Source organism: Labrys sp. F242, from assembly GCF_057813875.1.
The window spans coordinates 1-57671 of record NZ_JBVASG010000002.1; the positions used below are offsets into that span (position 1 = coordinate 1).

Sequence of the window (57671 nt, forward strand, 5' to 3'; positions counted from 1 at the left end):
GAACTTGAAACATTTGAACCGGCAATTACTACGTCTTGACGAGAGCACCAATAACCTACCAACTTCACAGCTGATAAACCATCGATGGCTCTTGAATACATAGTACGCCGTTGTCTCTTTCGATGCCGGTTTCCCAACATCCGCAAGGACATCGTCGCCTACGCTTCTCTTTCTTCCGATGCAATTGTCAAATAGCAGGAACGAGCTGAACCCATTCAATCTTCCAGACGCCTCGCCGCCCCAGTTTTCACCAGGTTCAGAACCTTGCGATCTTAAGCAGAAGAGGCAACAAATCAGCCCCGCCGCTCATTCGCGGCAGCGCCGTCCGTCGATGGGTGCTGTATAGAGGGGCTCTTTCCGCCCGTCAACAGCCGATTTCATTTTTTTGACGGTTGCGTGACGCTTTTTTTGAAAGCCTGTGGAGGGTTTCTCGGCGTCTTCAACTAACCCGTTGTCTAAACATGGGTATTCGGGATGGCCATTTCAACCCCGCCGCCGCGCGCCCTGATCGGAGGCTGCTTACCTCCCTAACGCGGCCACCTCTGCCCTGCTTTCAGCAGAAGTATCGGCCCCCCGCGCGCGATCTATATTCAGCCCATGAAATCTGGCCCATGAACCCGTCCCCAGCCCTCCCCTCCAGACGCAGCCCGATCAGGAATTCTGCCCCTGGATTCGTGGAATTGTCATACACCGCCCCAAATCGGCCCAATTGATCAGGGGTTAAGATGGATCTGGAATTGACCGGCGCGCCCGGCTAGGGCACGGTCCGCCCCCAAGGAAGGGGGCAAACTTCCTACCAACCATGCGCGCCGCCTCACGCTTTGGCGTTTTGGGTTCAGCGTATTTCTGGCGGAACTATCGAATTTGTCACCACGGACGACGTATAGAGACAGGCGGCAGGATCGGTACGGGATCGTGGATCCCGGAACGCAGGCGCCGCTTTCGGCGGATGGCGGGCGCGCGCCCGACCGGCGCAAGGTCTCGATCCGCTGGCTGACGGGTACGGTCCTCACCGGCCTGTGCGGCGCCGGCTTGATGGGTGGGGCGGTCTATGCCGCTCTGGACGGCGAATACAGCGTGGGCCATGCACCGCAGATCGCCCCCAGCGTCGTGCGCGACAGCGAGGCCCAAACCTCCACCCAAAAGACCGATCGCATCCTGATCCAGACCGATACGATGGAAGCCCATCAGGTCATTCGCGTCTCCACCACCACGAAAGTGGGTGACAAGGACGTCATCAAGGTCAAGCCCTTCGCGCGCGTACTCTCGAGCCTGCAGATTGCCTCCGGGCCGTTCTCTTCCCAGGTGCCGCCTTATAATCCCCAGGCTCTGTCCGCCGATCCGGACGCAGCCCTGGCGCCCGCCGCGCCCCATGTCGAGCAAGCGCCCGATGACGGCGAGGTCACCGTGGCCAGCCGCGACCTGGTCGGCGTGAACTTCCAACCGACCTCGGGTCCCCTGCTGCCGGACGAGCAGGTGCTCGCTCTGGTGCGGGCACAGACCCAGGGCAGCGATCCCTCGGCCGCGATCATCCCGCCGCAATTCGTAGCACTCGCCGCCGACGACGACCGCGCCGAAAGCGCGGACCTCACGGCACTGCGCGAGACCGACGTGCAGACCGACCCCGACTCGGCGCTCAAGATCACCATCGTGCCCGAGAACTTCACCAATATCGCCAAGACGACGCCCGAGGTCTCCTCCCGCGAACAGACCATCACGGTTGAAGATAAGGACACGCTCGCCGCCATTCTGGGGCGCCTGGGTGCAACGCCGCAGGAGGTCCAGGAAATCGCCAAGGCGCTCGGCGATGCCGGCAAGCTGCATGGCGGGCTGCGCCTGCGGGTTCTGGTGGCGCCAGGCGGGGATGAGGACGCCCACTCCCGGCCCGTACGCCTGTCGGTCTATAACGCCGACAAGCATCTTGGCACCGTGGTGCTCGCCGATACCGGCGGCTATGTCTCAGTGCAGGATCCGAGTTCGACCGACATCGCCGCCAACGCCCAGGACAATCAGGGTGGCGGCGACGAGGATGAAGGCGACAGCGGCACGGGTATCCGCCTCTATTACTCCATCTACGAGACGGCCCTGAAGCAGCAGGTGCCCAAGGAGATGATCGAAAGGCTGCTGCGCGTCTATGCCTATGACGTCGATCTCACCCGCCATACCCGACCGGGCGACAATTTCGAGCTGTTCTACGAGCAGGACGAGGCCGGCAACCCAGTCGGCGACATCCTCTATACGGCGCTGACCGTCAATGGCGAGCTCAAGCGCTACTATCATTTTGCCAGTCCTGACGATGGCCAGGTCGACTATTACGACGAGGACGGCAAGTCGGCGCGCAAGTTCCTGACGCGCAAGCCGATCAATGGCGGCGAGATGCGTTCCACCTTCGGCATGCGGCGCCACCCGATCCTCGGATATTACAAGATGCATACCGGTGTCGACTGGGCCGACCGCGTCGGCACGCCGATCCTGGCCACCGGCAACGGCACCATCGTCAAATCCGGCTGGACCAATGGCTACGGCCGGCACATCGAGATCCAGCACGCCAACGGCTATCTCTCGACCTATTCGCACATGAACAGCTTCGCCTCAGGCACAGGAGTCGGAGCCAAGGTCAAGATGGGCCAAGTCATCGGCTATCTCGGCCAGTCGGGCCTGGCGACCGGCCCGCACATCCACTACGAAGTGAAGATCAACGGCAGCTTCGTCGACCCGATGCGCATCAAGCTACCGCAGGGACGTGAGCTCAATGGCGACCTGCTCGCCACCTTCAGGGCCGAGCGCGACCGCATCAACGCCCTGATGAGCAAGGCGCCCGTCGCCGAGATCGCGACCGGCATCAACAAGAGCTGAGGCCCGGCCCGCCGCCATCGTTATGGGAACTGGGCCCCGCCGCCGGCATCTGGCGCCGGCGGATCCCTGTCTTGCGGCATTTTCGCCGACAGAGCTGCCGCGCGACGGCGAGACGCTATAGTAAGGCATCATGACCGCCATCCGCGACACCACCGACCAGAAAAACCTCGCCTTGCTGATCCAGCTGCGCTGGCTAGCCGTTATCGGGCAGGTGATCACCATCCTGTTCGTCGATCTCGTGCTCAACATTCCCCTGCCGCTATTCGAGATGGCGGTCGTGATCGGTTTTCTGGTGGCGCTTAACGTCGTTGGTGTCCTCAGGCTGCGCAGCCAGGGCCTGGTGGGCAATACCGAGCTCTTCCTCGAGCTGATGCTCGATGTCGCCGCACTCACCGTGCAGCTCTATCTCAGCGGCGGCGCCTCCAACCCCTTCATCTATCTCTATCTCCTGCAGGTCATCATCGGCGGCGTCCTGCTGGAAGCCTGGTCGACCTGGACGCTGCTCGCGGCCACCAGCGCCTGTTTCGTCGGCTTGGCGACCTTCAACCGACCTTTGCCAATGCCGGCGGCGCCGAAGGGCACCGATCTGGCCGACCTGCATGTCCAGGGCACCTTCATCTGCTTCGTGCTGGCGGCGGTCCTGCTGGTATTCTTCGTCACCCGCATCAACCGCAACCTGCGCGCCCGCGACGCCCATCTGGCGAGCCTGCGTCAGCAATCGGCTGAGGAGGATCATATCGTCCGCATGGGCCTGCTCGCCTCGGGCGCCGCCCATGAACTCGGCACACCGCTGGCAACGCTCTCGGTGATCCTGAGCGACTGGCAGCGCATGGAGATGTTCAGGCAGGACGAGGAGGTCGCGGCCGAGCTTGCCGAAATGCGCGGCCAGCTCGACCGCTGCAAGACGATCGTCACCGGTATCCTGATGTCATCGGGCGAAGTGCGCGGCGAAGGCACGCGGCGCACCAGCGTGCTCAGCTTCTTCGACGAACTCGTGGAGGAATGGCGCACCAGCCGATCCCCTGCCCGCCTTGACTACAACAACACCTTCGGCACCGATGTCTCCATCGTCTCGGACGACGCCCTCAAGCAGGTGGTGTTCAACATCTTCGACAATGCGCTCGAAGCCTCGCCCAATTGGGTGGGCATCGCCCTGGAGCGGCGCGGCGACCGGCTCACCCTCTCTGTCACCGACGCAGGGCCGGGTTTCGGCAAGGATATACTGGATCAACTCGGCAAACCCTATAATTCCAGCAAGAATCGGCCGGGCGGCGGGCTCGGCCTGTTCCTGGTCGTCAATGTCGCCCGCAAACTCGGCGGCACCGTCACGGCCAAGAATCTGCTGAATGGCGGCGCCCTGGTCGAGCTGACCCTGCCGATGGCGACGCTGTCGCCCCAAGGAGTAACCGATGGCATCCTCCCCGGCTGAACGCCGCCTCATCATCGTCGAGGACGATGCGACCTTCGCCCGAACCTTGCGCAAATCCTTCGAGCGGCGAGACTATGTCGTCGAAGTCGCCGCCGGCCTCGAGCCGATGCAGGCCTTGCTCCAACACCACGCGCCGGGCTTTGCCGTGGTCGACCTCAAGCTGGCCGGCGGCTCGGGCCTGGAATGCGTGAAGGCGCTGCATGGTCATGACCCCGCCATGAAGATCGTGGTGCTGACGGGGTTTGCCTCCATCGCCACCGCCGTCGAGGCGATCAAGCTCGGAGCCTGCCACTATCTGGCCAAGCCCTCCAACACCGACGATATCGAAGCAGCCTTCCAGCGCAGCGACGGCGACGCCAGCGTGCCGATGACACAGACCCCGACCTCCATCAAGAATCTTGAATGGGAACGCATCCACGAGACGCTGGTGGAGACAGAGTTCAACATTTCCGAAACCGCGCGCCGCCTCGGCATGCATCGACGCACCCTGGCACGCAAGCTGGAGAAACGGCGGCTGAAATGAAGGATTACCCTGCTCTCCTCTCGCGCACGGTATAGGCCAGCCCGCCGAGCGCCATGAGGGCAAGGGCGAACCAGGTCAACGCGTAGACCAAATGGTTGTTGGGCAGGTCGACCACCGTCATGCCGCCGGTCGGAATTTCGCCGGCCTGCCGCCGCTCGGCATCGATGAAATAGGGCGCCACCGTGCCGAGCCCACGGGCGACGGCGATTTCAGCCACGTCGCGCGAATACCAGCGATCGGCGCCCGGATCATTGCTGCGCAGGAAGGCGCCCTTGGGCTCGCTGAGCCGCAGCAGCCCGGTTACCTCGGCCGGCCCAGCAGCATTGCCGGCCTTGGCGCGCTCCTCCGGCAGCACGAAGCCGCGATTGACGAGCACCAGGAAGCCCTGCTCGGTCTTCAGGGGCGACAACGTCCAGAAGCCGCCTCCCCGCGCGGTGGTGGCCTGCACGAAGACGGGTGGACGGTCCAGAAATTCGCCCACGAGGCGGATACGGCGATAGGCATCCTTGTGCGCCGCGATGGCGGGCCACGCTTCGGGTCCGGGCGGCGGCGCAGGCTCGGCATGGATACGGGCATCGATGCGGGCGATCAGGCCCTGCTTCCAGCCCAGGCGCTGGACCTGCCAGACGCCCAGCGCGCAAAAGCCCGCAAAGGCGACGATGAGCGCCGCCACCATGACGGTGAAACCACGTCGCGAACGTGGTGGCCGAGCCGGCCGGCCACCCTCTGGAGCAAAGTGCGATGTCTCTGAATCGCACTTTCTCTCCGACTCTTCGCTTTGACGCGTTTTCTCAATCGAAAAGTCTGCCAACTTTTCTGGAAAACGCTCAGCGGTCATCGCAGCAGGCTCACGGCATGTTGCGCATGTCATGCGCCGAGATCGGCATCATGTTGTTGACGAGGTGATACATGACCCACAGCGAGCCCGTCAGCGTGATCACCACCAGCACGATGGTGAAGATCAGAGCCATCAGGTTCCAGCCACCCTCGGACTTGGCATCCATGTGCAGGAAATAGATCATGTGCACGACGATCTGGATCACCGCCAGGGAGATCACGATCAGCGAGGTCGCGACCTTCGATTCGAGCGCGCCCGTCATCACCAGCCAGAACGGGATGAAGGTCAGCACCACCGAGAGGCCGAAGCCGATCAGGTAGCTCTTGCGCGAGCCATGCGAGGAGCCATGCTCGTCATGATGGGCGTCTTGGTGCGAGTCTTGGTGGGTGTGGGCGCTCATCGCAGCATCCCCATCAGATAGACATAGGTGAAGACGCCGATCCAGATGACGTCCAGGAAGTGCCAGAACAGGCTCAGGCACATGAGGCGGCGGCGGTTCGCCGTGGTCAGGCCGTAGCGGGCGACCTGCACCATCAAAGTGAACAGCCAGAGAATGCCGGTGGAAACGTGCAGGCCGTGCGTAGAGACCAGCGTGTAGAAGGCGGAAAGGAAGCCGCTGCGCTGCGGCGTCGCCCCCTCATGGATCATATGCGAGAATTCGTAGAGCTCGATGCCGACGAAAGCCATACCGAACAACGCGGTGACCAAGAGCCAGGCCTGGGTCGAGCCGACCTTGCTTTCCTGCATCGAGATCATGGCAAAGCCATAGGTGATGGAGGAGAGCAGCAGCATGGTGGTGTTCAACGCCACCAGTTTCAGGTCGAACAGGTCCTTGGGCGAAGGACCGGCAGCGTAATTGCCGCCCAGCACGCCATAGGTGGCGAACAGGATCGCAAAGATCAGGCAGTCGCTCATCAGATAGATCCAGAAGCCGAGCATGGTGCTCGACCCTTCCGGATGATGCGGTTCTTCCGGCAGATGGAAGACCGGCGCTCGGCTTTCCTCGGCCCCTGTCTGCGGCATCAGGATGGTCTGCGACATCAGCGTTCTCCTGCCGCCAGCAGATTTGTGCGGGCATTCTCGGCGGTGGCCACCTCCTCGGCGGGAATGTGGAAGTCGCGGTTGTAGTTGAAGGTGTGAATGATGACCGCAGCCAGCAGGGCAACGAAGCTGGCGATCGCGAGCCACCAGACATACCAGATCATGGCGACGGCGCAGACCGCGCTCAACCCGGCCAGGACGATGCCCGCGCCGGTGTTCTTGGGCATGTGGATGGGCTTGTAGCCTTCCAGTGGCCGCTTGTAGCCGCGGCGCTTCATGTCCTCCCAGGCATCGAGATCATGCACCACCGGCGTGAAGGCGAAATTGTAGGCCGGCGGCGGCGAAGAGGTCGACCATTCCAGCGTGCGCGCGTTCCAGGGGTCGCCGGTCGTATCCTTGAGAGACTCCCGCTTCTTGAAGCTGACATAGAACTGCATCAGCGAAGCGGCGATGCCGATGGCGATCAGGCCGGCGCCGCAAGCGGCGATCACGAACCAGATCTGCAGGGACGGATCCTCGAAATGACTGACGCGCCGGGTCACACCCATCAGGCCGAGGATGTAGAGCGGCATGAAGGCGACCCAGAAGCCGACGACCCAGCACCAGAACGAGACCTTGCCCCAGAATGGATCGAGCCGGAAGCCGAAGACCTTGGGGAACCAGTAGTTGATGCCGGCGAACATGCCGAACAGCACGCCGCCGATGATCACATTGTGGAAATGCGCGATCAGGAACAGCGAATTGTGCAGTACGAAGTCGGCTGGCGGCACCGCCAGCAGCACGCCCGTCATGCCGCCGATCACGAAGGTGAGCATGAAGGCCAGCGTCCACATCATCGGCAACTCGAAGCGGATGCGACCGCGATACATGGTGAACAGCCAGTTGAAGATCTTCGCGCCGGTCGGGATCGAGATCACCATGGTGGTGATGCCGAAGAAGGAGTTCACGCTGGCGCCCGAGCCCATGGTGAAGAAGTGATGCAGCCAGACCAGATAGGACAGGATGGTGATCACCACCGTGGCGTAGACCATCGAGGTGTAACCGAACAGACGCTTGCCGCAGAAGGCCGCCGTCACTTCCGAGAAGATCCCGAAGGCCGGCAGGATGAGGATATAGACCTCCGGATGACCCCAGATCCAGATGAGGTTCACATACATCATCGGATTGCCGCCGAGGTCATTGGTGAAGAAGTTGGTGCCGACATAGCGGTCGAGCGACAACAAGGCGAGCACGGCCGTCAGCACCGGGAAGGCGGCGACGATGAGGACGTTGGTGCACAGCGCAGTCCAGGTGAAGACGGGCATGCGCATCATCGTCATGCCGGGCGCACGCAGCTTGACGATGGTGGCGATCAGGTTGACGCCCGATAACAGCGTCCCCACGCCCGCCACCTGCAGGCCCCAGATGTAATAGTCGACCCCGACATCCGGACTATAGGCGATACCCGACAGCGGCGGATAGGCGAGCCAGCCCGTCTTGGCGAATTCACCGACGAACAGCGACATCATGATGATGGCTGCGCCCGCCGCGGTCATCCAGAACGAGAAATTGTTGAGGAAGGGGAAGGAGACGTCGCGCGCGCCGATCTGCAGCGGCACCACGAAGTTCATGAAGCCGGTGACGAAGGGCATCGCCACGAAGAAGATCATGATGACGCCATGCGCCGTGAAGACCTGGTCGTAGTGATGCGGCGGCAGATAGCCCTGGGATCCGCCGAAGGCGATCGCCTGCTGCAGGCGCATCATGATCGCGTCGGAAAAACCGCGCAGCAGCATGACCAGCGCCAGCACGATATACATAACGCCGATGCGCTTGTGATCGACGCTGGTGAACCATTCGCGCCATAGATAGCCCCAGGCGCGGAAATAGGTCAGGACCCCGAGAAGGCCGAGGCCGCCGATGGCGACACCAATGAAGGTTACGACCAGTATCGGCTCGTGATAGGGGATGGCTTCCAGTGTAAACCGACCGAAGATCGGGCTGACTGCAACCGTTTCAGAAGACATGGGTATCCGCTCTTGAATGAGGTTGCACTTAACCGGGCTTGGCAGCGGAGAGCTGCGACGGCTGGCTGGAGGCAGACGGGATGGAAAGGCTGGCGCCGGTGAGGCCGGCGGGCTTGGGACTCAACGCCGGAACGCCGCGCTTCCAAGTATCGAGCGCACCGGACCGCGGCACCTCGCAATAGGAGGAAACGAAATAGGGTTCGGGGCCGAACACCGCGCCACGGCGGGCATATTTGTCGTAGAGCAGCGGGCGGACATTGTTGATGCCTTCCTTGCCGAGGCCCCCCTGAGCATCGACCGACATCATCTTGTCCATGCACATCTTGTTGGCGTCGACGCACATGTTCAGGATGGCGTGATAGAGGTCATCGGCGACGGAACTGTAATGGCGCACGGGCACGTTCTGGCTCGGCTTCTCCAGAGCGAGATAGGCCGGGCGGTCGAGGGCGCCGGCATCGCCGGCACGGACCTTGGCGACCCACTGGTCGAAGCCGGCCTGGTCGAGCCCATGGAAGCGGAAGCGCATGCCCGAGAAGCCCGCGCCGCTGTAATTGGACGAGATGCCTTCATATTCTCCGGGTGCGTTGATCACCGCGTGCAGCTTGGTCTCCATGCCCGGCATGGCATAGATCATGCCTGCCAGGGCCGGCACATAGAAGGAGTTCATCACGGCCGAGGCGGTGATCTTGAAATTGATCGGCCGGTCGACCGGCGCCGCCATCTCGTTGACGCTGGCCACGCCATATTCGGGGTAGATGAACAGCCATTTCCAGTCGAGCGCGACGACCTGGACCTCCAGAGGCTTGACCTCCTTGGTCACCGGCCTGCCCGCGGCCACGCGTTCGAGCGGCCTATAGGGGTCGAGCAGATGCGTTCCGGTCCAGGTGATCGCCCCCAGAATGATGACGATCAGCAGCGGCGCCGCCCAGATCACCAGCTCAAGCTGGGTGGAATGGTCCCAATCGGGCTCATAGCGCGCCGCCTTGTTGGACTGGCGATAGCGCCAGGCGAACAGCACCGTCAGCGCCATCACCGGTATGATGATCACCAGCATCAGCACAGTAGAGAACACCAGGAGATCGCGCTGCTGGGCGGCGATGTCGCCTGACGGACTGAGCACCACGGCATTGCAGCCCGCGAGCAGGCCCATAAGAGGCAGGGCCAGGGCGAGGCGCGCAAGCTTGCGCAAGCGGACGGAGCTAAGGAACGGCATTCGGGATAGCATTCGCATGTCGTGCCGATACGCCTCCGGTTCCAGGCTGCCCATTGGACATTTTGTCCAATGACAATATCATCGTGAAGACGGCAATAGGTACGCAAGGGACCCCCATACTGCACGGCTTCCGTCGAGCGGGCTAGGGTCTTTGGACAGGTATGGGTTCGGACAGGGTGCGAGCGATCCTGGCAGATGATGTCCGCACTTGCCTAGCAAGTGCGTGGGAGCGCGGAGACGCAAGCTCGGTGGCTTGCTGCGATGCGCGCGCCCCTCGTCGGTCAAAAGTGCCCCGGAGGCGGTGAGGTGAACAAGGACCATCTGCAGTGTCGCAACATGCGCCAAAGGCAGATGTCTTGGAGACAGATGTCTTGGCGCCGCGCTGCTCCTCCCCTATGGTTCTTTTGACCTCATCCTGCTCCAAACCATATCTGTCCAAGGACCCCAGGGGTCTTTGGAGAAAGCCGAGGGACGATGAGCACCACGACTTCCATGCATCCGGCCGGGGCAGCGGGCCAGCACGGCGCCAGGCGCCACACCATCACGCCGAGCGAGATCGCCATCGGCGTGATCATCGGTCGGACGTCGGAATATTTCGACTTCTTCGTCTATGCCATCGCCTCCGTGCTGGTGTTCCCCAAGCTTGCCTTCCCGCATCACGATGCGCTGACGGGCATGCTCTATTCCTTCGCGATCTTCGCTCTCGCCTTCATCGCGCGCCCCTTCGGGTCGGCGCTGTTCACCCTGTTCGACCGGCATTATGGCCGCGAGGTCAAGCTGACCATCGCGCTCTTCCTGCTGGGCGGCTCCACCGCGGCGATCGCCTTCCTGCCCAATCACGGCACTGTCGGCGCCTGGGCCGGCGTGCTGCTGGCGCTGCTGCGCATCGGCCAGGGCATTGCGCTCGGCGGCAGCTGGGACGGCCTGCCCGCCTTGCTCAGTTTGAACGCCCCCGAAGGCCAGCGTGGCTGGTGGGCCATGATCCCGCAGCTCGGCGCCCCGCTCGGCCTGATCGTCGCCAGCGGCCTGTTCGCCTTTTTCTACACCACGCTCGATGCGGCGGATTTCATCGACTGGGGCTGGCGCTATCCCTTCTTCGTGGCCTTCGCCATCAATGTGGTGGCGTTGTTCTCGCGGCTGCGCATCGTCGCCACACCCGAATACGGCGAGATGTTCCAGAGCCAGGAACTACAGCCCAAGCCGATCCTGGAGACGGTGGGCGCGCAGGGGCGCACCATCATCATCGGCTCCTTCGCGCCACTGGCGAGTTTTGCCCTGTTCCACATGGTGACGGTGTTCCCGCTCGCCTGGGTGGTGCTGGAAACCAACGAAAGCCCGGTCCAGTTCCTGGTGATCGAGATTTTCAGCGCCCTGTTCGGCCTCGCCGCCATCGTCGCCTCCGGCCCGATCGCCGACCGCTTCGGCCGGCGTAACCTCATCGCCGTCTGCGCCATGGCGATCGCCATCTATTCGGGCTATGCGCCGCAATTGCTGAACGGCGGCCAGACGGGCGAGCTCATCTACATGATCGGCGGCTTCATCCTGCTCGGCCTCACCTTCGGCCAGGTCTCGGGCGCGGTGAACATGAACTTCCCGATCCAGTATCGCTACACCGGTGCGGCCCTGACCTCGGATCTCGCCTGGTTGTTCGGCGCCGGCTTCGCACCCTTCGTCGCACTGGCGCTGGCGACATGGTTCGGCCTCGCCTCCGCCGGCGTCTACCTGCTCTCGGGTGCGGTCTGCACGCTGATGGCGCTATGGATCAACCTCGAAAGCATCCGCCAGGGCACGCAGGATCCGAAGGATTGAGTTCTGATCCCGGCCTAGCTGAGATGGCCGTGCCTGGTTCGGTTCGAATCGACTAGCCCGGCCTTCTCAAAGGCATGTCAAAGACAAGATTGGCTCTGTAAGCGGGGTTCTCCCCGCCCAAATGCCGCGCAGCGTGATCTCTATCGGTCAATCGTAATCCACCTTCGGATACCAATGGGCATCTCGTCCCTCCGGCGTGGTGTCCAACACATTCCAAAGCGGCGTCAGGTCGGGCGCGCCACGCGGGTCCTGGCCCGGATCGGCCGTCACGCCACCCATCTCGCCGCCCCAGAAATGGCGAATGGAGCCGTCTCGCCGGGTAAAGACATTGTAGCCCGGATAGTCGCCATCCGAGCGCCAGGTCCCAAAATCGCGACCGAACTCGGCCGTTGTGTCGCTGTAGAGCGGCAAATGCCGCCAGCCGCGCTCACGCTTGAAATCGAGCAACCGCTCGATCGGGGCGCGGGCGACGACCGCGAGCGCAGCCCGCTGCTGGATATCCTGCGCATTACCCGCCAGCGCGCCGAGAAGCGCCGTGCACATCGGGCACGGGCGTTTGCGCTCGGGACCGAACATGTAGTTGTAGACGATCAAGCTTTCGTGCTTGCCGAACAGATCGGCGAAGCGGACGGGGCCATTCTCTCCTTCGAACACATAGTTTTTTTCGACGGGAGCGCCCGGTGGCAATGCACGGCGCATCTCGGCCACGCGTTCAATGCGGCGGCGAAGTTCGATTTCCTCTGCAAGCAGAGCAGTTCGGGCACGGCGATACGCCTCGCTTTCATTCGGGATCCGGGCCTGGTTGAGAGCGGCCAGTTCGGTGGCGGGCTTCAGTCTGCCAACATCCGCAGTCATGCGATCCTCCTCGATTGCCGTCGATGACGCTACGCTCCAAGGACGTTTCTCAACGCGCAGACCCGACAACCCGGTTCCATTTTTAAAGCCAGCCACGCATTGGAGGGCCTGGTGGGTTATTCCAGTCGTGCGGCTACGGCCGTGGTGCCATTGGCTATCGAGGGCCGAGTTGCTGCAGTTCCGTTCCAGCGTGCGGCCCCAATGCAAAAGCGGGCCCGAAGGCCCGCTTTCTCGTTTCGGCTTGCTGTAATTCCTTACGCCGCCCTGGCATTTACCGCCTGACCGCCGATGACCAAGCCCGAGCCTGTAGCGCCGATCTCGATGGTCACGCCGTCCTTCACCTTGCCGGAGAGGATCATCTCGGCCAGCGGATCCTGCACCAGGCGCTGGATCGTGCGCTTGAGCGGACGGGCACCATAGGCCGGGTCGTAGCCCTTGTCGGCAAGATAGGTCCTGGCGGCATCGTCGAGATGCAGCGTGATCTTGCGTTCGTCGAGCAGCTTCTGCAGCCGGGCCATCTGGATATCGACGATCGCGCCCATCTGCGCCTTCTTCAGGCGGTGGAACAGAATGATCTCGTCGACACGGTTGAGGAACTCCGGCCGGAAGTGGCTGCGCACCACGCTCATCACCTCCTCGCGCACCTTGTCCGAATCCTCGCCCTCCTTCTGGCTGACCAGATATTCGGCACCGAGATTGGAGGTCATGATGATCAAGGTGTTGCGGAAGTCGACCGTACGGCCCTGCCCGTCCGTCAGTCGCCCGTCATCAAGCACCTGCAGGAGGACATTGAAGACATCGGGATGGGCCTTCTCGATCTCGTCGAACAGCACGACCTGATAGGGCCGGCGCCGCACGGCTTCGGTGAGGGCGCCGCCCTCGTCATAGCCGACATAGCCCGGAGGCGCGCCGATGAGCCTGCTCACCGAGTGCTTCTCCATATATTCGGACATGTCGAGGCGGATCATCGCCGTATCGTCGTCGAACAGGAAGCTTGCCAAAGCCTTGGTCAGTTCGGTCTTGCCGACGCCTGTCGGGCCCAGGAAGATGAAGGAGCCGATCGGCCGGTTGGGATCCTGCAGGCCGGCGCGGGCGCGCCGGACCGCGGTCGCGACCGCCTGCACGGCTTCGCCCTGACCGATCACCCTGGCTCCCAGCACGTCCTCCATGCGCAGGAGCTTGTCCTTCTCGCCCTCCAGCATCCGGTCGACGGGCACGCCCGTCCAGCGCGAGACCACCTGCGCGACATGATCCGCCGTCACGGCCTCCTCGACCATGCTGACCTTGCCTTCGGACGCCTCGACCTCCGTCAGCTCCTTTTCGAGCTTGGGGATGATGCCATAGGTCAATTCGCCCGCGCGCTGGTACTCGCCGCGGCGCTGGGCCTCGGCCAGTTCGTTCTTGGCCTTATCGAGCTGGCCCTTGAGATCGGCGGCAAGGCCGAGCTTGTCCTTCTCGGACTTCCAGCGCTGGGTGAGCTCGGACGAACGCTCTTCCAGATCGGCCAGCTCCTTTTCGAGCTTGGTGAGACGGTCCTTGGAGGCGTCGTCATTCTCGCGCTTGAGGGCTTCCTGCTCGATCTTGAGCTGGACGATGCGCCGGTCGAGCTCGTCGAGCTCCTCGGGCTTGGAATCCACCTGCATGCGCAGCCGCGAGCCGGCCTCATCGACAAGGTCAATGGCCTTGTCGGGCAGGAAGCGGTCGGTGATGTAGCGGTTGGAGAGCGTTGCCGCCGCCACGATGGCGCTGTCGGTGATGCGCACCTTGTGGTGCTGCTCATACTTCTCCTTCAGGCCGCGCAGGATGGAGATGGTGTCCTCCACCGTGGGCTCCTCGACGAAGACGGGCTGGAAACGCCGCGCCAAGGCCGGGTCCTTCTCGACATGCTTGCGATATTCGTCGAGCGTGGTGGCGCCGACGCAGTGCAGCTCACCGCGCGCCAGAGCGGGCTTGAGCAGATTGGAGGCGTCCATCGCCCCCTCGCCCTTGCCTGCGCCGACCAGCGTATGCATCTCGTCGATGAACAGGATGATCTCGCCATCGGCGGAGGTCACCTCGTTCAGGACAGCCTTCAAGCGCTCCTCGAACTCACCGCGATATTTGGCGCCGGCGATCAGCGCACCCATGTCGAGCGCCAGGAGAGCCTTGTCCTTCAGGCTTTCGGGCACGTCGCCATTGACGATGCGCAGCGCCAGGCCCTCGACGATCGCCGTCTTGCCGACGCCGGGCTCGCCGATCAGCACCGGGTTGTTCTTGGTGCGCCGCGACAGCACCTGGATGGTGCGGCGGATCTCCTCGTCGCGGCCGATCACCGGATCGAGCTTGCCCTCGCGGGCATCGATGGTGAGGTCGCGGGCATATTTCTTCAGGGCGTCATAGGCGTTCTCGGCCGTGGCGCTATCGGCGGTGCGGCCCTTGCGCAGGGCCTCGATCGCCTTGTTGAGGTTCTGCGGCGTCGCGCCGGCAGCCGCCAGTGCCTTGCCGGCCTCTGTATCCTTTTCGACGGCGAGCGCCAGCAACAGCCGCTCGACCGTGACGAAGCTGTCGGAGGCCTTGTCGGCCGCCTTCTCAGCAGCCTCGAACACGCGGGCAAGCCCCGGCGTCAGATAGACCTGGCCAGCGCCGGTCCCCTGCACCTTGGGCAGCTTCTTCAAGGCAGCCTCGACGGCGTTCAGTGCCTGGCGCGAATTGCCGCCTGAGCGGTCGATCAGGCCCGCCGCCAGTCCCTCGGGATCATCGAGCAGGACTTTCAGGAGATGTTCGGGAGCAAATTGCTGATGCCCCTCGCGCAGCGCCAACGATTGCGCCGACTGAACAAAGCCTCTGGCACGTTCGGTATAGCGTTCAAAATTCATTCTCTATCCCTTCCAGCACGCCCGAAGACCCGTAGCATCGTCCAGGCGCCATACAGATTTGCGAACCCCGCAGGCATTCGCTGAGAATGATGTGGGGAGCCGGGTCGAAGCTACAAGGGGTATGGAAACAAGAGTCTGAGCCAGATCAAGAAAGAAGCCAAGCGGGGCGTCTCACCCGCTCGCACTACCGCGCCGAACGACCGGGAAGCATGCGCGTCAGGACATCGTCACCCCGGACATAATGATGCCAGAGCGCTGCAACGGCGTGGAGGCCGGCCAAGACCAGGATCGCATCGGCGCATAGCTCGTGCGCATCCTTGACCAGAAGTGCCAGACCGCGATCGGGGACCACGGGCGCGGGTATGGTGAACAGGCCAAAAAAAGTAAGAGCATCTCCACGCAACCAGGTGAGAGTGATGCCGAGGCCGACGATACCGATCATCAGGAGATAAAGAAGGAGATGGGCACCCTTGGCCATTGCCATCTCGGCACCGGACATCGTCGAAGGCAGCGGGGGAGTTCCGAGCGCCAGGCGGGCGACGAGCCTGGCGGCAATCAGAGCCGTGAGCAGGAGGCCCAGCGAAATGTGGCTCCACCAGGCCAGGGCCCGGCCCGGATCGCCCTTCGCAAAAAACAAGTCGTTATAGGTAAGGCCATAGCAGGCCAGCACCAGTAGAAAGATCGCCCAATGCAGGGCCTTCTGGATGGGACGATATGATGAAGAAGGCATGACTGGGCTCCAGATTAGATAAATTCTAATCTGTACAAGACTGCGGCGGCGATATGGCGCTGGTGGTTTCCGCCGATTAATTTTGCGTCGCGCAGTTTTTCTGTCGGCCCTTGATCATCCCATCGGTCTATGCCCCTATTCCCGTCTCGAACCGGTATGGGGCACGGCGATGGCGGCTTCAGGCAAGGACGGGCCTGGAGCGGCCCGCGGCGTAGCGCGCCGGCGCAGTGCAAAATCAATGGGAACGAGAACCTTGATCAAGAATTCCTCGCGTGTCGGCCCGGGAAAGCCGCAGGTGGTGGTGCTGGTGGGCGCCACGGGCGACCTCTCTCGCCGCAAGCTGCTGCCGGGCCTGTTCCATCTCGCCAGCGCCGGCTTCATTCCCGGCTGCCGCATCATCGGCGTCTCGCTCGACGAGATCGATGCCGACGGCTTTCGCGCCATCGCGCGCGACTCCCTAGACAAATTCTCCACCCGCAAGGTCAGCCAAGCTGATTGGGAAGCCTTCGCCGCCAGTCTCGATTATGTGCCGATCAGCGCCGGCGCGGGGCCGGTGAAGGAAGCGGTGGCACGGGCCGAGGCGGAACTCGGCCCCGAGGCCCGGCGCGTGCATTATCTTTCCGTGCCGCCCAACGCCGCGCTCTCGGCCGTGCAGATGCTCTCGGAGGCCGGTCTGGTCGATCGCTGCCGCATCATCATGGAAAAGCCGTTCGGCACCGATCTCGCCAGCGCCGTCGCCCTCAACGCCCGTCTGCACGAGGTCTTCCACGAGAGCCAGATCTTCCGCATCGACCACTTCCTCGGCAAGGAGCCGGCCCAGAACATCCTGGCCTTCCGCTTCGCCAACGGCCTGTTCGAGCCGATCTGGAACCGCAATTTCATCGATCACGTCCAGATCGACGTGCCTGAGACATTGGGACTTTCAACCCGCGCCGCCTTCTACGAATCCACCGGCGCCTATCGTGACATGGTGGTGACGCATCTGTTCCAGATCCTCGCCTTCATGGCGATGGAGCCGCCGACCGCGCTGGAGCCGCAGCCGATCTCGGAAGAGAAGAACAAGGTGTTCCGCTCCATGGTGCCGATCGACCCGCGTGACGTGGTGCGCGGGCAATATCTCGGATATCGCGAGGAACCGGGCGTCGACCCCGAAAGCGACACCGAGACCTTCATCGCCCTCAAATGCGCCATCGACAATTGGCGCTGGGCCGGCGTGCCCTTCTATTTACGCACCGGCAAGCGCCTGGCCGAGGGCCAGCGCATCATCTCGATCGCCTTCCGCGAACCGCCCAAGAGCATGTTCCCGGCGGGCTCGGGCGTAGGCGCGCAAGGCCCCGACCACCTCACCTTCGACCTCGCCGACGCCTCCAAGGTTTCGCTCTCCTTCTACGGCAAGCGCCCCGGCCCGGGCTTTCGGCTCGACAAGCTCTCCCTGCAATTCGCCCTCAGCGAAACAGGCCTGATCGGCGACGTGCTGGAGGCCTATGAGCGCCTGATCCTCGACGCCATGCGCGGCGACCACACGCTGTTCACCACGGCCGAGGGCATCGAGCGCCTCTGGGAAGTCTCCCAGCCTTTGCTGGAGAACCCGCCGCCCGTGCGTCTCTACGACCAGGGGAGCTGGGGCCCAAAATCCATCCATCAGCTCATCGCCCCCAACGCCTGGCGCCTGCCCTTCGAACGGGTGTGGCGCAAGCCGGAGGGGAAGGGATGAGGCACTGGGCCAAACGTCCACCTTCATAACGCGCGAAGCGCTCGACCGCCGGCAAACTGCCGGGTTGCACCGTCCTCCCGCCGATTGACCTGGTCGGACGAATAAGCTCTGTTGCCCGCGTGCCGGGGCCTGATCTCTCGGCCAAACCGTAACAAACGCCGACAGAGCGGGAACCGAGGGAGGACATTGGGTCCATGAAAATTGTCAATTTGAGCTTGCTGGCGGGCGCCGCCATTCTGGCGGGTCTGGCGACAGCGCAGGCCGACCCCGTCAAGATCAGCGTCTCGGCCGAGCCGATCCCGCCCTTCTTCTCGCTGGACGGCCAGGGCAACTGGCAGGGCTTTCTGCCCGACTATGCCAAGGCTGTGTGCAAGCAAGCCAAGCTCGATTGCGTGGTGGTGGCCACCGCCTGGGACGGTATCATGCCGGCGCTCCTCGCCAAGAAGATCGACGTGATCTGGGCCGGCATGTCGATCACGCCCGAGCGGCAGAAGCAGATCGCCTTCACCATCCCGATCTACAACACGCCGGTGGAGTTCATCGGCAACAAGGACGACAAGTTCGAATTTGTGCCTGGTGGCCTCAAGGGCAAGGCGGTCGGCGTGCAGACCAGCACCATCCACGCCCAATATGTGCAGAAGGCCTATCCGGACGCCGAGATTCGCAACTACGCCACGCTCGATGCCGCCATGGCGGATTTGGCGGCCGGGCGCATCGAGCTGGTACTGGGCGATGCCGATTCCGTTGGCCCGTTCCTGGAAGGCAAGGACGGCGCCTGCTGCGATTCCAAGGGCTTCCCCAAGGATCCCCTGTTCGAAGGCGGTATCGGCGGCGGCCTCCGCAAGGAGGACACCGAGCTGAAGACCAAGCTCGATGCCGGCATCAAGGCGGTCTATGCCAGCGGCGAGTTCAAGCAGATCGCCGGGAAGTACTTCAAATACGATATCGGCATGCCGCCCAAGTGAGAAACATCGCCTTCTCCCCTTGCGGGAGAAGGTCCCGGCAGGGGGATGAGGAGTGTCAGCCCAAGCCTAGAATGGTTGCGTATCCCCTCATCCGCCCCCAACGTTCTTTACTTGAACGCGTGGTTCTTAAGGGACCACGCTACGGCACCTTCTCCCGCAAGGGGAGAAGGCAATTGCGCCGGCCTCACGCAAACGCGGCGGTAAAATTCTTCGCCACCAGATCGCGGTTGCGCAGCACCTTGCCGGCGCGGGGGCCGGTGGCCCTGCCCTCGCTCCAGGCCAGGCTCCCATTGACATAGACCGAGCGGATGCCGGCCGAGAGCTGGGTGGGATCGTCGAAGGTCGCCTTGTCGAGGATGGTTTCGGAATTGAACAGCACGAGGTCGGCGAAGGCCCCTTCCCTGATCACGCCACGCTGGGCGAGGCCGAAGCGCGCAGCAGGCAGCGCCGTCATCCGGCGCACCGCCTCCTCCATACCGAACAAGCCGATATCGCGGGCGTAATGGCCGAGCACGCGCGGAAAGGTACCCCAGAGCCGGGGATGCGGCCGCACATCGTGCGGCAGCCCGTCCGAACCCACCATGGTGAGCGGGAATTGCAGCACGCGCCGCACATCTTCCTCGTCCATGGTGAAATAGACGGCGCCGGCCGGTTGCAGCTTCGCCACCGCCTCCTCCCTGGAGACGCCGAGCTCGCGGGCAATAACGTCGAGCGTCTTGCCGGCGAGGTCGGGCCGCGCCTTCGACCAGGTGATCAGGATGCGCTCGACCTGGGTCGCGCGCTTGGCCTCCAGCACGGTGGAGGAAGCGGCGTAGGGATAGACGTCGAGCGTGACGGGCTGCTCGCGCGCCCGCTTCTCGATGATCGGCAGCGACACGCGGGTGCGGCCATGGTTCTGCGGGTCGGTGGCCTTGTGATGCGACAGCACCACCGGCGCATCGGCCTCGCGCCCGATGGTGAAGGCCTCTTCCATCGCCTCCAGCAGGTGATCGGCTTCGTCGCGCAGATGGGTGGTGTAAATGGCGGAATATTTGGCCAGCGGCTCGGCGACGGCGATCACCTCCGCCGTCGAGGCAGCATTGGCCGGCTGGTAGTAGAGCCCGGTGGACAGGCCGATCGCCCCATCCGCCAGCGCCTGGTCGAGCAGGTCGCGCATGCGGGCGCATTCAGTCCGGGTGGCCGGGCGGTCGAGCCGGTCCATGGTGGCGAGACGGAGCGTCGTGTGGCCGACGAGGCAGGTGACGTTCACCGTGGTTCCCGCCGTCTCCACCGCCTCGAAATAATCGGCGAAACGCTCGAACAATTCGTGCTCGCTCTTGGCGATCAGGTCGAGCGGCGGCACCACCTCTCCCTTGGCCCGCAGCGGTGCCAGGCTGATGCCGCAATTGCCAACCACCACCGTCGTCACGCCCTGGCTGAGCTTGGCCGCCATGTCGGTGGCGATCACGGCGCGGTCGTCATGGGTGTGCACGTCGATGAAGCCCGGCGCGAGGGCGAGCCCAGCGGCATCGATCTCGGTCCCGGCCTTGTGAGGCAAGCGCTCGCCGAGGGCGACGATGCGTTCGCCAGTGACGGCGACATCGGCCTGGCGCGGCTTGGCGCCGGTGCCGTCGAAGATCGTCGCCTGCCGGAAGATCAGGTCGCAGGGGAAAGTCATCGCATGATCCTTGGGTCGTTCCGGACCGGTATGCCGGCCTCTTCTTTGGTATAAGCCCGACCTTATGATTCGTGCCCGGCCAGCACTGCGACGGCCGGTCGCGCGGCGCCTTCGGCAAGCCCCTTCACGGGCTCGATGGAATTGTGCAGCAAGGCAAGGCCATAGCGCTTGTCCGGTGCGAGGATCAGGGCCTCGCCGCGATCATCCCGCTCGCGCACCCGCTCGCTGTCGGCGAGCCCGATGGCATCGCCGGTCACCGCGATCAGGCCGGCATCGACGCGTGGATTGGCCTCCATCACCCGCCGCACGGCCACGGCGGGATCGACACCCGCCTCGAGCAGCGCCAAGGCCTCCGCATTGACGGCAAGGCCGGATGCGCCGACCGTATTCGGCAGCCTGTGGCCGGTGACGAAACCTTTCCGGCCGGCCAGGAGAAACTGGGTAAGAGGCTCGGGACGATCAGGCCCGCTGGTGATCACCGCCGCCAGCGGCGAAGCCATCATCCAGGCAAGATCCGGCCGGGCGGTCCATGTGGCGCGAATGGTCTCGAGCCCGCCGCGCTGGCACTCCAGCGCCGTCGCCTCGCCATTCGGCGCCAGGGCATAAAACACCGCAAAACCATGCAGGTCGCCCTTGCCGAGCTTCTCCGCCTCGGCCCAGCCGGCCCACACTGCCCTGCCCGCGCCAGTTCCAAAGGCGGCAATGCCGATCGTCACGTCTCGAACTCCTTGATTGCTACGAAAACCACGTTGCCCAAACGAATCCGGCCGCGAACCGGGCATCTTGCCCCGCTCGCGGCCGGTGATCTCGAACCGCCCGAAGGATCAGGCCTTGACCACGCTCGCCGTGTAGATCTCGCCGATGGTCTTGGCGAGCGCTGCATCGAACTCCGCATCGCTCATGGACACGCGCAGATCTTCCGTGAGGGCGCGCGAGAAGGAGGCGATCATGCCGTGATTGTGGCTGAGCTTCTCGCAGGCATCGGCGCGGGTGTAGCCGCCCGACAGGGCAACGACACGGGCAACGGCCTTGTGGTCGACCAGCGGCTTGTAGAAATCGGCGACGGTGGGGATGGTGAGCTTGAGCATCACCTGCTCGCCCGCCGGCAGCGCGTCGAGCGCCGCAGCGATCTCCTCGCGCAGAATAGCCTCGGCTTCCTGCTTGGTCGGGCTCTTGATCGAGACTTCCGGCTCGATGATCGGGATGAGGCCGTGGCCGAGGATCTGCCGGCCGACCTCGAACTGCTGCTTGACCACAGCAGCCACGCCGGTCTTGTCGGCATTGGCGATCACCGAGCGCATCTTGGTGCCGAAGATGCCCTTCTTCGCCGCGCGCGCGAGCAGGGCGTCGAGTTCGGGCATCGGTTTCATCACCTGGGCACCGTTCTCTTCCGTCGCCAGGCCCTTGTCGACCTTGAGGAAGGGCACCACGCTGCGGTCTTCCCACAGATAGGTCGGCACCGGCTTGCCCTTGGCCTCGCCATCCATGGTCTTCTCGAACAGGATGGCGCCGATCACCTTGTCGCCGGAGAAGGCGGGCGCCGTCATGATGCGCACGCGCATTTCGTGCATCAGGCGGAACATCGCCTCGTCGCCGCTATAGCTGGATTCGGCGATGCCATAGAGACGCAGCGCGCCGGGGGTGGAACCACCGCTCTGATCGAGGGCGGCGATGAAGCCATCCTTGCCGGTCATCTGTGACATCATCTTGGCGTCTGCCATATCGGTCTCCCTGTTGCGAGCCGGTGCGCCCCGCGCCCAGCCTCCACGGTTGCCTAGAACAAGCGCGTTTAGACGAAAACGCTCATTGGCTCTAGCTCATTGTTTCCAAGCCAATCCGATGGATCGGCTGGAGCGCCTTTGCGATTCCTGGCGATGCCGCCAAATTACAAAACGCTCTCGCGTCGAGTCGGCGCGAGTATCGGCATGCAAAGGGGGGGAGGCAAGGGGCAGAACTGCGAAAAGCTCTCGCAAAGACGTGGGAAATGGTGGCCAAACGCCCTTCGAGCCATAGGCGCGTATATGGCCTCAGCGCCCGAAGCTCAGGGCTTCTTCCGTCTTCCCGCTCCGTCAGCGCTTGCGTGGATCGGCCATATCGCGGATGGCGGCCTGATGATACCAGGCACCGTCGACATCGATGGGCGGCAAGGGCTGCGTATCGCGCGAGGAAAGCCGCGTCTCGTCACGTCCGAGGCTGCACCCCATGCGCGGACGCGTGGGGAAAAGGTAGATCTTGGCAGTTTCTTGCCGGGTACTCGCAGTCATGCTCGTCTCCCTTGTCTGGCGCGCCAAGGACGCTGCCAAACCAGGATCCAGTCTTAGCACAGCCTCGGGCGCCTTCCTATCATTTGCCTGCTTTGCAGGCAGCATTTGCCTAAACTATGTGCAACCAAAGCCCGCATTACGGCAATGCGCAGCAAGACAGCAGGCCGCGACAACGGCATCTGGGCCCGGCATGACTTGAAAACACCCCTTTTTCTCTTTCAGCCGACAAAAGGACACCGTTTCTTTTGCAGGCTCGCACCCTCGTTTCCAAAATATCTGCGACAAAAACACCGCACCCTGCCCGCTGGCACGCTTCCTGCTTATTGCACCGCAACCGGCGGCAACCCGGTGCGAACCGGCTGCCGCCATCCGCCTTCCAACCAGCGAGTATCCTGAGAATGACGAAGTACAAGCTCGAGTATATCTGGCTCGACGGTTACCGGCCGACCGCGAACCTGCGCGGCAAGACCATGGTCCGCGACTTCGATGCCTTCCCCACGCTCGAGCAACTGCCGCTTTGGGGCTTCGACGGTTCCTCGACCAAGCAGGCCGAGGGATCGAATTCGGATTGTGTACTCAAGCCGGTCCGCATCGTCCCCGATCCGGAGCGCCTGAACGGCGCCGTCGTGCTCTGCGAAGTGATGATGCCCGATGGCGTCACCCCGCACGCCTCCAACAGCCGTGCCACCATTCTCGATGATGACGGCGCCTGGTTCGGCTTCGAGCAGGAATATTTCTTCTACAAGGACGGCCGGCCGCTCGGCTTCCCAGAGCACGGCTTCCCCGCCCCGCAGGGGCCTTACTACACCGGCGTCGGCTACAAGAATGTCGGCAACATCGCCCGCGAGATCGTCGAGAAGCATCTCGACATCTGCCTGGCCGCCGGCATCAACCATGAAGGCATCAATGCCGAGGTCGCCAAGGGCCAGTGGGAATTCCAGATCTTCGGCAAGGGCTCCCGCGCCGCTGCCGACGAGATGTGGATCGCCCGCTATTTCCTGCTCCGCCTGACCGAGACATATTCGATCGACATCGAATGGCACTGCAAGCCGCTCGGCGACACCGACTGGAACGGCTCGGGCATGCATTGCAACTTCTCGACCACCCACCTGCGCGAAGTGGGTGGCAAGGCCTATTTCGAAGCCCTGATGGCGGCGTTCGCGGCCAACAAGGACGCGCACATCGCCGTCTACGGCCCGGACAACCATCTGCGCCTCACCGGCAAGCACGAGACTGCCTCGATCGACACCTTCTCCTGGGGCGTGGCCGATCGCGGTGCCTCGATCCGCGTGCCGCACTCCTTCGTGCGCAACGACTACAAGGGCTATCTGGAGGACCGCCGTCCCAACTCCCAGGCCGATCCCTATGAGATCGCCTCCCAGGTGCTCAAGACCATCGCCTCCGTTTCGACCGCGGTGAAGGCCGCCGCCTGAGCCCGAGCGCTTCTCGACAAAACGGCGCGGGTCGCAAGATCCGCGCCGTTTTGTATTTGCTGTCTGAGAGTGCCGGAGCGCGCGGCCACCATGCATCTTTGCCGGTCGCCCTTTCGGCCGGGCTGTGCTATAGCGCCGACCAACATCAGGAATTTTGCATGTCGGCCCTTTCGCTCGAACAGGCAGCGAGCCCTCAGGCCATTCCCATGGGAATGGCCGATACCGTTGCCGCTCCACAAGCTCAGTCCGCCAAGCCTTCCCTCGCCGGGATGGACCGCACGGCCTTGAATGTAGCTCTCACCGCCGTGGGCGTGCCCGCCGGCGAAGTGAAGATGCGCGTCAACCAGCTTTCGCACTGGCTCTATGTGCGCGGCGCCAGCCGTTTCGATGCCATGACCAACGTGTCCAAGCATCTGCGCGCCCTTCTGGAGCAGTCCTATACGCTCGACCGCCCGGAGATCATCGCCGAGCAGATCTCGGCCGATGGCACGCGCAAATGGCTGATGCGCATGCCCTCCACCGGCCCCGCCGACAAGGGCGCCGAGATCGAGACCGTCTACATCCCCGACGAGAAGCGCGGCACGCTGTGCGTCTCCTCCCAGGTCGGCTGCACGCTCAACTGTTCCTTCTGCCACACCGGCACGCAGAAGCTGGTGCGCAACCTCACTGCGGCCGAGATCGTGGCGCAACTCCTGGTCGCACGCGACCGCCTCGGCGACTGGCCGGGCCAGGAAGCGCCGGAAGGAGCGATCGTGCCGCGTGACGGCGGGCGCTTCGTCTCCAATGTCGTGATGATGGGCATGGGCGAGCCGCTCTATAATTACGACAATGTCGCCATCGCCCTGAAGGTGATGTCGGACCAGGACGGCCTGTGCCTGTCGCGCCGCCGCATCACCCTATCGACCTCCGGCGTGGTGCCGATGCTCGGCCCGCTCGGCGAGGACATCAATCCGGCGCTCGCCATCTCGCTGCATGCCACCAACGACAATCTGCGCAACGAGCTGGTGCCGCTGAACAAGAAATATCCGATCGCCGAGCTCCTGGATGCCTGCCGCAACTATGCCGGCCTCTCCAACGCCCGCCGCATCACCTTCGAATATGTCATGCTCAAGGGCGTCAATGACAGCCCGGCCGAGGCGCGCGCCTTGGTGAAGCTGCTCAAGGGCATCCCGGCCAAGATCAACCTGATCCCCTTCAATCCCTGGCCCGGCACCTTCTATGAATGTTCGGACTGGGAGACGATCGAGGCCTTCTCCGACATCGTCTTCAATGCCGGCTACGCCTCGCCCATCCGCACGCCGCGCGGACGCGACATCCTCGCCGCCTGCGGCCAGCTCAAGAGCGAAAGCCAGAAGATGCGGGCGCGCGATCGCCTCGCCATCGAGGCCGATGCCATGAAGAAGCTGGCGGTCGAGGCCTTCTACGCCCATGGGACGGACGGGGACTAACGACAATGGTCGTGCGATGGCTGGGTTTTTTCCTTCTAGTCATCGGACGGATCCTCGAAATTATCGCCTCGACAGGAGTGGCAGCCCTTTCCGCAATGATTGTCGGCAGCAGCGGACTGGTGAACACCAATCTCGCCTCGGCCGTATTCCGTTACAGCACAACATTGAATCGAGAGGCTTTTGCAGTTCTCGAACATCCGTTTCTCAATTTTGACCGATTGCAGGGTGCCATATGGCAGGTGTGGTTGATGCCTGCTGCAATATGGGTCGTGCCCATTGCAGGCATTGCCATCATTGGTGAACTCTTCGGACTGCAACGTTGGGCTTTCTACAGTATCGGCACTGCGGCGGCTTTGTGCAGCGTTCCCGGCCTTGTCGGTTTCATTCCTCCGACCCCTGGGGACGTTGTGCTGCTTTTTATCGGTGTGGCCTGCACAGGAGCGATTGCCGGGCTGGTCTATTGGCTCATCACCGGCCGGCAAGCCGGCTTGATAGTGCGCTCACTCAAGCAATGATAAGCATGGCTTCCACCTTGGTTGGGTGGCACTGAGCGCGATTCATTCGAACACGCGTCGTCGCCACCCTATTGAATAATAGGTTTGCGTCCTGTGATGGTTACCCCCTCTCAGCCTCCTCGCCCCCGTGGCGTCATCAGCTTCGTCGACCGCCTGGTGCTGGTGGCCTTCGCTGCCGTCCTGGCCGCGATTGCAGCTCTGGTGGTCGGCGTGATGGGCCTCGCCAATCACGATTTCGGGCAGGAACTAGCCGGCACGGCAGAGCTGTTCGGCCTGAAGGCTCTGGCGACGCTGATCGATGGAACTCCCGTGGAAGACATCGGGGCCATGATCCAGCAAGCCGCAACCGCCGCCCTGGCCATCTGGCTGGCACCGATCGCCCTGGTCGCGGTGATCGGCGAGACCATGGGCAAAGCAAGCTGGATGTTCTACGCCATCGGCATGGCGCTCGCCTTCGCGGTGGCGCCGATGGTGATGAGCCTGAACATCCTCGCGATCATGCTGCTCTACCGCGCTTTGCTCGGCCTGACCGCCATCGGCATCGTCGCCGGCACGGTCTACTGGCTGGTAGCCGGACGGAGCGCGGCGGGTTGAGCGGAGCCAAGTTTGCACGCCATGGTAATTTCGGGACTATTTAACCATTTGCATACCGCGCCAGCGTAGGCTTCGACGCGTTCCGGTCGAACTTTCGCCGGAATCCCTGTCTTTCGTCGCAGTTGCGCGAGGCGCTCCGATTCACGATGATCGGCGCCACCGCTTTCTGCCCTCTTACTTCGGGATCGATCGAGCCAGCATGATGTCCTCAACCCTTCGCATCGCGCTCATCGCCACCGCCGTCGTCGCATTCACCGGTTCGGCTCTGGCAGCACCTCGCAAACCCAAGGCCGAAGCACCGGCTCCGGCAGCCGCCGGAGGCGCGCAGCCGACACCGCTCGGCCAGTTCGGCGATTGGCAAGCCTTCCAGAACGGCACGGCCAAGGGTAAGTCCTGCTTTGCCATCACCAGTCCGAAGGACCGCAAGCCCGCACGGCTGAAGCGCGATCCGGCCACGCTCTTCATCACCCGCCGCCCCGGCGAAGGCGTGAAGAACGAGCTGAGCATGATCACCGGTTTCACCATGAAGGATGGCGGCGACGCCACGCTGAAAGTCGGACGCTCCTCCTTCACGCTCTACACCAAGGGCAGCAATGCCTGGGTGAAGAACGCCGCCGAGGAAGGCACCGTGGTCAACACCTTGCGCAAGAGCCGCGACGCGGTCTTCACCGGCGCTTCCAAGCGCGGCAACAGGACCACCGACCGCTATTCCCTCGACGGGCTGCCGCAGGCCCTCGACGCCATCACCAAGGGCTGCCCATAAGGACTCTGAGCGCAGACATCTCAGCGACATGCTTGCATGTCGCAGTGTCTGCTCCTTGGAACGATCGCACGCAAAAGGGCGCCGCCTGACTTGGCCGCGCCCTTTTTGTAAGCTCTGTGTTTCCAAGAGCGAACAGTTGTCCGCGCTCCCGGGAACAGTGTGCCTGTTCCCGGCAACAGATATCGCTGTTCCCGGTCACACCGTCTTGGCAGAGAGCCTGTCGCGGAAGACGAGATAGCCGTAAACCGGCATCACCACGAAAACCATGGCGATCTTGATGGCATAGTCGGCAATGCCGAGGCTGACCCAGGGCACGTCCGTGCCGACGAAGGCGATCACCCAGAACAGCACGCTGTCGACCGTCGAGGCGAGGATGTTGGAGATGGAGGGTGGCACCCACCAGGCATGCTGGCGGAAGCGGTTGAAGACCTGAGCATCCACCATCTGGCCGGAAATGAAGGCGATGCCGCTGGCGATGGCGATGCGCGGATCCGCGGCCACGAAGGAGACGATCACCGCGATGACGAAGGAGGCGATCACCACCTTGCGCGTCATCTCCACGCCGTGGCGGCGATTGCACAAATCCGTGATGAAGAAGGCGACCGGGAAGATGAAGGCGCCCCAGGTCAGGAAATCCGAGGATCCGGGCACGACATATTGCACGCCCCAGTTGGCGGAAGCGACAATCACGGCGTGAGCCAGCACATAGCGCCAGCGCAAATCGGCGAAATAGTTGAACACAGGGTTGGCGGTCACGACATACCTACGGGAAAGAGAAGATTTCTGGGGCGCTGCCTTACAGCAAAAACGGCCGTCGGTGTAGCCTCTCAATCGCAATTCCGCTTCCCCGGGCCGGCATGACCGCCTTTTTCCGCGCTTACGCCGTAGCCATTCCGCAGGCGGAGCAGAATTTCGCCCCCGGCGGCGCCCGGCCGCTGCTTGGTCGCGGCGCGGACTACGCCCCGGCCTTGCCCGTTTCCAGGAAACGCTCCACGCCTGCCAATCCGGTGTAGTGCATCTGGAGGGGCAGGCCGAGGCGAGCAGCCGCCTCCTCCGCCCTGCGCTCGAGCACCGGATCGGGGAATTGCACCAGGAACATCACCCGCTTGTAATGGCCGAAATACATCGGCAGCAATTGCGGATAGCGATCGAGCTTCAACCCCTTGATCACGAAGCGGTCGAAGTGCCGAACCAGGAAATCGGTGAGATAGAAGGTGCCGATCTCCTCCTCCTGCATGCGATCGAATATGTCGCCCCCGGCAAAGAAGGAATAGCAGTGCGGCCCGTCGATGCGCTCGACGCCCTCTTCGCGCAGGACGTCGTCGAGCAGGCCTCCGGTGCCGCAATCGCCGTAGAGCACCAGGATCTCGTCATATTTGGCGCGATTGTCGCGAATCTTGCGCCGGATGCCGTCGGGGATCTTCTGCGGATAATTGTGCCAGATCGCCGGCAGGCAGGTGACCTCCATATGGTCCCAGCCATTGGCGGCTTTCACCGCCAGGAATTCGCGCGCCAGCGCCCCGCAGGCGATCACCAGCGTCGAGCGGGGGTCATCTGGTTTTTTCGAAGGACTGGTCATCGCCCACTCCCCGAGATCGGGCCTCGCCCATCAGGCAGAACGGCGTCATGCCGCCCTGCGCAGATCCGCTGTCGGGCTCAGCCCGCCATGCCCTGACGCTTGCCGATCAGGGACTTGGCCATCTCCACCGCGATGGCAGCATCGCGGCAATAAGCATCGGCGCCCACGGCTTCCGAGAAGGCCTCGTTCAAAGGTGCGCCGCCGACCAGCACGATGTAGTCGGAGCGGATGCCCTTCTCCTTCATCGTGTCGATCACCACCTTCATATAGGGCATCGTGGTGGTGAGCAAAGCCGACATGCCGAGAATTTCGGGCTGGTGCTTCTCGAGCGCCTCGAGATAGTTCTCGACCGGGTTGTTGATGCCGAGGTCGATCACCTCGAAGCCGGCGCCTTCCATCATCATGGTGACGAGGTTCTTGCCGATGTCGTGAATGTCGCCCTTGACGGTGCCGATCACCATCTTACCGACCTTGGGAGCGCCGGTCTCGGCCAACAACGGGCGCAGCAGATGCATGCCGGCCTTCATCGAATTGGCGGACATCAGCACTTCCGGCACGAACAGGATACCGTCGCGGAAGTCGACGCCGACGATACGCATGCCTTCCACCAGCGCCTTGGTCAGCACGTCATAGGGCGTCCAGCCGCGCTTGAGCAGGACATTGACGCCCTCGACGATCTCGTCGGCCAGACCGTCATAAAGGTCGTCGTGCATCTGCTCGACGAGCTCGTCATCGGGGAGCGTGTTGAGATCGAGATCGCCGTCGGACATGACTTGCTGTTCCTGCACTGGGTGAAGCACGGATTACTATAGAACGCTTCTTAATGCGAGGTAGCCTGACAGGGGCGCCTTGCGCTGTCGCACTGGGGACATCGTATATTCAAACTGCGACAACAGCCCAAAAGAGCGACGGCCTGTATCGCTCAAATGTCCAACCATGTTCTTGCACGCGGGCAGGTTGTCGGCCCCTGGATGCCCGTCGCCCGGCTGGGGCACGGCGCGTTTCGACAAGAGCGCCGTTTTGCCCTACCTCTTGCCATCCCTGCGCCTTTGCGATTCCCGCCGAGTCCGGCTATTCGCAAAACCCGTCGGCAAAACGTTCGAGTTTGACAGGCGGTATTGGCTTGCGCGAACGTTGCATGAAATAGTAGGCCTACGTAACGGAATGTCGTGGCGCCGGCCTTTGGCGCGATTTCGATACTGATGGCTGTTTGGAAAAGGTTGTGATGCCCGATTTATCTCGTCGCGTTTTCGTTCTCGGTGCTCCATTGCTGCTTGCCGGCTGCGCCTCCTCACGTGCCACCGTCGGCTCCCTGTTCAACAGATCGAATGACAGCGGCTTCAACTATCGCGAGATCTATGCCGGCGGGATGGAGAACGGCCATGCCTATCCGCCCATCAATCTGAACGCGATCGATCCCAAATATCTGCGGCGCGTCGTGGCAGCCCCCGACGGCGAGACACCCGGCAGCATCGTCGTCGATCCCGACAACCGTTTTCTCTACCATGTCCATGACGACGGCACCGCCACTCGCTATGGCGTTGGTGTCGGCCGCGAAGGTTTTGGCTGGAACGGCAAGGCCACCATCAAGCGCAAGGCGGAATGGCCGCGCTGGACGCCGCCGCCGAGAATGGTCAAGCGCGACCCGCTGGCCGCCAAATTCGCGGGCGGCATGCCTGGCGGCGTCGAAAACCCGCTCGGTGCCCGCGCCATGTATCTCTATCAGGGCGACCGCGATACGCTCTATCGCCTGCACGGCACCAACGATCCCACCTCGATCGGCAAGTCGATGTCTTCGGGCTGCATCCGCCTGCTCAACCAGGACATCATGGCCCTCTATCACAACACCCCCGTGGGCGTGCGGGTGGTGGTACGGCCTTCGCAGGGCGGTGCCGAGGAGAGCTAAGCATCACACCGAAAAGTGGATGCCGATTTTCAGAAAAAACGATGCAACAACAATAGCATACCAGCACTAGACCCGATGCCGAAGTCGGGTCCGGTGCCGTAACCCGCCCTCCTCAGTCCGGCTTGCGCAGCCCGCTCGACACCGCCCCGATCAATGCGAGGCCGGCGCCAATCCAGGCGATCAGTTCCGTCTGCCCCTGCGCAACCTGGCTGAAGATGACGGCGGCGACCGCCGCCCCCATCGACTGGCCGAGCAGCCGCCCGGTCGATTGCAGGCCGCTGGCTCCGCCGCTGCGCTCGCGCGGCGCGCTGGTGATGATGATGCGGTTGTTGGGCGACTGGAACAGGCCGAAGCCGAAACCGCACAAGGCAAGCCGCCAGACGATGTCGAAGCTGTCGGGCCGCTCGCCCATGCTGGCGACCGCCGCCAGCCCTGCGGCCAGCAGGCAAAGCCCGGCAATGCCGAGTTTCTCGGGCGAGATCCTGTCGGAAAGCCGGCCCGAGATGGGGGCAATCAACGCCGTCATCAATGGCCAGGGCGTCATCAGGAATCCCGTCGCGGCCTCCGAATGGCCGAGCGAGCGCTGCAAGAAAAAGGGCAGTGCCACATAGGCCATGCTCTGTGAAGCGAAGGAGCAGATCGAGGTCGCCATCGACAGCGAGAATATCGGCCGCCGCAAGAGGTCGACCGGCAGCAGCGGCACCGTCAGTTTCAGCGAGCGCCGCACCAAGACGAGGGCCGCCACCGCCGCCCCGGCGATCATCGCCAGCGCCACCGGCATCGTTCCGGTATCGCCGAGACCATCGAGGCCGGCGATCAGAAGGCCGAAGGCGAAAGCGTTGAGGATGGCGCTGACCCAATCGAAGCGATGGCCGGAAGCCGGTGTCTGCGGCAGAGCCCGCGCCGCGACGAAAAGGGCGATGAGGCCGATGGGCACATTGACCAGGAACAGCCACTGCCAGTTCGCCACGGTCAGGATGGCCGAGGCGACGCTGGGCCCGGCGGCCGAGGACACCGCCACCACCAGAGCCGTGTAGCCGACCCCCGAGCCAAGGGAGGCCTTGGGGAAGATATAGCGCACCAGGGCGATATTGACGCTCATGATGCCGGCGCCCCCGAGCCCCTGGACGGCACGCGCCAGCGCCAGCACCGGCAGCGAGGAAGCCTGGGCACAGGCGAAGGAAGCTGCGGTGAACACGGCCAGCCCCGCCCAATAGACCCGCTTATAGCCGATGATGTCGCCGAGCGAGGACAGGGGCAGCAGCGCGATGGTGACCGCGAGCTGGTAGGCGGTGACCACCCAGATCGATTCTGCCGGGGAGACCGCTAGTTCGCCCGCGATCGAAGGCAGGGCGACATTGACGATGGCACTGTCGAGCACCGCCATGGTGAGCGCCATGGCGATGGTCAGGAAAGCCAGAAAGCGTTGGGGAATGGGCAAGCCATCCATGGTGGCGGCATTCATCAAATACTCACAGCGACAAGTGCCGATAGTATCGGCGTCTTCGAGACAATGAATTGAAAAATCACCCGAAACGGCAAACAGGGCGCCGCAACGGCACCCTGCTTCTACGCTTTCTGGATTGCCAGGGAAGTGCCAGCTTTATCCTAGTATTATAAGCAACAGGCTTTGCGATCCCGCGAAGCCGCAGCCTTGGGTGGACGGCCTCGGCAGGCTTGCCCGTCAATCCTGTCCGCCGACGATGTCGCGGGCGGCCTTTTCGATGATGGCGCGGATCCGCTCGGCCTCGGCCTGCGTCCAGGGACCACGATGCATCTGCAGGGCGTGCCGGAACGTATGCAGAGCTTCACGCACCATCTCCGGCGTGGAGCGGGCGGAGAAGGCGCTGGCGGCAAGATCCATACGCGCCATCACGCCATCGACCGCGTCGCGGTTTTCGGCGAGGAAGGCCTCGCCCTCCGGGGTGATGGTGTAGAGCTTCTTGGTGCCCTCCGTGACTTCGCCACGGATGTGGTCCTGCTCCTCCAGGAGCGTCAGCGTCGGATAGACCGCGCCGGGGCTCGGTGCATAGGCGCCGCCGAACTTCTCCTCGATGGCGCGGATGAGCTCATAGCCATGGCGCGGCTTCTCGGCGATCAGCGCCAGGATGACCAGGCGCAGATCGCCATGGCCGAAGACGCGGCTACGCCCGCCGAAGCCCCGACCGAAGAAATCGCCCGGGCCATCGCCCTCGAAACCGCCGCGTCCCCAACGGCCCCCACGACCCGGGGCACACTCCCGCTGTTCCTCGCGGCCCCAGCCGCGAAATCCGCCGCGGCCCGAGAACTCGCCGCGACCGCGGCCTTCATGATGTCGTCCAAACATTCGATATACCTTTCGTTCTATCTTTAAGATGAATCTTAAGATATATCGAAAGATAGATTACGCAAGAGCCTTTTGAAAATTTTGAGCCTTCGAAAATTTTGGCTACCGCATGCAAGCATGATCGCCCCACCTGTCCCTATCCCATCCCCCTTGGGTTCTCCTGACGACGATGGCGGGATGATTGACAGCCCAAACTTGCTGCGGCAGTCTCAAGGCGCTGCGTAGGGCGCACCGGTGCACCGTCGGAAGGGCAATGCCCGCCTACAATCGAAACCACGATTGCGCCTATGCCGAACCTCGAAAATCTCAAGAAGCAGGCCAAGCAATATCTGCGTTGGCATCGCGAGCATTATCATCCGGTCGCCGCCGAGATCAGGGCCGCCTTGCCGCGGTTCCGTCACCTCGACGACCACCAGATATTGGAGGCGAATTTCCAGCTCGCCGACGCTCTGGAACTCGTCGCTCGCCAATTGGGATTCGAGGGATGGGAGGCGCTCAAGACAGGAGCCCCTACCATGACGAACCTTCCGGAAAAGACCGCGCCGCAGGCCTTTTTGAGTTCGATTGCGGCGCAACTCTTCGTCGCCGACGTCACTGCCTCATGCGCGTTCTTTATCGGCAAGCTCGGTTTCGACCTGGATTTTGCCTATGGCGATCCGCCTTTCTACGCGCAGGTCATACGCGACAGAGCGCGGCTCGCCCTGAGGCTGGTGTGCGAACCGGTCTATGTCGGCGATGTCAGGCAGCGCGAGCATCTGCTCGCCGCCGCCATCACGGTCGACAGCACAGCCGAGATCAAGCAGCTCTTCCTGACTTTCCAGGCTGCGGGCGTGGCCTTCCATCAGCCGCTCAGAAAAGAGCCCTGGGGAGCCAGGACCCTCATCGTCCAGGATCCGGACGGTAACCTGATCTTGTTCGCCGGCCCGGCTAGCTGAGCCGTTCCGTCCAACCGGATGGCCGCGCTCACGCGGCCTTGGCGGCAAGCAATCTGGCGACGATGCGCTCCCGCTCTTCAACATAGCTGGAGGCGGAGGCGCGCGCCGCCTCGATCGCGCCTGCCGGCGCCGTCGCGGGGGATCCCGCATCGAAGGGTGGCGCCGGCGCATATTCGAGCTTGAGCTGCACGGCCTCGGCCTCCTCTCGGCCTCGCAGCCGGGCGATGATATCGAGTGCGAAGTCGATACCCGCCGTGACGCCACCACCGGTGATCAGCCGGCCATCGACGACGATACGCTCGGCCACCGGTACGGCGCCGAGTGGCTCTAGCAGATGATGCGAACCCCAATGCGTCGTCGCCCGCTTTCCCTCCAAAAGCCCCGCGGTTCCCAGGACGAGCGCGCCAGTGCACACAGAGGTAATGAAGCGGGCGCTCCAGGCCTGGCGGCGCAGAAAATCGAGGATCATTTCATCTTCCATCAAGGCATTGATGCCGGCTCCGCCCGGCACGCACAGCACGTCGAGGATCGGACAATCCTGCAGCGTCGTCGTGGGCTGGACGGGCCAGCCGCAGGTCGCCGTCACCGGATCGAGATCCTTCCAGATCAGATGCTGGACAACGCCCGGCATCGCGGCGAAGGCGTCGAAAGGCCCGGCTAGGTCAAGCAGCTGGACCTTGGGAAAGACGAGAAAGCCGATCTGCAGCATCATGGCGGTACTCCGTTCCAAATCTTGATATTGACAGAGCCATTGTAGAGCGGCAGATTTTGGCGCAAATGTCGTTTGAACCACACTTTACGCCAAATCCGATCGATGGGCCGCCGCATGGCCGGGCGCCGCGCGCGGTGGATCTGCTCGCCTTCCCGGGATTTCAGCTCCTCGATATCGCCGGCCCCATGCAGGTGTTCGCCTCGGCCAACCGCCTGCTGGAGGATGACGGACGGCTTCCGGCCTATCGCCTGCGTATCGTCGCCAAGCAGGGCCAGGTCCCTGCCTGGGCCGGGCTGACGCTGAAGGCCGAGCCCCTGCCGGAGGTCAGCGAAGCCTGCGACACGCTGGTGATCGCCGGTGGGCGCGCCGTACATCAGGCCGTCGAAGACGCCGAACTCGTCGCCTGGGTGGTGGCCAAGGCCACAACCGCCAGACGGGTCGCGGCTGTTTGCACCGGGGCGTTCCTGGCTGGCGCCGCCGGCCTGCTCGATGGCAAGCGCGTCGTGACCCATTGGGATTCCTGCGCCCTGCTCGCCGAGCGTTTTCCGGCAACACAGGTGGAAAGCGATCCGATCTTCATCGAGGACGGCAATCTGTGGACCTCAGCTGGCGTCACCGCCGGCATCGATCTCACTCTGGCCCTGGTCGAACGCGATCTTGGGCGCGCCATGGCGCTGGCGGTGGCGCGCGAACTCGTGGTCTTCCTCAAGCGGCCGGGCGGGCAGTCGCAATACAGCGCCGCCCTGGCGCTCCAGCATGGCACCTCCCGTTTCGAAGCCCTGCATAGCTGGATGCGGGAGAACCTCGACGCCGACCTGTCCGTCCCCACCCTCGCCGCGCAGGCCAGCATGAGCGAACGCAGCTTCCAGCGTCGCTACCGGGAGGCCACCGGCGTGCCGCCGGCCCGCGCCGTCGAAAGGCTGCGGGTCGAACAGGCACGCACGCTGCTCGCCGACACCGCCTTGCCTCTCAAGCAGATCGCCGCCCGCTGCGGCTTCGGCTGCGAGGAGACCATGCGGCGCGGTTTCGCCCGGCACCTGGCCACCACGCCGCAATCCTATCGCGAGCGATTTTCTGGCGGGCATGCGCTTGGAGCGCGGACATCTCAGTGACATGCTAGCATGTCGCGGCGTCCGCCTTTGCTTTCTTCCTAGATCGGCGTTTCCAAAAGCGGACAAGATGGCCGCGCTCCCGCAATGGCCGATTGACAGAACCCGCCGTCCAGTTAATCTGACAATTGCGAGGTACGTAACTCATTCGCCCGTGCAGATGGCGAAGGGGACGTTGGCGGGAAACGAAAACCAGGAACCGGATTTGTCTCAGGCGGAAGCGAGCAAGGCTGCCGGGCAGAACCAGACCGTCCCGGTGCTGGCTGCCAGTGGCCTGTCCAAGAGCTTTGGCGCCATCGAGGTGCTGAGCAACATCGCGCTCGACCTCAAGGCAGGCGAGGTTCACGCCATCATCGGCGAAAACGGTGCCGGCAAGTCCACCCTGATGAAGATCCTCGCCGGCCATCTGCAGCCGAGCCGGGGCACGCTCGCCATCGATGGCGAGCCGGTGCATTTTTCCGGCCCGGTCGATGCCGAGCATCGCGGCATCGTGCTGGTGCATCAGGAGATCCTGCTCGCGCCCCACCTCACCGTGGCCCAGAACATCTTCCTCGGTCGCGAAGTCCGCCGCGGCCTCATGGTCGACGACCGGGCCATGAACCAGGAAGCCGCGCGGGCAGTTCGCGAGCTCGGGGCTGAGATCGCGCCGACCCGGCTGGTCGAACGCCTCTCCATCGCCCAGCGCCAATTGGTCCAGATCGCCCGCGCCCTGGCGGTGCCGCACCGCGTGGTGATCTTCGATGAGCCCACGGCCTCCCTCACCGCAGTGGAGACGCAGGCCCTCTTGAAGGTGATCACCGCCATCCGTGCCAGGGGTGCGGCGGTTCTCTACATCTCGCACCGCCTCAACGAGGTGAAGGCCATCGCCGACCGCGTCACCGTGCTCCGCGACGGCAAATGGATCGCCACCAGGCCCACGACCGAGCTCCAGCCCATCGACATGGCGCAGTTGATGGTGGGGCGCGACATGGCCAATCTCTATCCGCCCAAGGATATCGCGGATGCGGACTTGACGGTCTCGAAGGAGCCCCTGCTCGCGGTCGAGCATTTCAGCGTGCCGGGCTTTGTTGCCGAAGCCAGCTTCAGCCTGCAGGCCGGCGAGATCCTCGGTTTTGCCGGCTTGGTCGGCGCTGGACGCACCGAGCTGTTCGAAGGGTTGCTGGGTCTGCGTTCCGCTACGGGCACCCTCAGGCTCGAGGGTCGACCTGTGCACTTCGGCGAGCCCCGCCAGGCCATGGAGGCCGGCATCGTCTACCTCTCGGAGGATCGCAAGGGCAAGGGCCTGTTGCTGGCGCAGGATCTGCGCACCAACCTCACCTTGGCCGCGCTCGATCGCTTCACCTCGGGCGCCTTCATCGACAAGGCGCGCGAATGGAGCGCGCTCAACCAGGCCTTCCAGGATTTTGATATCCGGGCCCGCTCCAAGACCCTGCTCGCCGGCCAGCTTTCTGGCGGCAACCAGCAGAAATTGCTGCTCGCCAAGATGATGCTGCTGGAGCCGAGGATCGTCATCATCGACGAACCCACTCGTGGCATCGACATCGGCACCAAGGAACAGATCTACCGTTTCATCGCCGCCCTCGCCGCCAGGGGCAAGGGTGTGATCGTGATCTCCTCCGAGATGCAGGAACTGATCGGCGTGTGCCATCGCATCCTGGTGATGCGCGGCGGGCATATTGCCGGCGAGGTCAAGGGTGAAACCATGACCGAGGCCGAAATCGTGGTGCATGCCACCGGCGTTTCCAGAGAAGAAGCGAGAGCACAGATATGAGCGGAGAGCTCGCCCCCACCAAGGCTGCAAGCCGCTTCCAGGATTTCGACCTGCGCGCCATCGCGCCCTTCGCGGCACTCGCCGTGCTGATGGTGCTCGGCTATTTCGTCAATGCCCGCTTCATCGACCTCGACAACCTCACCAATGTCCTGGCCCGCAGCGCCTTCATCGCCACCATCGCGGTCGGCGCCACCTTCGTGATCACCGCCGGCGGCCTCGACCTCTCGGTCGGCTCGATGGCGGCCCTGGTCTCGGGCGTGATGATCCTCTTCCTCAACAAGGCCTATATCGGCGACGGCTATGCCCTGCTCGCCATCGGCATGATCCTGGCCTTGCTGCTCGGCGCCCTGTGCGGCGCCGCCAACGGCCTGGGCGTCACCGCCGGGAGGCTCGAACCCTTCATCGTCACGCTCGGCACCATGGCGATCTTCCGTTCGCTGCTGATCTGGCTGGCCGACGGCGGCTCGATCGCCATGAAGTCGATGGAACTGCGGGCCGATTACCGCCCAGTCTATTTCGGCACCATTCTCGGCCTGCCCTTCCCGGTCTGGGTGATCATCGCGGTGGCGGTTATCGGTGCCTTCTTGCTCTACCGCACCACTTTCGGGCGGCACGTCATGGCCGTTGGATCCAACGAGGATGTCGCCCGCTATTCCGGCATCTCGGTCGGGCGCGTGCGCATGCTCACCTACATCATCCAGGGCCTGTGCGTCGCCATCGCCGTGCTGGTCTATGTGCCCAGGCTCGGCTCGACCACCTCCACCACCGGCCTTGGCTGGGAATTGCAGGCCATCACGGCGGTCGTGGTCGGCGGCACGGCGCTGCGCGGAGGTGTCGGGCGCATTTGGGGCACCATCTGCGGCGCGCTGATCCTGGAAGTGATTTCCAACATCATGGTGCTGTCGAATTTCGTGTCGGAATATCTGGTCGGCGCCGTGCAAGGCGCCATCATCATCATCGCCATGCTGGTGCAGCGCTCGCTCGCCCGGAGGAGTTGAGCCACCCCACCCACATGGAGTGGGCGGCACAAACCCGCCCCCAAATGCGTTTTGCGATTAGACGGACTCACTTCGAATCGCAAAGACGCTCTGGCCAATCCTTTGGATTGGCTTGGAAACAAAGAATTAGAGCAAAGAAGCGTTTCCGCTAAAACGCGCTTTGCTCTAGGGGAACGAAAAGCGCTAGGGAGGATATCATGCGCAAATTGCTGACGGGCCTGATGACGGCCGGTCTCTTCGCACTTGCCGGCACAGCGGTTCAGACGACGGATGTCAAAGCCGCCGACAGCAAGACCATCGCCGTCTCGATCCCAGCCGCCGATCATGGCTGGACGGGCGGCGTGGTCTATCACGCCCAGCAGGAGGCCAAGGCGCTGGAAGCGCGCTATCCAGGCCTCAAGGTCATCGTAAAGACCTCTCCCGACGGCGCGGCGCAGGCCAACGCCCTCGAGGACTTGACCACGCAGGGCATCAACGCCCTCGTCGTACTACCGCATAATTCCGACGAGCTGACCGACCCGATTCGCCAGGTCAAGGGCAAGGGCGTGTTCATCACCGTGGTGGACCGCGCCCTGCGCGATCCGATCCAGGATCTCTACGTCGCCGGCAACAATCCGGGCCTGGGCACCGTCTCGGCCGCCTACGTCAAGGAAAAGCTCGGTGGCAAGGGCGACGTCGTGGTGATCCGCGGCCTGCCCATCGTCATCGACGAGCAACGCGTCAATGCCTTCAACGAGGGCCTGAAGGGCTCCGAGGTCAAGGTGATCGACAGCCAGTTCGGCAATTGGAGCCGCGACGATGCCTTCAAGGTCATGCAGGACTTCCTGACCAAGCACCCCAAGATCGATGCGGTGTGGTGTCAGGACGACGACATGGCTGTGGGCGTGCTGGAGGCGATCAAGCAGGCCGGCCGCAGCGACATCAAATTCGTGCTCGGCGGTGCCGGCATGAAGGACATGATCAAGAAAGTCATGGATGGCGACGCCACCATCCCGGCGGACGTGTTGTATCCGCCTGCCATGGTCGCTGTCGCGATGGATCTCACCGCAGCCGGTCTCTACGACAAGCTGCCCGTACGCGGCTCCTATATTCTCGATGCCACGCTGGTGACCAAGGACAACGCCAAGGATTTCTACTACCCTGACTCGCCGTTCTGAGCGAGAATGACAAACGCGAATGCCGCCCTCCTGATGCAGGGCGGCTTTTTTATTGCGATGATTAAGGTACAATAATACCAAATTAGGCAATACCTATTAGGGATTGCAGTCATACCTCAATGCTACAATCTAATACTTAAGTATCATTGGAGAGGTAGAGTCCAGGCGCCCAATTTCGCCCCAGAAGTGTCACATTCTAGACGCAATTTATCCATGACGACATTCGGCCACATCGCGCAGAAATAGCCGGAGACAGGAAGCATAATTATGCTTAAACTACCTTCATCAAGTGACTAACTCACGGGAAATTACAAGTATATTTTGAAATACTCTATGTACAAAAAATGAAACGACGCACTTTATCGAGATAAATCGATTTATTATTTATGAATTTACGTTGCGATTTACTATTTTTTAGCATATTTTGTTAGCAACAGTCAGCTTCCGGCCGATCGAGAAAGCACCCAAGGCTCCTTTCCCCGGAGTTCTCAGCTGAATGTTCGAGTTTTCTCAGGTGGAGGTCGACATGCCCAAACAATTTCGGAAGGAATGGCGCAAGGTTGCAATGTTTGCTGGACTAGCGACTACTTTGTTTCTTGTCGCTCCGCAGACAGCCCTGAGCGGTGGTTTCGGCAATAACGGCGGAGGTCTCGGCAATGCAGTCGGCGGCCTCGGCAACGCTGTTGGCGGCGCCGTGGGTGCGGTCGGTGGTGCCGTCGGCGGTGTCAATGTCGGCGTCAGCGCCAAGGTGGGTCCGGTCAATGCCAACAGCAACACCAGCCTCAACAGCAACGGCTTGAATTCCAACACGACGGCCAGTGTCGGCAATGCCGCGACGGCTAATGTCAGTGCATCGGCAACGCCCAATAATGGCGTCAACGCCAATGTCGGCGTCAACTCCTCGGTCGCTGATGCCAATGTCAATGCCTCGCTCAACAACGCAACGGGCGTCAATGTCGGCGTCGGCGTGAACGTGCCCGGCACGAATCCCGGCATCCCGGGGACACCTGGCGCGCCCGGAACGCCGGGCACTCCGGGAAATCCTGGTACCCCGGGCGTCCCCGGCACGGGTGTGAATATCGGCAATGTCTCCAATCAGTTCGCTTCGATGAGCAGCGCCCAGCGCATCGCCCTCAAGAAGCGCTGCAAGATGGTTCTCGGCGCCACCGACGAATATGACGCTCAGCTCATCAAGCTGTGCCAGATGCTGGCCAAGCTCTGAGCCCATCCAAGAGGTCGAACCGCATTGAGCGCACGACGAGGGACTGGCCTTCAGGGCCGGCCCCTCCTTTTGAGGGGCATGGGGAACCGGGGAAAGTGATGCATCAATCGATCGCCCTGCCGTTCCGACAGCCCCTCAGAACGATCCGGCAAAATTGCCGCCATCCATCAGAATATTCTGGCGGGTGACATAGCCGGCCTGCGTTCCAGCCAGAAATGCGCAGACCGCGCCCAGTTCGTCCGGATCACCGAACCGCCCGGAAACCTCACCGTCCTGCCATTCGGCGAGCACTTCCTCCGCCGTCTGCCCAGGCCTGGCCGAGGCCGCGGCGTTGTCTCGCAGCCGATCGGTGCCGAAAGAGCCCGGCAGGATGTTGTTGATCGTCACATTATGGCGGGCGACGTCACGTGCGAGACCGGCGACGAAACCGGTCAGCCCACTGCGGGCACCGTTCGACAGGCCGAGATAGGAGATGGGAGCCTTCACCGTCACCGAGGTGATGTTGACGATGCGCCCGAAGCGGCGCGCGATCATGCCATCCAGCGTCGCCTTGATCAGCTCGATCGGTGCCAGCATGTTGGCATCGAGCGCCGCCAGCCATTGCTCGCGGCCGAACTGGCGGAAATCTCCCGGCGGCGGGCCGCCGGCATTGTTGATCAGGATGTCGGGCTGCGGACAGGCTTCCAGCAGCTTGCTTCGTCCCTCCACGCTGGCGACATCGGCAATCACAGGCGTGACCGTCGCGCCCGTCGCGGCGCGGATCTCGGTCGCGGTCCTTTCAAGCGTGGCAGGCGTGACGCCATTGATCACCACATTCACGCCCTCCCGCGCCAGGGCCAGCGCGCAGGCCTTGCCAAGGCCTCGACTGGAGGCGCAGACGATGGCGGATTTTCCTTCGATACCAAGCTTCATGATGTTTCCAGTGCTTCTTGATCCCCGGCCAGGACGGCGCCGGATAAAGGCAGGCTTTTTCGCAGGGGTAACGGCAGCCGACAAGCCCATGGGACGCGGCGGACACGCAAGGCTGCAGTTCTTGCCATGCTCCGCCTCGAACATGCGAACTCCTGCCGAGACAAGCCCTCGACAGACAAGGTGTCCCGCTTGACATCAAAAACATGAGGATTTATCACATTATAAAAGCGATAAATCCTCTTGTTACGAGCACCACATGGCAACCCCTTTCGATTTTCCGCAAAACCAGCCGCGCTCCATATCGACCACCGGCGCCAAACGGCTGCGGTCTCTCTTTCCAGGCCGGGCTCCGCCATGGCTTGGATGGCTTGCCTTGCTGGCCTCCCTGCTCCCCGTCGCCTCTCCGGCAGGGCAAGCCGGGTCGAGCGTCACCGGCAATCCCGCCCGTGGGCAAACCGTGTTCGAGCAGCATTGCAGCGGCTGCCATGCCCTGGGAGAAAATCGCTTCGGTCCCCGCCTCGGCGACGTCTACGGCCGGCGGGCCGGCAGCATCCCTGGCTTTCGCTACAGCCAGGCCTTGCAAAGACAACCCCTGACCTGGTCTGCAGCCACGCTCGACCACTGGCTCGCCGGGCCCGCACGCTTCCTGCCGGGGGCACGCATGACCATCTCGATCAACGATGCCGCCACCCGCGCCGACGTCATTGCCTATCTGTGCTCCCGCCCCGCTTCCGACCAGGAATGAAAACCCGGGAGCGTTGCCCTGGGGGTGTCGCCCGAAGCGGAAGGCGCCTATAGCTGGCCCTTTGATACGCAGACGGTTCCAGGGAAATCAGAGATGGCATCGGATCCGGCCACAAGCGACAATTCGGCCCGCCCGGTCGCCGCCGTGCTCGCCGTGGTGCTGCGCGGCGAGGAATTCCTGCTGGTTCGCCGCGCCAATCCGCCCGACCAGGGCCTGTGGGGCTTTCCGGGCGGCAAGATCGAACCCGGCGAAGGCGTGCTGCAGGCGGCCCTGCGCGAACTCGAGGAGGAAACCGGCGTCAAGGCCCGCGCCGTAAAGGCCTTCGCAGCCCTCGATTCCATCGATCCTCGTCCGGCCCATGAAGGTGGCCACCACTATGTGCTGGTCGGCGTGCTCTGCCACTGGCAGGCCGGTGAGGCCGTCGCCGCCGACGATGCCCTGGAAGCGCGCTGGTTCGACCTGCCGGCCCTTCTGGCGAACCAGGCTTACGCGAGCACCGATGTCGATACGCTCGCCCAGGAGGCCTTGGTTCTGGCGAAAGCATCGACCTCGGGGCGCATCACGCCTTGACGCTCAGTCTGCCGCCCCCAGCAGCGCAGGCAGCCGCACCAGCACGATTTCGGCAGCCATCACCACCACGGCCCCGACCACAATGGAATGTGAGGTCATCTCGGCGAGGAGCGGCGGCAGCCCCTTGAACGAACTCGATAGCGCGGGAATGCCAAGACCGGCCATCAGGCCGAGCGGTGCCACCAGATTCTTGATAGCGCTGCCCCTTTCCTGGCTTGCAAGCTGGATGCCCGTCATGATCACCGTACCCGCCGCCGGCAGGAACAGGCCTCCGATGACGGCAGCCGGCGTCGCCACCAGCACGGCAGCCACCTTCGGCAGGAAAGCCAGCACGATGAAGATGATGCCGGCGATACGCACCACATGCCGGCTCGCCACACCGGTGATCTTCACCACGCCCAGGTTCTGGGCATAGGCCGTGGTGCCGAAGCCGCCGATCAAGGCGGCCAGCATGGAACCTCCCGCCTCGCCGGCAATGCCCATATTGACGCGCCGGTCATCCAGCGGCGTGCGGGTCAGCCGCGCCGTTGCTTCATACATGCCCATCGCCTCGACCACCGCGACCAGGAAGACGATGCTCATGGTCAGGGTGATGCCGAGGTCGAAATGGAGCGGGCCATAGGGGAGGAATTGCGGCAAGGCGAGCCAGGGTGCCGTCGCGACCGCTGAAAAATCCAGCAAGCCGAGAGCCAGGGCGGCGCAATCGCCCAGCACCAGCGCGATCAGAAAGCCGAACATGCGCAACCGGCCACCGAGCGCGGAACAGACCAGGACGGCAGCCGTGGTCAGGCAGCCCAACACCAGGCTCGGCAGCGCGCCGAAAGTCGGCATGCCCGGTCCGCCGAAGAACTCCTGGAAAGTGAACCCCGCCAGGGCGATGCCGACCAGCGTGATGATGGTACCGGATACCGCCGGCGATAGCAGGCGGCGCAGCCTAGCGAGTTGGCCCCCGGCGGCTGCGAGAAAGACCAGGCCAGCACCGATCAGCAAGCCGAGGCTGGCCGAGGCGATGGTCCCGGCTTTGTAGTAACCGATGGCGAGCGGCGAAAAGGCCGATGACGGCCCCTGCACGATGGGCAGGCGCACCAGCTTGGTGCTCTGCACCACCGTCACGATCCCGGCAGCCAGGAAGGTCGCGGTGACCAGATTGGTGGCCAGACTCGCGGAAAAACCGCCGACGGAAGCGACGAAAATCGGGTCGAGCCAGGCATTGGAAACCAGGGCCTGCTGCAGGCCCAGCGCCACCCCGCGCCGGGCCGGCATCACTGCCTCGACATCGCCGATGGCGCAGTCATCGGCAGCCCGGTCCGCGTGTTCGCCAAGCCGATCTTTGATCAGACCTGTCATTGTAGTTGCTCCTCCCAAGAAGTGCACGGAGCGACGAGGCTGTATTGTTGTTTTAGGCAGCCAGTCGCTGGATCCGGCGGGCATGCTTTGCATGCTCACGCAGGACGTCCTCCAGACCGGTGAGCACCGGCTTGCCGGCCTCGACCAGGATCTCGCCATTGACGATGGTGGTGCCGGCGATGGCGGGGCCGCAGCGCAGCCAGGCCTCGACCGGATCGGTGTGGGCTCCGGCAAGTGCGACGTCCGACATCTCCCACACCACCAGATCGGCGCAGGCCCCCGGCCTCAGATGACCGATCTCATCATCCCAGCCCAGGCACGCCGCACCGCCGCGCGTGGCCATGTCGAGGGCATCGCGGGCCGACATCGAATGGGGTCCGTTGCGGAAACGGCCAAGCAGCAGGGCGGTGCGGGCCTCCAGCCAAAGGGAAGCATGATCGGTCGAGGCCGAACCATCGCAGCCCAGGCCGACGCGCATGCCGCGCGCCCGCAGCCCCATGGCATCGGCAGCCCCGCCGCCGATCAGCATGTTGGAGCAGGGGCATTGGCAGGCGCACACCCCAGCTTTCGCCAGTCGCCCGATCTCGTCCTGCGAGGGGTAGATGTAGTGGGCGACCCAGGAACGCTTGCTGGCCCAGCCGACGCGCTCGAAATATTCCGTGGGCGTGCAGCCATAGACTTCCTGGCAGTAGATGTCCTCCTGTGGGTCCTCGGCCAGATGCGTATGCAGGCGAAGATCATATTTTTCGGCGAGCCGGGCCGATTCCACCATGATCCGTTCAGTCACCGAGAACAGGGAGCACGGCGCCAGCGCCACCCGGTTCATCGCGCCGGCCGAGGCATCGTGATAGGCTTCCACCAGCCTCACGCTGTCTTCGAGAATGGCCTCCTCGCCCTGCACCACCGAGGCCGGCGGCAGGCCGCCCTGCTCGACCGAGCGGGTCATCGAACCGCGCGTCGCATAAAAGCGGAAGCCGATGTCCCGGCTGGCCCTCAATTGCGCGTCGATCAGGAAGGGCTTGGGATGGACATACATATGATCCATCGAGGTGGTGCAACCGCCCATCAGCAGTTCGGCCATGGCGATATAGGTCGACAGATAGACCGATTCCGCGTCGAGATCGGCCCAAAGCGGATAGAGGCCGGTCAGCCACTCGAACAGGGTGCCGTTGGTCACCGGCGCGTAGGAGCGGGTGAGGTTCTGATACATGTGGTGGTGGGCGTTGATGAGGCCGGGCGTCACCAGACGCCCGCGCGCCGACACCACTTTCGTCGCGGCCGGTTCCTCACCGCTCTTGCCGATGGCCTGAACCCGTCTATCCTTGATCGCGATCCAGCCGCTGGCAATCTCCCAGCTTCGATCGACATAGATATAGGCGTCACGCACCAGTAGATCCGCAAGCATGCAGCTCCTCCCCGTCAGTTCCCATGCATATCCGAAGGCGCTTTCTCCACCTTCGCGCTATGAGCCCTGTCCCGGGAGGTGCGAACTCCGGATCGTCATCGAAAAGGCTGAGCGGGCTTGCTCGCAATGCTGTGCACGAATGCAAAGCTTCTTCCATGCTCCCCAGTTTTTCACCTGTGTCAACTTTTTTTCTTGAGATTTGCTTTGACGAGGCGAACGCCCCAGCACATTCGCCCGCCGCTTCCGAGGACTTCGAATCATGAAGATTGCAGTGATGGGGGCCGGCGCCGTCGGCTGCTTCTTCGGTGCCCTGCTCGCCCAGGCCGGCCATAACGTCACCCTGATCGGACGCCCGGCCCTGGTCGAGGCCGTCAGGGATGGCGGGCTGCTGCTCGAGAGTGGCGGCGAGCGCCGGCACGTGCCCGTTCTTGCCGATACCAGGCCCGAGGCGGTCGCAGGAGCCGAACTCGTATTGTTCTGCGTGAAATCCTTCGACACCGAAGCGGCGGCGGTCGCCATCGCTCCTCATATCGGTGCCGATTGCTCGGTCTGGAGCCTGCAGAACGGCATCGACAATGCCGACAGGCTCGCCCGTATCCTCGACAGGCCGGCCGTGCCCGTTGCCGTCTATGCTGCGCTCGAGGCGCCGGGCGCCGGCTATGTCCGCCACAAGGGCGGTGGCAAGATGGTGATCGGCCCCTCCCCGCGCAGCGAGGAGTTCGCAGCCCTGTTCGCCGCCGCCGGCATTGCGGCCCGTGTTGCGCCGGATGTCGCCAGCACGCTGTGGACCAAGCTCGCGGTCAATTGCGCACTCAATGCCATCTCGGCGCTCGCCGCCCTGCCCTATGGCGGGTTGATCGGGCGCGAAGGCGTGGATGTGCTGCTGAAGGGGATCCTGGCCGAGTGCCGTACCGTGGCCGGCGCCCATGGCATCACCCTGGCCCCAACGCTGGAGGACACCGTGTTCGGCCTCGGCACCAGCATGGCCGAGCAGTATTCCTCCACCGCCCAGGACCTCGCCAGGGGCCGGCGCACGGAAATCGACGATCTGAACGGTGCCATCCTGCGCCGGGCCGCCGCGCGCGGCCTCGAAGCGCCGCTGAACCAGGCGCTATGGACTCTGGTAAAACTGCGCGAGAGCGTTTCCAAGAAAGGTTGACCGTCTTTTCGATTGGGAAAACGCGTCAAAACATTTTGCGATTCGACGTGATTCCATGAAATCGCAGAATGCGTCGGGCCAATTGCGCTGTCGGCCCCGCGCGCGATCGACAAGGAAAACCCCGCCTCGTCGGCGGGGTCATGATGCTCGGGGATCTCTGGAAGCCGGTCTCTCCTGGGGTAGTGACCGGCTACGAGAATAGAATTGATCATCGGGTGTGATTTTATCGTGACCCCGATCTCCGGATCCAGGCCCCTCCGCCCGCCCCGAACAGACATACGTCCAGTTCCAGCCGCCGTCGATGATGAGACGCCTAGTGAAATCGGAATCCCGACGATCACGCGGCCGCTATTCCGATCCCGCTCGGCGCGTTTGCACACAAGCAAAAAGCCCGGCGCGTGCCGGGCTGTTCGTCTCCTGGGATTGCCTGATCAGAACTTGTAGTTCACGCCTAGGCGAACCGTATGGAAATCCGTGCGGAGCTTGGTGTGGATGGTGTACTGCGTCGGCTCACCATCATTGATCTCGGTCGCACTGATTTTCGATCGACCAAGGTCGATATATTGGTATTCGAGCTTGGCGGTCCAGTGTTCGTTGAAGGCGTATTCCACGCCGCCACCGACCGCGAAGCCAACTCTGGTCTTGTTGGTACGAGCGTGCGCGAGGTAATCGCCGTCGACGTAGTTCTGGGTGTATTTGACACCACCCACTGCCAAACCGCCGGTCGCATAAATCAAGATGTTGTCAAAGGCGTAGCCGATTCGCGGACGAACCGTGCCGAACCAGTTGACCTGGCTCTTGGTGCTCAGGAAATAATCCGTGGTGGCGCCGATGCGGCTAGTCTTGTCGCTGATACCGGCCCCCTGGATATCGCCTTCCAGGCCAAGGACGAAATTGCCCGTCTGCCAATTATAGCCGGCCTGTACGCCGCCGAAGCCACCCTTGGGTGAAAGGCTGCCATACTTGTCCGTATAGGGGTCGGATTCCGGAAAGAGTTCCGACATCGTCACATCGTGGCTGGATCCGAAGGCATAGCCGCCATTGATACCGGCATAGAAGCCTGTCCAGTTATAAGCGGCTGCAGGAGCCACCGGCTCTACTGCGGCGGGCGCCAGGTCAGCAGCCGAAGCACCGGCCGTGGCAAGAAGAAAGGCTATTGCCGAAATCCGAAACTTCATTTCTACAAACCCAGATCTAATAGGACGATAATTTTTCCTATCATGACCACGGCTGCAAGTATGTGATTTTAAAGCAACAATTTTAATATATTTTGATAATTCAATATAAGAAAATTCATGTACTAAATTTACAACAAACATCATTCATATCGTATAAAATTTTCAAATAACCGTGAAATTTATTCGTCCCGTATATTTTTCGACTCCTCAAGGTCGGGAAACCACCCACTCGCCCTGGCCACTGCTGCCTCAAATAGCCACGACTCCTGCCTTGGCAGTGTCGAACATCTGGTATTTGAACGCATGCGGGGTCTTGCCTTGGAAAGGCTGCGGCCGTCGGATACTCCTATAACGGCGCCACCTCCCGCCTGCCGTCGTGAAGGGAGTTTCATCGAAGACCGTCAGATGCTGCAGCGAAGAGCGGAGGCGCAGGCCGACATAAGGCTCCCGGCCTTTCGACAGAGTCGGGGAACGCTGCACCGGCGGGAGTCCTGGCAAAAACAAAAGGCACCGCGTTTGCGATGCCTTGGGTCTTCAGTTCTTTCTGGTAAGCGATGGTGGGCGCGACAGGGATTGAACCTGTGACCCCTACGATGTCAACGTAGTGCTCTCCCGCTGAGCTACGCGCCCATCGCTTGCGGAGGCCGGCCTGATAGCAGGTTGAATCAGGCCATGCAAGCCATTCGTCCCGCTATTTTGAAAAGAAGTTCAGGCGGCCTTCAGGAGCTTGTCGACTTCGTTGACCAGATCCTTGAGATGGAAGGGCTTGGACAACACCTTGGCGTCGCGAGGTGCCTGCGAATCGGGGTTGAGCGCCACGGCCGCGAAACCGGTGATGAACATCACCTTGATGTCGGGATCGAGTTCGGTGGCCCGGCGGGCCAGCTCGATGCCATCCATTTCCGGCATGACGATGTCGGTGAGCAGCAATTCGAACGGTTCTTCCCGCAGCCGATGATAGGCGGACAGGCCGTTATCGTAGGACATCACCTCATGTCCGGCATTCTGCAGGGCGCGCACCAGGAAGCGGCGCATATCATTGTCGTCTTCGGCAAGGAGAATCTTGTTCATGATGGCGTCCCGAATCCCCGGCAGGGCCGGAGCATGTTCGAACTCTATAAACCGTCGTCAGGGTAAACGCCCCGTTTACATCGCAATAGAGTTAATCCCGAATTCGTGATGCCGCCAGTGGCTGTTGTGCGGGACGGGTGAAGTAAAAATCATGCGGCGGGGCTTGTGATGCTTGCCCGCCCGTGATTTTGTCGAACGATGTCGGCATCGTTCGAACCGGCCGCACCCTCGAGGTGCCGCGGCCGACGAGGCCGCAACCCGCCGCTGGAGTATGTGCACGGCATGGACATCGAGCTCAGCCCTCCTTTCGACGTGGTCGAGCCTGCGGCCTATGCGGCGCCTTTGCTGTTCAACTCGCCCCATTCGGGACGGGTCTATCCGCGGGCCTTCCTGGAGGCATCCCGCCTCGATCCGCTGTCCCTGCGCCGCTCCGAGGATGCTTTCGTCGACCTCCTGCTCGCCGATGTCGCTGCCAGCGGCTCGGCGGTGATGAGCGCGCGCTTTCCCCGCGCCTTTCTGGACGTCAACCGCGAACCCTACGAACTCGACCCGCGCATGTTCGACGGCAGGCTGCCGAATTATGCCAATACCCGCTCCCTGCGCGTGGCCGGCGGCTTGGGCACACTGGCGCGCGTGGTCAGCGAGAACCAGGAGATCTACGCCCGCCGCCTGCCGGTGGACGAGGCACTGCGCCGGATCGAGGAGCTCTACAAGCCCTATCACCGCACGCTACGCCGCCTGCTCGGCCAGATCCACCGCGAATTCGGCGTGGCGCTGCTGGTCGACTGCCATTCCATGCCGTCCTGCGGCCTGGCACGCGAGGACAGGCCCCGCGCCGACATCGTGCTGGGCGATCGCTACGGCACGAGTTGCTCGCATCTGATCATGGATTGCGCCGACGAGGCCCTGCGCAACCTCGGTTATTCGGTGGCACGCAACAAGCCCTATGCCGGCGGCTACATCACCGAGCATTACGGCAATCCCGGCGCCGGCTTCCACGTCATCCAGATCGAGATCAACCGTTCGATCTACATGAACGAGCAGGATTTTTCCTTGGCTCCGGCCTTCGACCGCCTGAAGCAAGATCTCACCGTGCTGCGCGATACGCTCGCTGGCCTGCCCTTCCACTATCTCGATGCATTCCACCTGGCCGCCGAGTGAACCAGCCCGTTTCGCCTGCCCCCGAAGCCAATTGGGTCTTCGGCTATGGTTCCCTGATGTGGAATCCCGGCTTTGCCTTTGAAGAGCGTCAGAATGCGCTGATTCGCGGCCTGCACCGGGCCCTGTGCATCTGGTCGCATGTCCATCGCGGCACACCCGAAAAGCCCGGCCTGGTGCTCGGCCTCGATCGAGGCGGCTCCTGCCGGGGGGTCGCCTTCCGCGTCGCTTCCGAGAACTGGGATGCGACGGTGGACTATCTGCGCCGGCGCGAGCAGGCTACCAGCGTCTATATCGAGATCCTGCACGAGGCCCGGCTCGAGGACGGGCGTCATGTCCGCGCCCTCGCCTACCGGGCCGACCGGGCGCACCATCAATATTGCGGCAAGCTGCCGGACCGCCAGCTCCTAGAGGTGGTGCGCGGCGGCGTCGGGCTTTCGGGCGCCAATCCCGATTATGTGCTGGCCACCCACGACCATCTCGACGAACTCGGCATTCCCGACCGCACCTTGGCCTGGCTCTCGCACCAATTGCGGGGGTGAGGCCGTCGCATCCGGAGAAGGTCGTTTTCCTTCACCTTTTGCCCCTAACAGCCTGGAAAAGAGTAAGGGCAAGGGGGCGGCCGGTGGCTATACCCCCTTCACAAGACCGACACGTTAATCCTACATTGTGTTGGACGAACAGCCGAATCGGCCTTTTCGGCTGGACTGATGGTGACGGGAGCGCTTCGTGACAGCGCATGTTTCGCCTGCTGTGTTTCATACGTCGGTCTCGCCCGAGGCGTGTCCCGCGCTCGTGCTGAACGCCGATTACCGGCCGCTGTCCTATTATCCGCTCTCGCTCTGGTCCTGGCAGGATACGGTGAAAGCGGTCTTCCTCGACAGGGTCAACATCATCTCCGAATATGACAAGGTGGTGCGAAGTCCCACCTTCGAGTTCCGATTACCTTCGGTGGTATGTCTCAAGACCTACGTCAAACCCAGTCGAAACCCCGCCTTCACCCGCTTCAACGTCTTCCTGCGCGACTGCTTCACCTGCCAATATTGCGGCACACGGTCGGATCTGACCTTCGACCACGTCATCCCCCGCTCCCGGGGCGGACAGACCACCTGGGAAAACGTCGTCGCCGCCTGCTCGCCTTGCAATCTGAAGAAGGGCGGCGCCATGCCCGCCGAGGCTGGCATGCATCCCAACCAGAAGCCCTACGCCCCCTCCCTCAGCGACCTGCACCAGAACGGCCGGCATTTCCCGCCGAACTATCTGCATGAGAGCTGGCTCGATTACCTCTATTGGGATACCGAACTGGAGCCTTGATCGGCTTCATTCGCCGGGGCATGCTTTGCGCGTCGCGAATGCTTCGTTCCGCGCTTTTGGCGTGATTTGATCGCGACCTTTCCGATTGTTAACGAGCGCTCACTATGGAACTCTCCTATGGTGAAGCGGCCGCAAGGCAATCACCATACAAATGCGGGGCAAAGTGCGATTTCCTTAAATCGCCCTTTTCTCTAATTCTTTGTTTCAGCGCGTTTTCCTAATCGAAAAGTCGACCAACTTTTCTGGAAAACGCTTCCGGTGCTGTAAGCACTCGAACGCTCGTTACGATCGCGAAGGGAGGTTCCATGCCGCACGAGACACCGTTGATTGCAACGATCGTGGCGGGCCTGGGACTGGCATTCATCTTTGCGCTTGTCGCACAGCGGTTACGACTGTCTCCGATCGTCGCCTATCTGCTTGGCGGCGTGGTGATCGGCCCCTTCACGCCCGGTTTCGTGGCGGACCAGAATCTCGCCAATGAGCTCGCCGAGCTCGGCGTGATCCTGCTGATGTTCGGTGTCGGCCTGCATTTTTCGCTGAAGGACCTGCTCTCCGTCCGCGCCATCGCCGTTCCCGGCGCGCTGGGCCAGATCGCGGTGGCGACCCTGCTCGGCATGGGTTTTTCCTGGGTCATGGGCTGGGGCCTCGGCACGGGCATCGTCTTCGGCCTCGCCCTCTCGGTCGCCAGTACCGTGGTGCTGCTGCGCGCCATGCAAGAGCGTAAGCTGATCGAGACCGAGCGCGGCCGTATCGCCGTCGGCTGGCTGATCGTCGAAGACCTGGTGATGGTGATCACCCTGGTGCTGATCCCTCCGCTGGCCGGACTTCTCGGCGGCCATGCGCCGGGCGAGGTCGCACCTTCAGGCCTCGCCGCCAATCTCGGCCTCAATTCGATCGCCGCGACCCTCCTGGTCACCGCCATCAAGGTCGCCGCCTTCGTGGCGCTGATGCTGGTGGTCGGGCGCAAGGTCATCCCCTGGGTCCTGCATTTCGTCGCCCATACCGGTTCGCGCGAGCTCTTCCGCCTGGCCGTGCTGGCGATTTCGCTCGGGGTCGCCTATGGCGCGGCCGTGCTCTTCGGCGTCTCCTTCGCGCTGGGCGCCTTTTTCGCCGGCATGGTGCTGGCCGAATCCCCGCTCAGCAAGCAGGCCGCCAATGAGACGCTGCCGCTGCGCGACGCCTTCGCCGTGCTGTTCTTCGTCTCGGTGGGAATGCTGTTCAACCCGGCGATCCTGATCCAGCATCCCCTCGGCGTGCTCGCGACCTTCGTGATCATCGTGATCGGCAAGTCGATTGCCGCCTTCCTGATCGTGCGCGGCTTCGGTTATTCCAAGGGCGTCGCGCTCACCATTTCGGCGAGTCTCGCCCAGATCGGCGAATTCTCGTTCATTCTGGCGGTGCTCGGTGTCAAGCTGCAGATCATCCCCGGCACGGCGCGCGATCTGGTGGTGGCGGGCGCCCTCATCTCAATCGTGATCAACCCGATCCTGTTCATGGCGCTGGACCGCTTCGTGCTGCGTCCCGAACGCCAGCCAACCGCCCCAGTCAAGCCGGAAGTCAAACCTGAGGCCGAGCCCGAGGCACAGCCTCAGCCGGAGGCCTCGCCGGGTGCGTTCGTCGCGGAAGCGGCGCCCGCTCCGGCGCCCCTGCCCAAGGATGACGACATCGAAGTGGTCCAGCCGACCAAACTCAGCCAGCACGCCATTTTGGTCGGCCATGGCCGCGTCGGCAGCCGGGTGGCCAAGGCCCTGCACCAGGCCGGCGTGCCGCTGGTGGTGATCGAGGAATCGCAGAGCGAGGTCGAGAAGCTGAAAGCCGAAGGCATCGAAGTCTATTCCGGACCGGCCGGCGACTACGAGACGCTGGAGCTGCAGAATCTGGCCGGCGCGAAATGGCTGGTCGTCGCCATCCCCGACGCCTTCGAAGCCGGCCATCTGGTGGAGCAGGCCCGCACGCTCAACCCGTCCATCCGCATTCTCGCCCGGGCGCATAGCGAGGAGGCCGTGGACTATCTCCGCGGGCTCGGGGCCGATGCGATCCTGATGGGCGAAGAGGAAATCGCCCGCGGCATGATCCGCGACCTGCTGCAGCCCGAGGAAAGCCAGCCCGGTCAGGCGGCCTGACTATGCCGGGACTCCGGATACCCGGGCACGACAGAACGACACTCGTTGCGGCAAATATCTATGCTTACCCCCGCTAAACACAGGCTACCCTCAGCGGTTACCTCCCCGTTAAGACCTCGATAACCGTACGAATTGTTAATGAGTTGATACCCTTTACCTGCATTTCCTGCGGCTTTATTGCTATTCCATGAATAGAATGAACCATTTTTAGACACCAACGCCCTTTTGGATAGTGGGCGACCTCCACGCGCCCCGTATCATCAACGTCAAATCAAGATGCGGCAGGAACCGCCGGGCGCGAGCCCGGCAGATGGCGGCTGCCTGCCAAAGCGTTTTGCGATTGGAGGCAAGAACGCTCTAGCCAATCCATCAGGTTGGCTTGGAAACAAGGAGCCAGAGCAAACAGGCGTTCGGCCATGGACGCGCTTTGCTCCGAGCAGGGTTTGAGATCCTGCGGATTCCTCCTGATCGATCCCATGGCTCGATCAGGAGGAATCCGCATAGGCATTGGGAAAAGCGACGATGCAGACCTCTTCCGTCGACGAGGCAGACCAAGGCCAGGAGGTCCCCACGGGCCCGCCGCCTTTCGAAGCTCCGACGGAGAACCAGCCTGCCATGCCGGCCGAAAGACGCAGGCGGCGTCCCCTAGTGCCCACCAAGCTGCAGAAAAGCGCCGGCCGCATCATGCTGATCGTGGTGGGCTTCGTCTGCATCTATATGGCGATTCTGGCGCGGTTGGTGCAGTTCGGCACGGCGCCGGACGAGCAATATGACGCGCGCCGCTCGGCAGCCGACCAGTTGGCTGCGGCACGCCCGGATATCCTTGACCGCAATGGCCGGATCCTGGCCACCGACGTGCAGGTGCCTTCGCTCTACGCCGAACCGAGGAAGATCATCGATGTCGACGAGGCGACCGAGCTGCTCACCGCCCAGATGCCCGAATTCGATGCACGCGATCTAAGGGCCAAGCTTGCCTCGGGCAAGGGCTTCATCTGGCTCAAGCGCGAGATCACGCCCGAGCAGCGCAATCGCATCTATGCACTCGGCCTGCCGGGCATCGGCTTTCTCAACGAGGCCAAGCGCATCTATCCCAACGGGCCGACGGTGAGCCATGTGCTCGGGGCCGTGAACATCGACAACCAGGGCATTGCCGGCATCGAGCGATATATCGACCGCAAGCGCGGCCTCTCCGAGCTGCAGGCACTCGGCTACGCCTCCGACCCGCACGATCTCAAGCCTGTGCGCCTTTCGATCGATCTGCGAGCCCAGGCGGTGATGCGCGACGAACTCGTCGCGGGGATGGAGCACTACCAGGCCAAGGCGGCGGCCGGCGCCATCATGGACGTCAATACCGGCGAAATGATCTCGCTGGTGTCCTTGCCCGATTTCGATCCCAACAACCCGGCCGAGGCATTGGATCCCAACCGGATCAACCGCATCAATGTCGGCGTGTTCGAGATGGGCTCGACCTTCAAGGCCCTGACCACCGCCATGGCGATCGAATCGGGCAGATTCACCACCGCCTCCATGCTCGATGCCCGCACCACGCTCAAATATGGCCGCTTCACCATTCATGACGACCACGCCCGTCGGCGCATGCTGAGCCTGCCGGAGGTCTTCACCTTCTCCTCCAATATCGGCTCGGCCAAAATGGCCCTCGCCCTCGGCGTCGACGCCCACAAGGCCTTTCTGAGGATGATGGGCCAGACCACGCGACTGGTCACCGAACTGCCCGAGAACGCCATGCCGATCCTGCCCAGGCGCTGGAGCGAGATCAACACCATCACCATCGCCTTCGGCCATGGCATGGCCGTGGCGCCGCTGCAGGCGATGATGGCGGTGGGGGCGATGATGAATGGCGGCCATTTGATGAAGCCGACGTTCCTGGCGCGCAACGAAGGCGACGCCCTGGCGGGCTCCAAGCTGGTCCTGAAGAAGCACACCTCCGACGTGATGCGCTACATCATGCGCCTCAACGCCACCGACGGCTCCGGCAAGAAGGCCAATGTGCCCGGGCTCGGCATCGGCGCCAAGACCGGCACGGCCGAAAAGGTCATCAACGGGCGCTATTCGAAGAAGCTCAACTTCACCACCTTCATGGCGGTATTTCCCTTCGACAAGCCGAAATATCTGGTGCTCGTGCTCTATGACGAGCCCAAGGGCCTGCCCGAGACCTATGGCTACAGTTCCGCCGCCTGGAATGCCGGGGTTACCACCGGCAAGATCCTGGAGCGCATCGGCCCGCTGCTCGGCGTCAAGCCGCGCTTTACGGAGATTCCCAACCCCGTGCCGCCGCTCTACGCCCCTCGCGGCGAAGACCATCCGATGGAGTGGCTGGTCACGCATTGAGCGCAGAAAGGGCGTTCAGTCGCCACCGCAATCCTGCCAATGCCGCGCCGCCCCTCACCTCAATCCCAGTCCACTCCAAGTGGAGTGGGATTGAGGTGAGGGGCGGCACAGGACCGGCTTAAACATACGGAAGGCATGTTCCTGCCCGATCAACCTCTTCGTATCATTCTCAGGGAAAATGCGTGCCAGGCGGCGCCGGGATGGAGGCGAACACCTCGGCCACGTCATCCTCGAAGATCGCCGCCGTCAGCTTGCCGCCATAGCAGGCACCCGTATCGAGATTGATCCGGTTGGTGCGGAAATCCGGCTCCTCCACCGAGGTGTGGCCATGCACGATCTTCTTCTCGAAGAGTTGGCCCGAGGGTAGAAACTCGTCCCGGATCCAGATCAGGTCATATTCCTTCTGCTTGGCCAGCGGCACATCCGGCCGCACGCCGGCATGCACGAAGAAATAATCGCCGAAGGTGAGGCTCAGCGGCCGCGTGCGCATGAAGTCGAGATGGTCGGGCAGCATCCTGGCGCGGAACTCCGCCCTGAGACGCTCGACATCCCGCTTCGAATGCGGGTCGGCCCCCTTGATGTCGACGCCATAGCTGCCGACGGTGGCCATTCCGCCCCATTTGAGCCAGACGTCGGCATCCGGGTCGCCGGCGAGGAAGGACATCAGCAAGGTTTCGTGATTGCCCCTGAGCACATGGAGCTCGCAACCCGGCAGGTTGCCCATCAACCGGGCCACGACACCGCGGGAATCGGGGCCACGATCGACGAGATCGCCGAGGCTGATAACGATGTGGCGCCGGTCCGGCTTGGCCTGGGCCCGACCTTGCGCCCTGGCCAGGATCTCCTCCATCAGCGCGAGATGGCCGTGGACGTCGCCGAAGGCAATAATGGTTGTCCCCGCCGGCACACGCGGCGGGATGGGAAAGGGTACGACACGATTCTGCATGAAGGCAGCATATCAGCCACGCTTGCCGCAGCAAGGGGATGCGGCAATGCCGCTCAGCCTCCACTGCAGTTCACCTCAGCGTCTTCGGGTTTGCTCGACCTTTGTCATTGCCGGGCTTGACCCGGCAATCCAGCCCCTTCGCGCTTATTCCGGATAGCCGGGTCAAGCCCA

Annotated in this window: 50 protein-coding genes and 1 tRNA gene; 26 read left to right on the forward strand and 25 right to left on the reverse strand. The window is 63.0% G+C overall.

Annotation, left to right across the window (positions count from 1 at the left end; genetic code table 11):
• Positions 1–915: 915 nt before the first annotated feature.
• From ACZYTC_RS15600 to ACZYTC_RS15610, 3 genes are all read left to right on the forward strand, one after another.
• A complete protein-coding gene (locus ACZYTC_RS15600) occupies positions 916–2856 on the forward strand; it encodes a peptidoglycan DD-metalloendopeptidase family protein (protein ID WP_488990021.1) in 1941 nt (646 codons plus the stop codon).
• A gap of 130 nt (positions 2857–2986) precedes the next feature.
• Positions 2987–4285, forward strand: a complete 1299-nt coding sequence (locus ACZYTC_RS15605; protein WP_488990022.1) for an ATP-binding protein — start codon at positions 2987–2989, stop codon at positions 4283–4285.
• On the forward strand, positions 4266–4808 hold the full coding sequence (locus ACZYTC_RS15610; RefSeq protein ID WP_488990023.1) for a response regulator transcription factor: 543 nt from the start codon (positions 4266–4268) through the stop codon (positions 4806–4808). Before ACZYTC_RS15605 ends, ACZYTC_RS15610 begins: the two co-directional genes overlap by 20 nt.
• Positions 4809–4812: 4 nt before the next feature.
• On the opposite strand, the gene ACZYTC_RS15615 is transcribed toward ACZYTC_RS15610, so the two are convergent.
• The 5 genes from ACZYTC_RS15615 to cyoA form a co-directional block, all read right to left on the reverse strand.
• Complete coding sequence (locus ACZYTC_RS15615; RefSeq protein ID WP_488990024.1) at positions 4813–5484, reverse strand: SURF1 family protein; 672 nt, start codon at positions 5482–5484, stop codon at positions 4813–4815.
• 172 nt (positions 5485–5656) lie between these two features.
• Positions 5657–6046 carry a cytochrome o ubiquinol oxidase subunit IV gene (cyoD, locus tag ACZYTC_RS15620; RefSeq protein ID WP_434959573.1) on the reverse strand — a complete coding sequence of 130 codons (390 nt, stop codon included), beginning with the start codon at positions 6044–6046 and terminating at the stop codon, positions 5657–5659.
• Positions 6043–6669, reverse strand: coding sequence for a cytochrome o ubiquinol oxidase subunit III (cyoC, locus tag ACZYTC_RS15625; RefSeq protein ID WP_441774524.1), 627 nt, complete (start codon positions 6667–6669; stop codon positions 6043–6045). The genes cyoD and cyoC overlap by 4 nt, the downstream gene beginning before the upstream one ends.
• A 17-nt stretch (positions 6670–6686) precedes the next feature.
• Positions 6687–8693: a cytochrome o ubiquinol oxidase subunit I gene (gene cyoB / locus ACZYTC_RS15630; RefSeq protein ID WP_434959572.1), complete on the reverse strand. Its 2007-nt coding sequence runs from the start codon at positions 8691–8693 to the stop codon at positions 6687–6689.
• Between the two features lie 28 nt (positions 8694–8721).
• Positions 8722–9906: a ubiquinol oxidase subunit II gene (cyoA, locus tag ACZYTC_RS15635; RefSeq protein WP_488990025.1), complete on the reverse strand. Its 1185-nt coding sequence runs from the start codon at positions 9904–9906 to the stop codon at positions 8722–8724.
• A gap of 474 nt (positions 9907–10380) precedes the next feature.
• Here cyoA and ACZYTC_RS15640 point away from each other — a divergent pair, with 474 nt between their 5' ends.
• Positions 10381–11715, forward strand: coding sequence for an MFS transporter (locus tag ACZYTC_RS15640; RefSeq protein ID WP_488990026.1), 1335 nt, complete (start codon positions 10381–10383; stop codon positions 11713–11715).
• 147 nt (positions 11716–11862) lie between these two features.
• Here the strand turns inward: ACZYTC_RS15640 and ACZYTC_RS15645 are convergent, their stop codons facing one another.
• From ACZYTC_RS15645 to ACZYTC_RS15655, 3 genes are all read right to left on the reverse strand, one after another.
• Entirely contained in the window at positions 11863–12570 is a 708-nt protein-coding gene (locus ACZYTC_RS15645; protein WP_441774525.1) for a DUF899 family protein, read from the reverse strand.
• A 254-nt stretch (positions 12571–12824) separates the two neighbouring features.
• Entirely contained in the window at positions 12825–15425 is a 2601-nt protein-coding gene (gene clpB / locus ACZYTC_RS15650; protein ID WP_434959569.1) for an ATP-dependent chaperone ClpB, read from the reverse strand.
• 184 nt (positions 15426–15609) lie between these two features.
• Positions 15610–16155, reverse strand: a complete 546-nt coding sequence (locus ACZYTC_RS15655; protein ID WP_488990027.1) for a cytochrome b — start codon at positions 16153–16155, stop codon at positions 15610–15612.
• Between the two features lie 253 nt (positions 16156–16408).
• Between ACZYTC_RS15655 and zwf the strand changes: the two genes are divergently transcribed.
• Positions 16409–17869 carry a glucose-6-phosphate dehydrogenase gene (gene zwf / locus ACZYTC_RS15660; protein WP_434959567.1) on the forward strand — a complete coding sequence of 487 codons (1461 nt, stop codon included), beginning with the start codon at positions 16409–16411 and terminating at the stop codon, positions 17867–17869.
• 194 nt (positions 17870–18063) lie between these two features.
• The gene (locus ACZYTC_RS15665; protein ID WP_441774523.1) at positions 18064–18834 is read left to right on the forward strand and encodes a transporter substrate-binding domain-containing protein; all 771 of its coding nucleotides are present in this window, start codon (positions 18064–18066) and stop codon (positions 18832–18834) included.
• Between the two features lie 184 nt (positions 18835–19018).
• Here ACZYTC_RS15665 and ACZYTC_RS15670 read toward each other — a convergent pair whose 3' ends face one another.
• The 4 genes from ACZYTC_RS15670 to ACZYTC_RS15685 all read right to left on the reverse strand — a co-directional run bounded on the left by ACZYTC_RS15670 (position 19019) and on the right by ACZYTC_RS15685 (position 22755).
• Complete coding sequence (locus ACZYTC_RS15670; RefSeq protein ID WP_441773283.1) at positions 19019–20491, reverse strand: N-acyl-D-amino-acid deacylase family protein; 1473 nt, start codon at positions 20489–20491, stop codon at positions 19019–19021.
• 62 nt (positions 20492–20553) lie between these two features.
• Positions 20554–21207, reverse strand: coding sequence for a DUF6963 family protein (locus tag ACZYTC_RS15675; protein WP_488990028.1), 654 nt, complete (start codon positions 21205–21207; stop codon positions 20554–20556).
• A gap of 108 nt (positions 21208–21315) precedes the next feature.
• Positions 21316–22212: a fructose bisphosphate aldolase gene (locus ACZYTC_RS15680; protein WP_488990029.1), complete on the reverse strand. Its 897-nt coding sequence runs from the start codon at positions 22210–22212 to the stop codon at positions 21316–21318.
• Between the two features lie 348 nt (positions 22213–22560).
• A complete protein-coding gene (locus ACZYTC_RS15685) occupies positions 22561–22755 on the reverse strand; it encodes a DUF2735 domain-containing protein (RefSeq protein ID WP_488990030.1) in 195 nt (64 codons plus the stop codon).
• A gap of 398 nt (positions 22756–23153) precedes the next feature.
• Between ACZYTC_RS15685 and ACZYTC_RS15690 the strand changes: the two genes are divergently transcribed.
• The 5 genes from ACZYTC_RS15690 to ACZYTC_RS15710 all read left to right on the forward strand — a co-directional run bounded on the left by ACZYTC_RS15690 (position 23154) and on the right by ACZYTC_RS15710 (position 27508).
• Entirely contained in the window at positions 23154–24188 is a 1035-nt protein-coding gene (locus tag ACZYTC_RS15690) for a glutamine synthetase beta-grasp domain-containing protein (RefSeq protein ID WP_434959561.1), read from the forward strand.
• 206 nt (positions 24189–24394) lie between these two features.
• Positions 24395–25636 carry a dual-specificity RNA methyltransferase RlmN gene (rlmN, locus tag ACZYTC_RS15695; protein WP_434959762.1) on the forward strand — a complete coding sequence of 414 codons (1242 nt, stop codon included), beginning with the start codon at positions 24395–24397 and terminating at the stop codon, positions 25634–25636.
• 5 nt (positions 25637–25641) lie between these two features.
• A complete protein-coding gene (locus ACZYTC_RS15700) occupies positions 25642–26151 on the forward strand; it encodes a hypothetical protein (protein WP_488990031.1) in 510 nt (169 codons plus the stop codon).
• 96 nt (positions 26152–26247) lie between these two features.
• Positions 26248–26745 (forward strand): hypothetical protein, encoded by a 498-nt coding sequence (locus ACZYTC_RS15705; protein WP_434959559.1) that lies wholly within the window; start codon positions 26248–26250, stop codon positions 26743–26745.
• A 199-nt stretch (positions 26746–26944) separates the two neighbouring features.
• Positions 26945–27508 carry an invasion associated locus B family protein gene (locus ACZYTC_RS15710; protein WP_434959558.1) on the forward strand — a complete coding sequence of 188 codons (564 nt, stop codon included), beginning with the start codon at positions 26945–26947 and terminating at the stop codon, positions 27506–27508.
• A gap of 195 nt (positions 27509–27703) precedes the next feature.
• On the opposite strand, the gene ACZYTC_RS15715 is transcribed toward ACZYTC_RS15710, so the two are convergent.
• From ACZYTC_RS15715 to ACZYTC_RS15725, 3 genes are all read right to left on the reverse strand, one after another.
• On the reverse strand, positions 27704–28264 hold the full coding sequence (locus ACZYTC_RS15715) for a queuosine precursor transporter (RefSeq protein WP_434959557.1): 561 nt from the start codon (positions 28262–28264) through the stop codon (positions 27704–27706).
• Between the two features lie 199 nt (positions 28265–28463).
• Positions 28464–29087: a DUF1638 domain-containing protein gene (locus ACZYTC_RS15720; protein WP_488990032.1), complete on the reverse strand. Its 624-nt coding sequence runs from the start codon at positions 29085–29087 to the stop codon at positions 28464–28466.
• A gap of 77 nt (positions 29088–29164) precedes the next feature.
• On the reverse strand, positions 29165–29857 hold the full coding sequence (locus tag ACZYTC_RS15725; protein WP_434959555.1) for a corrinoid protein: 693 nt from the start codon (positions 29855–29857) through the stop codon (positions 29165–29167).
• A 455-nt stretch (positions 29858–30312) separates the two neighbouring features.
• Here ACZYTC_RS15725 and ACZYTC_RS15730 point away from each other — a divergent pair, with 455 nt between their 5' ends.
• Positions 30313–30993 (forward strand): L,D-transpeptidase, encoded by a 681-nt coding sequence (locus ACZYTC_RS15730; protein ID WP_434959554.1) that lies wholly within the window; start codon positions 30313–30315, stop codon positions 30991–30993.
• A gap of 112 nt (positions 30994–31105) precedes the next feature.
• Here the strand turns inward: ACZYTC_RS15730 and ACZYTC_RS15735 are convergent, their stop codons facing one another.
• Positions 31106–32458: an MFS transporter gene (locus ACZYTC_RS15735; protein ID WP_488990033.1), complete on the reverse strand. Its 1353-nt coding sequence runs from the start codon at positions 32456–32458 to the stop codon at positions 31106–31108.
• Between the two features lie 219 nt (positions 32459–32677).
• The gene (locus ACZYTC_RS15740; protein ID WP_434959552.1) at positions 32678–33319 is read right to left on the reverse strand and encodes a PadR family transcriptional regulator; all 642 of its coding nucleotides are present in this window, start codon (positions 33317–33319) and stop codon (positions 32678–32680) included.
• 287 nt (positions 33320–33606) lie between these two features.
• Between ACZYTC_RS15740 and ACZYTC_RS15745 the strand changes: the two genes are divergently transcribed.
• Positions 33607–34254: a VOC family protein gene (locus tag ACZYTC_RS15745; RefSeq protein ID WP_434959551.1), complete on the forward strand. Its 648-nt coding sequence runs from the start codon at positions 33607–33609 to the stop codon at positions 34252–34254.
• 28 nt (positions 34255–34282) lie between these two features.
• Here ACZYTC_RS15745 and ACZYTC_RS15750 read toward each other — a convergent pair whose 3' ends face one another.
• A complete protein-coding gene (locus ACZYTC_RS15750) occupies positions 34283–34966 on the reverse strand; it encodes a DJ-1/PfpI family protein (protein WP_434959550.1) in 684 nt (227 codons plus the stop codon).
• Positions 34967–35031: 65 nt separating this feature from the next.
• On the opposite strand from ACZYTC_RS15750, the gene ACZYTC_RS15755 reads away from it, so the two are divergent.
• From ACZYTC_RS15755 to ACZYTC_RS15775, 5 genes are all read left to right on the forward strand, one after another.
• A complete protein-coding gene (locus ACZYTC_RS15755; RefSeq protein WP_488990034.1) occupies positions 35032–36078 on the forward strand; it encodes a GlxA family transcriptional regulator in 1047 nt (348 codons plus the stop codon).
• Positions 36079–36331: 253 nt separating this feature from the next.
• A complete protein-coding gene (locus ACZYTC_RS15760) occupies positions 36332–37846 on the forward strand; it encodes a sugar ABC transporter ATP-binding protein (protein WP_434959761.1) in 1515 nt (504 codons plus the stop codon).
• A complete protein-coding gene (locus ACZYTC_RS15765) occupies positions 37843–38844 on the forward strand; it encodes an ABC transporter permease (RefSeq protein ID WP_434959548.1) in 1002 nt (333 codons plus the stop codon). The genes ACZYTC_RS15760 and ACZYTC_RS15765 overlap by 4 nt, the downstream gene beginning before the upstream one ends.
• Before the next feature lie 197 nt (positions 38845–39041).
• A complete protein-coding gene (locus tag ACZYTC_RS15770) occupies positions 39042–40001 on the forward strand; it encodes an ABC transporter substrate-binding protein (protein ID WP_434959547.1) in 960 nt (319 codons plus the stop codon).
• A gap of 526 nt (positions 40002–40527) precedes the next feature.
• Positions 40528–41223 (forward strand): collagen-like triple helix repeat-containing protein, encoded by a 696-nt coding sequence (locus ACZYTC_RS15775; RefSeq protein WP_488990035.1) that lies wholly within the window; start codon positions 40528–40530, stop codon positions 41221–41223.
• Positions 41224–41358: 135 nt separating this feature from the next.
• Here the strand turns inward: ACZYTC_RS15775 and ACZYTC_RS15780 are convergent, their stop codons facing one another.
• Positions 41359–42135: an SDR family oxidoreductase gene (locus ACZYTC_RS15780; RefSeq protein WP_441773295.1), complete on the reverse strand. Its 777-nt coding sequence runs from the start codon at positions 42133–42135 to the stop codon at positions 41359–41361.
• 256 nt (positions 42136–42391) lie between these two features.
• On the opposite strand from ACZYTC_RS15780, the gene ACZYTC_RS15785 reads away from it, so the two are divergent.
• The gene (locus ACZYTC_RS15785) at positions 42392–42880 is read left to right on the forward strand and encodes a c-type cytochrome (RefSeq protein WP_488990036.1); all 489 of its coding nucleotides are present in this window, start codon (positions 42392–42394) and stop codon (positions 42878–42880) included.
• Positions 42881–42973: 93 nt separating this feature from the next.
• Entirely contained in the window at positions 42974–43450 is a 477-nt protein-coding gene (locus ACZYTC_RS15790) for an NUDIX hydrolase (protein WP_488990037.1), read from the forward strand.
• Between the two features lie 3 nt (positions 43451–43453).
• Here the strand turns inward: ACZYTC_RS15790 and ACZYTC_RS15795 are convergent, their stop codons facing one another.
• Together ACZYTC_RS15795 and ACZYTC_RS15800 are read right to left on the reverse strand one after the other, a co-directional pair.
• Positions 43454–44797 (reverse strand): uracil-xanthine permease family protein, encoded by a 1344-nt coding sequence (locus ACZYTC_RS15795; protein WP_488990038.1) that lies wholly within the window; start codon positions 44795–44797, stop codon positions 43454–43456.
• 52 nt (positions 44798–44849) lie between these two features.
• Positions 44850–46202 carry an 8-oxoguanine deaminase gene (locus ACZYTC_RS15800; protein ID WP_488990039.1) on the reverse strand — a complete coding sequence of 451 codons (1353 nt, stop codon included), beginning with the start codon at positions 46200–46202 and terminating at the stop codon, positions 44850–44852.
• 259 nt (positions 46203–46461) lie between these two features.
• On the opposite strand from ACZYTC_RS15800, the gene ACZYTC_RS15805 reads away from it, so the two are divergent.
• Positions 46462–47361, forward strand: coding sequence for a ketopantoate reductase family protein (locus ACZYTC_RS15805; RefSeq protein WP_488990040.1), 900 nt, complete (start codon positions 46462–46464; stop codon positions 47359–47361).
• 431 nt (positions 47362–47792) lie between these two features.
• Here ACZYTC_RS15805 and ACZYTC_RS15810 read toward each other — a convergent pair whose 3' ends face one another.
• The 3 genes from ACZYTC_RS15810 to cpdR form a co-directional block, all read right to left on the reverse strand.
• Positions 47793–48539 carry an outer membrane protein gene (locus ACZYTC_RS15810; RefSeq protein ID WP_434959539.1) on the reverse strand — a complete coding sequence of 249 codons (747 nt, stop codon included), beginning with the start codon at positions 48537–48539 and terminating at the stop codon, positions 47793–47795.
• A 555-nt stretch (positions 48540–49094) separates the two neighbouring features.
• A tRNA-Val gene (locus ACZYTC_RS15815) sits at positions 49095–49169 on the reverse strand.
• Between the two features lie 78 nt (positions 49170–49247).
• Complete coding sequence (gene cpdR / locus ACZYTC_RS15820) at positions 49248–49613, reverse strand: cell cycle two-component system response regulator CpdR (protein WP_105864233.1); 366 nt, start codon at positions 49611–49613, stop codon at positions 49248–49250.
• A 279-nt stretch (positions 49614–49892) separates the two neighbouring features.
• On the opposite strand from cpdR, the gene ACZYTC_RS15825 reads away from it, so the two are divergent.
• The 5 genes from ACZYTC_RS15825 (at position 49893) to ACZYTC_RS15845 (ending at position 56554) form a co-directional block, all read left to right on the forward strand.
• Complete coding sequence (locus tag ACZYTC_RS15825) at positions 49893–50771, forward strand: N-formylglutamate amidohydrolase (RefSeq protein ID WP_434959538.1); 879 nt, start codon at positions 49893–49895, stop codon at positions 50769–50771.
• Positions 50768–51310 (forward strand): gamma-glutamylcyclotransferase, encoded by a 543-nt coding sequence (locus tag ACZYTC_RS15830; protein ID WP_434959537.1) that lies wholly within the window; start codon positions 50768–50770, stop codon positions 51308–51310. The genes ACZYTC_RS15825 and ACZYTC_RS15830 overlap by 4 nt, the downstream gene beginning before the upstream one ends.
• 211 nt (positions 51311–51521) lie before the next feature.
• Complete coding sequence (locus ACZYTC_RS15835) at positions 51522–52082, forward strand: HNH endonuclease (RefSeq protein ID WP_149255366.1); 561 nt, start codon at positions 51522–51524, stop codon at positions 52080–52082.
• A gap of 305 nt (positions 52083–52387) precedes the next feature.
• The gene (locus ACZYTC_RS15840; protein ID WP_488990041.1) at positions 52388–54205 is read left to right on the forward strand and encodes a cation:proton antiporter domain-containing protein; all 1818 of its coding nucleotides are present in this window, start codon (positions 52388–52390) and stop codon (positions 54203–54205) included.
• A 522-nt stretch (positions 54206–54727) separates the two neighbouring features.
• Positions 54728–56554: a peptidoglycan D,D-transpeptidase FtsI family protein gene (locus ACZYTC_RS15845; RefSeq protein WP_488990042.1), complete on the forward strand. Its 1827-nt coding sequence runs from the start codon at positions 54728–54730 to the stop codon at positions 56552–56554.
• A 169-nt stretch (positions 56555–56723) separates the two neighbouring features.
• On the opposite strand, the gene ACZYTC_RS15850 is transcribed toward ACZYTC_RS15845, so the two are convergent.
• Positions 56724–57500, reverse strand: a complete 777-nt coding sequence (locus ACZYTC_RS15850) for a metallophosphoesterase family protein (protein ID WP_488990043.1) — start codon at positions 57498–57500, stop codon at positions 56724–56726.
• Positions 57501–57671: the final 171 nt, after the last annotated feature.

Bases quoted from the DNA above. Each gene is read 5' to 3' on its own strand.
- ACZYTC_RS15845 (WP_488990042.1), top strand. From the start codon at position 54,728: ATGCAGACCTCTTCCGTCGACGAGGCAGACCAAGGCCAGGAGGTCCCC.
- ACZYTC_RS15770 (WP_434959547.1), top strand. From the start codon at position 39,042: ATGCGCAAATTGCTGACGGGCCTGATGACGGCCGGTCTCTTCGCACTT.
- ACZYTC_RS15685 (WP_488990030.1), bottom strand. From the start codon at position 22,755: ATGACTGCGAGTACCCGGCAAGAAACTGCCAAGATCTACCTTTTCCCC.
- ACZYTC_RS15755 (WP_488990034.1), top strand. From the start codon at position 35,032: ATGTCGTTTGAACCACACTTTACGCCAAATCCGATCGATGGGCCGCCG.
- ACZYTC_RS15725 (WP_434959555.1), bottom strand. From the start codon at position 29,857: ATGTCCGACGGCGATCTCGATCTCAACACGCTCCCCGATGACGAGCTC.
- cyoD (WP_434959573.1), bottom strand. From the start codon at position 6,046: ATGAGCGCCCACACCCACCAAGACTCGCACCAAGACGCCCATCATGAC.
- ACZYTC_RS15700 (WP_488990031.1), top strand. From the start codon at position 25,642: ATGGTCGTGCGATGGCTGGGTTTTTTCCTTCTAGTCATCGGACGGATC.
- ACZYTC_RS15745 (WP_434959551.1), top strand. From the start codon at position 33,607: ATGCCGAACCTCGAAAATCTCAAGAAGCAGGCCAAGCAATATCTGCGT.
- ACZYTC_RS15765 (WP_434959548.1), top strand. From the start codon at position 37,843: ATGAGCGGAGAGCTCGCCCCCACCAAGGCTGCAAGCCGCTTCCAGGAT.
- ACZYTC_RS15805 (WP_488990040.1), top strand. From the start codon at position 46,462: ATGAAGATTGCAGTGATGGGGGCCGGCGCCGTCGGCTGCTTCTTCGGT.
- ACZYTC_RS15615 (WP_488990024.1), bottom strand. From the start codon at position 5,484: ATGGTGGCGGCGCTCATCGTCGCCTTTGCGGGCTTTTGCGCGCTGGGC.
- ACZYTC_RS15710 (WP_434959558.1), top strand. From the start codon at position 26,945: ATGATGTCCTCAACCCTTCGCATCGCGCTCATCGCCACCGCCGTCGTC.
- ACZYTC_RS15800 (WP_488990039.1), bottom strand. From the start codon at position 46,202: ATGCTTGCGGATCTACTGGTGCGTGACGCCTATATCTATGTCGATCGA.
- ACZYTC_RS15670 (WP_441773283.1), bottom strand. From the start codon at position 20,491: ATGACTTTCCCCTGCGACCTGATCTTCCGGCAGGCGACGATCTTCGAC.
- ACZYTC_RS15665 (WP_441774523.1), top strand. From the start codon at position 18,064: ATGAAAATTGTCAATTTGAGCTTGCTGGCGGGCGCCGCCATTCTGGCG.
- ACZYTC_RS15690 (WP_434959561.1), top strand. From the start codon at position 23,154: ATGACGAAGTACAAGCTCGAGTATATCTGGCTCGACGGTTACCGGCCG.
- ACZYTC_RS15720 (WP_488990032.1), bottom strand. From the start codon at position 29,087: ATGACCAGTCCTTCGAAAAAACCAGATGACCCCCGCTCGACGCTGGTG.
- ACZYTC_RS15645 (WP_441774525.1), bottom strand. From the start codon at position 12,570: ATGACTGCGGATGTTGGCAGACTGAAGCCCGCCACCGAACTGGCCGCT.
- rlmN (WP_434959762.1), top strand. From the start codon at position 24,395: ATGGGAATGGCCGATACCGTTGCCGCTCCACAAGCTCAGTCCGCCAAG.
- ACZYTC_RS15730 (WP_434959554.1), top strand. From the start codon at position 30,313: ATGCCCGATTTATCTCGTCGCGTTTTCGTTCTCGGTGCTCCATTGCTG.
- ACZYTC_RS15810 (WP_434959539.1), bottom strand. From the start codon at position 48,539: ATGAAGTTTCGGATTTCGGCAATAGCCTTTCTTCTTGCCACGGCCGGT.
- ACZYTC_RS15775 (WP_488990035.1), top strand. From the start codon at position 40,528: ATGCCCAAACAATTTCGGAAGGAATGGCGCAAGGTTGCAATGTTTGCT.
- cyoA (WP_488990025.1), bottom strand. From the start codon at position 9,906: ATGCCGTTCCTTAGCTCCGTCCGCTTGCGCAAGCTTGCGCGCCTCGCC.
- ACZYTC_RS15780 (WP_441773295.1), bottom strand. From the start codon at position 42,135: ATGAAGCTTGGTATCGAAGGAAAATCCGCCATCGTCTGCGCCTCCAGT.
- cyoC (WP_441774524.1), bottom strand. From the start codon at position 6,669: ATGCCGCAGACAGGGGCCGAGGAAAGCCGAGCGCCGGTCTTCCATCTG.
- ACZYTC_RS15655 (WP_488990027.1), bottom strand. From the start codon at position 16,155: ATGCCTTCTTCATCATATCGTCCCATCCAGAAGGCCCTGCATTGGGCG.
- ACZYTC_RS15825 (WP_434959538.1), top strand. From the start codon at position 49,893: ATGGACATCGAGCTCAGCCCTCCTTTCGACGTGGTCGAGCCTGCGGCC.
- ACZYTC_RS15740 (WP_434959552.1), bottom strand. From the start codon at position 33,319: ATGTTTGGACGACATCATGAAGGCCGCGGTCGCGGCGAGTTCTCGGGC.
- ACZYTC_RS15790 (WP_488990037.1), top strand. From the start codon at position 42,974: ATGGCATCGGATCCGGCCACAAGCGACAATTCGGCCCGCCCGGTCGCC.
- cyoB (WP_434959572.1), bottom strand. From the start codon at position 8,693: ATGTCTTCTGAAACGGTTGCAGTCAGCCCGATCTTCGGTCGGTTTACA.
- ACZYTC_RS15605 (WP_488990022.1), top strand. From the start codon at position 2,987: ATGACCGCCATCCGCGACACCACCGACCAGAAAAACCTCGCCTTGCTG.
- ACZYTC_RS15840 (WP_488990041.1), top strand. From the start codon at position 52,388: ATGCCGCACGAGACACCGTTGATTGCAACGATCGTGGCGGGCCTGGGA.
- clpB (WP_434959569.1), bottom strand. From the start codon at position 15,425: ATGAATTTTGAACGCTATACCGAACGTGCCAGAGGCTTTGTTCAGTCG.
- ACZYTC_RS15735 (WP_488990033.1), bottom strand. From the start codon at position 32,458: ATGAATGCCGCCACCATGGATGGCTTGCCCATTCCCCAACGCTTTCTG.
- ACZYTC_RS15795 (WP_488990038.1), bottom strand. From the start codon at position 44,797: ATGACAGGTCTGATCAAAGATCGGCTTGGCGAACACGCGGACCGGGCT.
- ACZYTC_RS15850 (WP_488990043.1), bottom strand. From the start codon at position 57,500: ATGCAGAATCGTGTCGTACCCTTTCCCATCCCGCCGCGTGTGCCGGCG.
- ACZYTC_RS15640 (WP_488990026.1), top strand. From the start codon at position 10,381: ATGAGCACCACGACTTCCATGCATCCGGCCGGGGCAGCGGGCCAGCAC.
- ACZYTC_RS15750 (WP_434959550.1), bottom strand. From the start codon at position 34,966: ATGATGCTGCAGATCGGCTTTCTCGTCTTTCCCAAGGTCCAGCTGCTT.
- ACZYTC_RS15705 (WP_434959559.1), top strand. From the start codon at position 26,248: ATGGTTACCCCCTCTCAGCCTCCTCGCCCCCGTGGCGTCATCAGCTTC.
- ACZYTC_RS15680 (WP_488990029.1), bottom strand. From the start codon at position 22,212: ATGGCAGACGCCAAGATGATGTCACAGATGACCGGCAAGGATGGCTTC.
- ACZYTC_RS15610 (WP_488990023.1), top strand. From the start codon at position 4,266: ATGGCATCCTCCCCGGCTGAACGCCGCCTCATCATCGTCGAGGACGAT.
- ACZYTC_RS15785 (WP_488990036.1), top strand. From the start codon at position 42,392: ATGGCAACCCCTTTCGATTTTCCGCAAAACCAGCCGCGCTCCATATCG.